Annotated in this window: 58 protein-coding genes, 1 tRNA gene and 1 pseudogene (2 of these 60 cut by a window edge); 36 read left to right on the forward strand and 24 right to left on the reverse strand. The window is 68.8% G+C overall.

The window, feature by feature from the left end; translation table 11 throughout:
- The 3 genes in view from RPX00_RS14455 to RPX00_RS14465 are tightly spaced (at most 14 nt apart) and all read left to right on the forward strand, a layout consistent with a single transcriptional unit that may run on beyond the window.
- A protein-coding gene (locus RPX00_RS14455; protein ID WP_406640041.1) for an acyl-protein synthetase crosses the window boundary here: on the forward strand, window positions 1–612 show its 3' portion. 441 nt of this gene lie to the left of the window's left edge; only the last 612 of its 1,053 coding nucleotides appear in the window; its start codon lies off the left edge, out of view; the stop codon is at window positions 610–612.
- Window positions 609–1,853: an acyl-CoA reductase gene (locus tag RPX00_RS14460; RefSeq protein ID WP_406640042.1), complete on the forward strand. Its 1,245-nt coding sequence runs from the start codon at window positions 609–611 to the stop codon at window positions 1,851–1,853. Before RPX00_RS14455 ends, RPX00_RS14460 begins: the two co-directional genes overlap by 4 nt.
- A gap of 14 nt (window positions 1,854–1,867) precedes the next feature.
- Entirely contained in the window at window positions 1,868–2,881 is a 1,014-nt protein-coding gene (locus tag RPX00_RS14465) for a YbhN family protein (protein ID WP_406640043.1), read from the forward strand.
- A 62-nt stretch (window positions 2,882–2,943) separates the two neighbouring features.
- Here the strand turns inward: RPX00_RS14465 and RPX00_RS14470 are convergent, their stop codons facing one another.
- A complete protein-coding gene (locus tag RPX00_RS14470) occupies window positions 2,944–4,482 on the reverse strand; it encodes a tachylectin-related carbohydrate-binding protein (RefSeq protein ID WP_406640044.1) in 1,539 nt (512 codons plus the stop codon).
- Between the two features lie 253 nt (window positions 4,483–4,735).
- Window positions 4,736–6,607 (reverse strand): DUF6541 family protein, encoded by a 1,872-nt coding sequence (locus RPX00_RS14475; RefSeq protein ID WP_406640045.1) that lies wholly within the window; start codon window positions 6,605–6,607, stop codon window positions 4,736–4,738.
- 221 nt (window positions 6,608–6,828) lie between these two features.
- Here RPX00_RS14475 and RPX00_RS14480 point away from each other — a divergent pair, with 221 nt between their 5' ends.
- Together RPX00_RS14480 and RPX00_RS14485 are read left to right on the forward strand one after the other, a co-directional pair.
- Window positions 6,829–8,346 carry a hypothetical protein gene (locus RPX00_RS14480; protein WP_406640046.1) on the forward strand — a complete coding sequence of 506 codons (1,518 nt, stop codon included), beginning with the start codon at window positions 6,829–6,831 and terminating at the stop codon, window positions 8,344–8,346.
- A 65-nt stretch (window positions 8,347–8,411) separates the two neighbouring features.
- On the forward strand, window positions 8,412–9,143 hold the full coding sequence (locus RPX00_RS14485; RefSeq protein ID WP_406640047.1) for a lysophospholipid acyltransferase family protein: 732 nt from the start codon (window positions 8,412–8,414) through the stop codon (window positions 9,141–9,143).
- 298 nt (window positions 9,144–9,441) lie between these two features.
- On the opposite strand, the gene RPX00_RS14490 is transcribed toward RPX00_RS14485, so the two are convergent.
- Entirely contained in the window at window positions 9,442–10,266 is an 825-nt protein-coding gene (locus RPX00_RS14490; protein ID WP_406640048.1) for an HAD family hydrolase, read from the reverse strand.
- Between the two features lie 57 nt (window positions 10,267–10,323).
- Between RPX00_RS14490 and RPX00_RS14495 the strand changes: the two genes are divergently transcribed.
- On the forward strand, window positions 10,324–11,211 hold the full coding sequence (locus RPX00_RS14495; protein ID WP_406640049.1) for an LLM class flavin-dependent oxidoreductase: 888 nt from the start codon (window positions 10,324–10,326) through the stop codon (window positions 11,209–11,211).
- Window positions 11,212–11,252: 41 nt separating this feature from the next.
- Here the strand turns inward: RPX00_RS14495 and RPX00_RS14500 are convergent, their stop codons facing one another.
- On the reverse strand, window positions 11,253–13,265 hold the full coding sequence (locus RPX00_RS14500; RefSeq protein WP_406640050.1) for a DUF6541 family protein: 2,013 nt from the start codon (window positions 13,263–13,265) through the stop codon (window positions 11,253–11,255).
- A gap of 89 nt (window positions 13,266–13,354) precedes the next feature.
- Here RPX00_RS14500 and glf point away from each other — a divergent pair, with 89 nt between their 5' ends.
- The 4 genes from glf (at window position 13,355) to RPX00_RS14520 (ending at window position 16,835) form a co-directional block, all read left to right on the forward strand.
- Entirely contained in the window at window positions 13,355–14,578 is a 1,224-nt protein-coding gene (gene glf, locus RPX00_RS14505; protein WP_406640051.1) for a UDP-galactopyranose mutase, read from the forward strand.
- Window positions 14,571–15,089 carry a phosphatase PAP2 family protein gene (locus tag RPX00_RS14510; protein WP_406640052.1) on the forward strand — a complete coding sequence of 173 codons (519 nt, stop codon included), beginning with the start codon at window positions 14,571–14,573 and terminating at the stop codon, window positions 15,087–15,089. Before glf ends, RPX00_RS14510 begins: the two co-directional genes overlap by 8 nt.
- Window positions 15,086–16,156 (forward strand): decaprenyl-phosphate phosphoribosyltransferase, encoded by a 1,071-nt coding sequence (locus tag RPX00_RS14515; protein ID WP_406640053.1) that lies wholly within the window; start codon window positions 15,086–15,088, stop codon window positions 16,154–16,156. The genes RPX00_RS14510 and RPX00_RS14515 overlap by 4 nt, the downstream gene beginning before the upstream one ends.
- Window positions 16,157–16,271: 115 nt before the next feature.
- Window positions 16,272–16,835, forward strand: coding sequence for a hypothetical protein (locus tag RPX00_RS14520; protein WP_406640054.1), 564 nt, complete (start codon window positions 16,272–16,274; stop codon window positions 16,833–16,835).
- Window positions 16,836–16,875: 40 nt separating this feature from the next.
- Here the strand turns inward: RPX00_RS14520 and RPX00_RS14525 are convergent, their stop codons facing one another.
- Window positions 16,876–17,568, reverse strand: coding sequence for an SDR family oxidoreductase (locus tag RPX00_RS14525; protein WP_406640055.1), 693 nt, complete (start codon window positions 17,566–17,568; stop codon window positions 16,876–16,878).
- 100 nt (window positions 17,569–17,668) lie between these two features.
- Between RPX00_RS14525 and RPX00_RS14530 the strand changes: the two genes are divergently transcribed.
- A complete protein-coding gene (locus RPX00_RS14530; RefSeq protein ID WP_406640056.1) occupies window positions 17,669–18,037 on the forward strand; it encodes a MerR family transcriptional regulator in 369 nt (122 codons plus the stop codon).
- Here the strand turns inward: RPX00_RS14530 and RPX00_RS14535 are convergent.
- Window positions 18,034–18,750, reverse strand: coding sequence for an ESX secretion-associated protein EspG (locus RPX00_RS14535; RefSeq protein WP_406640057.1), 717 nt, complete (start codon window positions 18,748–18,750; stop codon window positions 18,034–18,036). The genes RPX00_RS14530 and RPX00_RS14535 overlap by 4 nt on opposite strands.
- Window positions 18,751–18,995: 245 nt before the next feature.
- Here RPX00_RS14535 and RPX00_RS14540 point away from each other — a divergent pair, with 245 nt between their 5' ends.
- The gene (locus RPX00_RS14540) at window positions 18,996–19,193 is read left to right on the forward strand and encodes a helix-turn-helix domain-containing protein (protein WP_406640058.1); all 198 of its coding nucleotides are present in this window, start codon (window positions 18,996–18,998) and stop codon (window positions 19,191–19,193) included.
- Here RPX00_RS14540 and RPX00_RS14545 read toward each other — a convergent pair.
- The 3 genes from RPX00_RS14545 to RPX00_RS14555 form a co-directional block, all read right to left on the reverse strand.
- Window positions 19,190–19,822 carry a VC0807 family protein gene (locus RPX00_RS14545; RefSeq protein ID WP_406640059.1) on the reverse strand — a complete coding sequence of 211 codons (633 nt, stop codon included), beginning with the start codon at window positions 19,820–19,822 and terminating at the stop codon, window positions 19,190–19,192. The genes RPX00_RS14540 and RPX00_RS14545 overlap by 4 nt on opposite strands.
- A gap of 91 nt (window positions 19,823–19,913) precedes the next feature.
- Window positions 19,914–20,669 carry a decaprenylphospho-beta-D-erythro-pentofuranosid-2-ulose 2-reductase gene (locus RPX00_RS14550; RefSeq protein ID WP_406640060.1) on the reverse strand — a complete coding sequence of 252 codons (756 nt, stop codon included), beginning with the start codon at window positions 20,667–20,669 and terminating at the stop codon, window positions 19,914–19,916.
- Window positions 20,666–22,039, reverse strand: coding sequence for an FAD-binding protein (locus RPX00_RS14555; RefSeq protein ID WP_406640061.1), 1,374 nt, complete (start codon window positions 22,037–22,039; stop codon window positions 20,666–20,668). The genes RPX00_RS14550 and RPX00_RS14555 overlap by 4 nt, the downstream gene beginning before the upstream one ends.
- 145 nt (window positions 22,040–22,184) lie before the next feature.
- Here RPX00_RS14555 and RPX00_RS14560 point away from each other — a divergent pair, with 145 nt between their 5' ends.
- The 3 genes from RPX00_RS14560 (at window position 22,185) to RPX00_RS14570 (ending at window position 25,641) form a co-directional block, all read left to right on the forward strand.
- Window positions 22,185–22,652 (forward strand): GtrA family protein, encoded by a 468-nt coding sequence (locus tag RPX00_RS14560; RefSeq protein WP_406640062.1) that lies wholly within the window; start codon window positions 22,185–22,187, stop codon window positions 22,650–22,652.
- 5 nt (window positions 22,653–22,657) lie between these two features.
- Window positions 22,658–24,565: a glycosyltransferase gene (locus tag RPX00_RS14565; RefSeq protein ID WP_406640063.1), complete on the forward strand. Its 1,908-nt coding sequence runs from the start codon at window positions 22,658–22,660 to the stop codon at window positions 24,563–24,565.
- A gap of 77 nt (window positions 24,566–24,642) precedes the next feature.
- Window positions 24,643–25,641, forward strand: coding sequence for an acyl-CoA dehydrogenase family protein (locus RPX00_RS14570; protein ID WP_406640064.1), 999 nt, complete (start codon window positions 24,643–24,645; stop codon window positions 25,639–25,641).
- Here the strand turns inward: RPX00_RS14570 and RPX00_RS14575 are convergent.
- On the reverse strand, window positions 25,638–25,880 hold the full coding sequence (locus RPX00_RS14575) for a hypothetical protein (protein WP_406640065.1): 243 nt from the start codon (window positions 25,878–25,880) through the stop codon (window positions 25,638–25,640). The two genes, RPX00_RS14570 and RPX00_RS14575, sit on opposite strands and share 4 nt — an antisense overlap.
- 79 nt (window positions 25,881–25,959) lie before the next feature.
- Window positions 25,960–26,799, reverse strand: coding sequence for an NAD(P)H-binding protein (locus RPX00_RS14580; RefSeq protein WP_406640066.1), 840 nt, complete (start codon window positions 26,797–26,799; stop codon window positions 25,960–25,962).
- 97 nt (window positions 26,800–26,896) lie between these two features.
- On the opposite strand from RPX00_RS14580, the gene RPX00_RS14585 reads away from it, so the two are divergent.
- From RPX00_RS14585 to RPX00_RS14600, 4 genes are all read left to right on the forward strand, one after another.
- Window positions 26,897–27,475, forward strand: a complete 579-nt coding sequence (locus RPX00_RS14585; RefSeq protein ID WP_406640067.1) for a TetR/AcrR family transcriptional regulator — start codon at window positions 26,897–26,899, stop codon at window positions 27,473–27,475.
- A gap of 61 nt (window positions 27,476–27,536) precedes the next feature.
- Window positions 27,537–28,304: an ESX secretion-associated protein EspG gene (locus tag RPX00_RS14590; RefSeq protein ID WP_406640068.1), complete on the forward strand. Its 768-nt coding sequence runs from the start codon at window positions 27,537–27,539 to the stop codon at window positions 28,302–28,304.
- Window positions 28,305–28,336: 32 nt separating this feature from the next.
- Window positions 28,337–28,756 carry a hypothetical protein gene (locus tag RPX00_RS14595; RefSeq protein ID WP_406640069.1) on the forward strand — a complete coding sequence of 140 codons (420 nt, stop codon included), beginning with the start codon at window positions 28,337–28,339 and terminating at the stop codon, window positions 28,754–28,756.
- Complete coding sequence (locus RPX00_RS14600) at window positions 28,753–29,937, forward strand: hypothetical protein (RefSeq protein WP_406640070.1); 1,185 nt, start codon at window positions 28,753–28,755, stop codon at window positions 29,935–29,937. The genes RPX00_RS14595 and RPX00_RS14600 overlap by 4 nt, the downstream gene beginning before the upstream one ends.
- Before the next feature lie 186 nt (window positions 29,938–30,123).
- On the opposite strand, the gene RPX00_RS14605 is transcribed toward RPX00_RS14600, so the two are convergent.
- The 3 genes from RPX00_RS14605 to RPX00_RS14615 are packed head-to-tail and all read right to left on the reverse strand — an operon-like array spanning window position 30,124 to window position 32,804.
- The gene (locus RPX00_RS14605) at window positions 30,124–31,032 is read right to left on the reverse strand and encodes a glycosyltransferase (RefSeq protein WP_406640071.1); all 909 of its coding nucleotides are present in this window, start codon (window positions 31,030–31,032) and stop codon (window positions 30,124–30,126) included.
- Window positions 31,032–31,847 carry an ABC transporter ATP-binding protein gene (locus RPX00_RS14610; protein ID WP_344281688.1) on the reverse strand — a complete coding sequence of 272 codons (816 nt, stop codon included), beginning with the start codon at window positions 31,845–31,847 and terminating at the stop codon, window positions 31,032–31,034. Before RPX00_RS14610 ends, RPX00_RS14605 begins: the two co-directional genes overlap by 1 nt.
- Window positions 31,848–31,850: 3 nt before the next feature.
- Entirely contained in the window at window positions 31,851–32,804 is a 954-nt protein-coding gene (locus RPX00_RS14615) for an ABC transporter permease (protein ID WP_378301794.1), read from the reverse strand.
- 156 nt (window positions 32,805–32,960) lie between these two features.
- Here RPX00_RS14615 and RPX00_RS14620 point away from each other — a divergent pair, with 156 nt between their 5' ends.
- From RPX00_RS14620 to RPX00_RS14640, 5 genes are read left to right on the forward strand one after another with little or no spacing between them, the layout of a single operon-like run.
- Window positions 32,961–33,590: a hypothetical protein gene (locus RPX00_RS14620; RefSeq protein WP_406642912.1), complete on the forward strand. Its 630-nt coding sequence runs from the start codon at window positions 32,961–32,963 to the stop codon at window positions 33,588–33,590.
- 33 nt (window positions 33,591–33,623) lie between these two features.
- The gene (locus tag RPX00_RS14625) at window positions 33,624–34,067 is read left to right on the forward strand and encodes a hypothetical protein (RefSeq protein WP_406640072.1); all 444 of its coding nucleotides are present in this window, start codon (window positions 33,624–33,626) and stop codon (window positions 34,065–34,067) included.
- Complete coding sequence (locus RPX00_RS14630) at window positions 34,064–34,525, forward strand: N-acetyltransferase family protein (protein ID WP_406640073.1); 462 nt, start codon at window positions 34,064–34,066, stop codon at window positions 34,523–34,525. Before RPX00_RS14625 ends, RPX00_RS14630 begins: the two co-directional genes overlap by 4 nt.
- Before the next feature lie 23 nt (window positions 34,526–34,548).
- Window positions 34,549–35,598 (forward strand): pseudaminic acid synthase, encoded by a 1,050-nt coding sequence (gene pseI / locus RPX00_RS14635; RefSeq protein WP_406640074.1) that lies wholly within the window; start codon window positions 34,549–34,551, stop codon window positions 35,596–35,598.
- A 10-nt stretch (window positions 35,599–35,608) separates the two neighbouring features.
- Window positions 35,609–36,055 carry a DUF4345 domain-containing protein gene (locus RPX00_RS14640; RefSeq protein WP_406640075.1) on the forward strand — a complete coding sequence of 149 codons (447 nt, stop codon included), beginning with the start codon at window positions 35,609–35,611 and terminating at the stop codon, window positions 36,053–36,055.
- A 220-nt stretch (window positions 36,056–36,275) separates the two neighbouring features.
- Here RPX00_RS14640 and RPX00_RS14645 read toward each other — a convergent pair whose 3' ends face one another.
- Both RPX00_RS14645 and pseB read right to left on the reverse strand, forming a co-directional pair.
- Window positions 36,276–37,412 (reverse strand): DegT/DnrJ/EryC1/StrS family aminotransferase, encoded by a 1,137-nt coding sequence (locus RPX00_RS14645; protein WP_406640076.1) that lies wholly within the window; start codon window positions 37,410–37,412, stop codon window positions 36,276–36,278.
- Window positions 37,405–38,388 carry a UDP-N-acetylglucosamine 4,6-dehydratase (inverting) gene (pseB, locus tag RPX00_RS14650; protein WP_406640077.1) on the reverse strand — a complete coding sequence of 328 codons (984 nt, stop codon included), beginning with the start codon at window positions 38,386–38,388 and terminating at the stop codon, window positions 37,405–37,407. The genes RPX00_RS14645 and pseB overlap by 8 nt, the downstream gene beginning before the upstream one ends.
- 62 nt (window positions 38,389–38,450) lie before the next feature.
- On the opposite strand from pseB, the gene RPX00_RS14655 reads away from it, so the two are divergent.
- From RPX00_RS14655 to RPX00_RS14665, 3 genes are read left to right on the forward strand one after another with little or no spacing between them, the layout of a single operon-like run.
- The gene (locus tag RPX00_RS14655) at window positions 38,451–39,188 is read left to right on the forward strand and encodes a cytidylyltransferase domain-containing protein (protein ID WP_406640078.1); all 738 of its coding nucleotides are present in this window, start codon (window positions 38,451–38,453) and stop codon (window positions 39,186–39,188) included.
- Window positions 39,185–40,150, forward strand: coding sequence for a spore coat protein (locus RPX00_RS14660; protein ID WP_406640079.1), 966 nt, complete (start codon window positions 39,185–39,187; stop codon window positions 40,148–40,150). Before RPX00_RS14655 ends, RPX00_RS14660 begins: the two co-directional genes overlap by 4 nt.
- Before the next feature lie 43 nt (window positions 40,151–40,193).
- Entirely contained in the window at window positions 40,194–41,339 is a 1,146-nt protein-coding gene (locus RPX00_RS14665) for an epoxide hydrolase family protein (RefSeq protein ID WP_406640081.1), read from the forward strand.
- 18 nt (window positions 41,340–41,357) lie between these two features.
- Here the strand turns inward: RPX00_RS14665 and RPX00_RS14670 are convergent, their stop codons facing one another.
- Window positions 41,358–41,939, reverse strand: coding sequence for a bacterial proteasome activator family protein (locus tag RPX00_RS14670; protein WP_406640082.1), 582 nt, complete (start codon window positions 41,937–41,939; stop codon window positions 41,358–41,360).
- A 103-nt stretch (window positions 41,940–42,042) separates the two neighbouring features.
- Between RPX00_RS14670 and RPX00_RS14675 the strand changes: the two genes are divergently transcribed.
- The gene (locus RPX00_RS14675; protein ID WP_238603589.1) at window positions 42,043–43,242 is read left to right on the forward strand and encodes a cysteine desulfurase-like protein; all 1,200 of its coding nucleotides are present in this window, start codon (window positions 42,043–42,045) and stop codon (window positions 43,240–43,242) included.
- Window positions 43,243–43,245: 3 nt separating this feature from the next.
- On the opposite strand, the gene RPX00_RS14680 is transcribed toward RPX00_RS14675, so the two are convergent.
- Together RPX00_RS14680 and RPX00_RS14685 are read right to left on the reverse strand one after the other, a co-directional pair.
- Window positions 43,246–44,223, reverse strand: coding sequence for an NAD(P)H-quinone oxidoreductase (locus RPX00_RS14680; protein WP_406640083.1), 978 nt, complete (start codon window positions 44,221–44,223; stop codon window positions 43,246–43,248).
- A gap of 20 nt (window positions 44,224–44,243) precedes the next feature.
- The gene (locus RPX00_RS14685; RefSeq protein ID WP_406640084.1) at window positions 44,244–45,176 is read right to left on the reverse strand and encodes a neutral zinc metallopeptidase; all 933 of its coding nucleotides are present in this window, start codon (window positions 45,174–45,176) and stop codon (window positions 44,244–44,246) included.
- Window positions 45,177–45,687: 511 nt separating this feature from the next.
- Here RPX00_RS14685 and RPX00_RS14690 point away from each other — a divergent pair.
- The 4 genes from RPX00_RS14690 to RPX00_RS14705 all read left to right on the forward strand — a co-directional run bounded on the left by RPX00_RS14690 (window position 45,688) and on the right by RPX00_RS14705 (window position 47,282).
- The gene (locus tag RPX00_RS14690) at window positions 45,688–46,179 is read left to right on the forward strand and encodes a MarR family winged helix-turn-helix transcriptional regulator (RefSeq protein WP_406640086.1); all 492 of its coding nucleotides are present in this window, start codon (window positions 45,688–45,690) and stop codon (window positions 46,177–46,179) included.
- A 2-nt stretch (window positions 46,180–46,181) separates the two neighbouring features.
- Window positions 46,182–46,266 (forward strand) — tRNA-Ser (locus RPX00_RS14695).
- 140 nt (window positions 46,267–46,406) lie between these two features.
- Entirely contained in the window at window positions 46,407–46,769 is a 363-nt protein-coding gene (locus tag RPX00_RS14700; RefSeq protein WP_406640087.1) for a hypothetical protein, read from the forward strand.
- A gap of 315 nt (window positions 46,770–47,084) precedes the next feature.
- Entirely contained in the window at window positions 47,085–47,282 is a 198-nt protein-coding gene (locus RPX00_RS14705) for a KTSC domain-containing protein (RefSeq protein ID WP_406640089.1), read from the forward strand.
- A gap of 8 nt (window positions 47,283–47,290) precedes the next feature.
- Here the strand turns inward: RPX00_RS14705 and RPX00_RS14710 are convergent, their stop codons facing one another.
- Window positions 47,291–47,572 (reverse strand): DUF2277 domain-containing protein, encoded by a 282-nt coding sequence (locus RPX00_RS14710; RefSeq protein ID WP_406640090.1) that lies wholly within the window; start codon window positions 47,570–47,572, stop codon window positions 47,291–47,293.
- A gap of 92 nt (window positions 47,573–47,664) precedes the next feature.
- On the opposite strand from RPX00_RS14710, the pseudogene RPX00_RS14715 reads away from it, so the two are divergent.
- Window positions 47,665–48,605: pseudogene (locus tag RPX00_RS14715) on the forward strand (Ldh family oxidoreductase).
- Window positions 48,606–49,042: 437 nt separating this feature from the next.
- Here the strand turns inward: RPX00_RS14715 and RPX00_RS14720 are convergent.
- Window positions 49,043–49,264: an RNA-binding S4 domain-containing protein gene (locus tag RPX00_RS14720; RefSeq protein WP_378301758.1), complete on the reverse strand. Its 222-nt coding sequence runs from the start codon at window positions 49,262–49,264 to the stop codon at window positions 49,043–49,045.
- 13 nt (window positions 49,265–49,277) lie between these two features.
- Window positions 49,278–50,027 carry a trypsin-like serine peptidase gene (locus RPX00_RS14725; RefSeq protein WP_406640092.1) on the reverse strand — a complete coding sequence of 250 codons (750 nt, stop codon included), beginning with the start codon at window positions 50,025–50,027 and terminating at the stop codon, window positions 49,278–49,280.
- A gap of 66 nt (window positions 50,028–50,093) precedes the next feature.
- Between RPX00_RS14725 and RPX00_RS14730 the strand changes: the two genes are divergently transcribed.
- Both RPX00_RS14730 and RPX00_RS14735 read left to right on the forward strand, forming a co-directional pair.
- Window positions 50,094–50,930, forward strand: coding sequence for an SDR family NAD(P)-dependent oxidoreductase (locus RPX00_RS14730; protein WP_406640093.1), 837 nt, complete (start codon window positions 50,094–50,096; stop codon window positions 50,928–50,930).
- A 121-nt stretch (window positions 50,931–51,051) separates the two neighbouring features.
- Window positions 51,052–51,711 (forward strand): hypothetical protein, encoded by a 660-nt coding sequence (locus RPX00_RS14735; protein ID WP_406640094.1) that lies wholly within the window; start codon window positions 51,052–51,054, stop codon window positions 51,709–51,711.
- 124 nt (window positions 51,712–51,835) lie between these two features.
- Here the strand turns inward: RPX00_RS14735 and RPX00_RS14740 are convergent, their stop codons facing one another.
- Window positions 51,836–52,492, reverse strand: a complete 657-nt coding sequence (locus RPX00_RS14740; protein WP_406640095.1) for a response regulator — start codon at window positions 52,490–52,492, stop codon at window positions 51,836–51,838.
- On the reverse strand, window positions 52,489–54,078 hold the full coding sequence (locus RPX00_RS14745) for an ATP-binding protein (RefSeq protein WP_406642914.1): 1,590 nt from the start codon (window positions 54,076–54,078) through the stop codon (window positions 52,489–52,491). Before RPX00_RS14745 ends, RPX00_RS14740 begins: the two co-directional genes overlap by 4 nt.
- A gap of 184 nt (window positions 54,079–54,262) precedes the next feature.
- On the opposite strand from RPX00_RS14745, the gene RPX00_RS14750 reads away from it, so the two are divergent.
- Window positions 54,263–54,275 carry the start of an ABC transporter ATP-binding protein gene (locus tag RPX00_RS14750; RefSeq protein ID WP_406640096.1) on the forward strand. 791 nt of this gene lie beyond the right edge of the window, so only the first 13 of its 804 coding nucleotides appear in the window; its start codon is at window positions 54,263–54,265; the stop codon falls past the right edge of the window.

Consider the following 54,275-nt stretch of genomic DNA (forward strand, 5'->3'; position numbering starts at 1 on the left):
AACTTCGGCCGCAAGCACACGTACGTGCTGGACGAGAACGACAAGCCGGACGTTGAGGCCGTGCGGAAGTTCCTCGCCGAGTACGGGGACAAGCCCTTCCTGATCTTCGGCTTCACCTTCATGGTGTGGCAGTACCTGTACGAGGTCGCCCGCGAGCACAAGCTGGACCTGTCGAACGGCATCCTCATCCACTCCGGCGGCTGGAAGAAGCTGATCGACCGCGCGGTCGACAACAGCGAGTTCCGCCGCCGGTTCGCCGAGGACACCGGCCTCACCCGGATCCACAACTACTACGGGATGATCGAGCAGATCGGCACCGTGTTCCTCGAGGGTCCGTCCGGGAACTCCTTGTACTGCCCCGATTTCGCCGACGTCGTGATCCGCGATCCGGAGACCTGGGAAGAGCAGCCGGTCGGCAAGCCAGGCGTCATCGAGGTGGTGAGCACGCTGCCGAAGTCGTACCCGGGACACGTGCTGCTTACCGAGGATCTGGGCGTCTACAACGGAATCGACGACGGCGACTGGCCGGGCAAGCACTTCTCGGTGCTGGGCAGGCTGCCGAAGGCCGAGGCCCGCGGGTGTTCGGACACGTTTACGGGAGCCGCCGCGTGAGTGCTTTGGAACAGCGTTTTCCGCTTGGCGACTCGGTTTCGGTCGGCGCGCTGCTGGACGAGCTGCGCGAGGAACCGCCCGGCGGCCGGTTGACCGTCGGCGATCCGCGGGTGGTCGAGTTCGTCACCAAGTTCGCGCGCAAGCTGCTCGCGCCCGCGCTGGCGCGCCGCTTCCCCGAGCTGGCCTCGCTGGGTTTCTTCCTGCGCAAGGGAGAACTCGCGAAGTCACTGTCCACTTTGGAAACCAGCGGCGATGCGCTGCGGTTCCCGCGCGGACTGGTCTTTCACGTGCCGCCGGCCAATGTGGACACCATTTTCGTGTACTCGTGGGCGCTGTCGGCGTTGGCGGGCAACAGCAACGTGGTGCGGGTGTCGTCGCGTTCGGCCGGTGCGGCGGAGGCCGTGCTGGAGGCGCTGAACGCGGCGATGGAGGACGTCTCGCCGGAGACCGCGGCCACGATCCGGGCCACCCAGCGGATGGTCACCTACGACCGCAGCGACGAGGTCAGCGGCGCGTTGTCGTTGGCCGCCGACCTGCGGGTGATCTGGGGCGGCGACACGTCCGTGGCCGCGCTGCGGAAGTACCCGCTGGCCCCGCACGCCCGCGACCTCACGTTCCCGGACCGCTCGTCGTTCGCGATCGCGTCGGTGCGCGGCTGGCAGGAGGCCGCACCGGAGCAGCGCAAGGCCGCCGCCGAGGGCTTCTACAACGACTCGTACTGGTTCGACCAGGCCGCCTGCTCGTCGCCGCGCGCGGTGTTCTGGGTCGGCGACGCATCCGGTGCCCAGGTCGCCGGACAGGAGTTCCGCGAGCTGCTCGCCGAGGTGCTGGCGGCGAAACAGCACGTCACCGAGCCGGCGATGGCCGTGCAGAAGCGCGTGTCGGCGTACGGCGCGGCGGTCGACGGGCTCGTGTCGTCGATCCGCTTCGACGGCAACGCGCTGGCCACGCTCGAGCTGGCCGACGCCACGGTGATGCCGCGCGAATGGCTGGGCGCGGGCACGTTCGCGAACGCCTCGGTGGCGTCGCTGGCCGAGCTGGTGCCGATCGTGCAGCGCAAGGACCAGACGGTGAGCCAGTTCGGGTTCACCCGGGAGGAACTGACCGGATTCGTGACGGCGCTCGCCGGACGCGGGGTGGACCGGGTCGTGCCCTTCGGGTCGGCCCTCACGTTCGCCGGGGTCTGGGACGGCTACGATCTGCTGTCCGAGTTCAGCCGACTGGTCACCGTACAGGCCTGAGGAGCTGAGAGGCAGTGACGACCGTTCGTACGCAGACGCCGGGGGACGACGCCTCGTCCACTGAGGACGCCCCGACCACCGGAAAAGCCCGCAAGTCCACCAAGGCGCGGGTGCTCGACGTCGTGCGCTGGGTCGCCATCCTGCTGGTGATCGGCTTCGCGGCGAAGAGCCTGGCGTCCAACTGGGACGAGTTCTGGCGCACGCTGAAGGACGTCGCGTGGCAGTCCTCCGCGCTGAGCCTGGTGGCGCTGGTCCTGTCGATCATGGTGTCCACCTGGGGCTGGCAGGTCCTGGTCGACCACCTCGGCAAGCCGATCGGCTACGCCCGCGGCGCACAGATCTGCCTGGTCGGCTCGCTCGGCAAGTACGTGCCCGGTTCGGTGTGGGCGTACCTGCTGCAGATGGAGCTAGGCCGCAAGGCGGGCCTGGCGAGGGCCCGGATCTTCACCGGTTCGCTGATCCAGCTGGGCGTGGGCGTGGTGTCCGCGCTGGTCGTGTCGCTGCTGGCCGCGCCCGCGGTGTTCAGCAACAGCCCGCGGGCGATGTGGCTGTTCGTGCTGATCCCGGTGGGTCTCGCGCTGCTGCACCCGCGAATCCTGACCTGGGGCACCTCGCTCGTCCTGAAGATCCTGCGCCGCCCGCCGCTGGCCGAGCCGCTCGGCTGGAGCGTGGTGTTCAAGACCTTCGGCGCGTCGATGGGCGCCTGGGTGCTGCAGGGCGTGCACCTGTGGCTGCTGGCGAACTCGGTCGGAGCCCCCGGTTTCAACGGCCTGATCCTGTGCGTTGGCGCGATGGCCGTCGCGATGACGGTCGGCACCTTCGCGTTCATCCTGCCCAGCGGCGTCGGCGTCCGCGAGGTAGCCCAGGTCGCGGTCCTCACGGCAAGCGGCCTGACGGTCGGCCAGGCAACGGCCTTCGCGGTCGCCTCGCGAGTGATGTTCACGGTGGCGGACCTGCTCACGGCCGGTTTCGCCGCACTCGCCGCGAAGGTGACCGCCCGACGGCCGGTGCCGGTCGACGCCGCCTGATCTCTTACTGACAAGGGGAGGCCGCCCGGGTTCGGGCGGCCTCCCTTTTTCAGCGGTTCAGATTACGAGGCGAACTTGCACGAGTCCGGTGCGGCGGTCACGTGGAGGTCGGTGTTCCATCCCGATCCGACGGGAGTGCCCGCGCCGTTGGCTGACCAGGAGTCGGTGTTCGGGGAGTACCGGTACCACATCAGGACCGGGCCGATCTTGCCGTCGTACGGGCTCGGGCCGTTGGCACCGCGGCCGTACAGGATGTCAGCGCCGGGCGAGAACATCTCCGAGAAGTAGTTCCAGCCGACGCCGGCCGACTTGTCGCGCTGGGTCCACTTTCCGGAGCCGAAGTCGTAGACGAAGCGGTACAGGTTCCCGGCCGGGGTGCGGGCGTAGATGACGCCGTCGCCCGCGGCGGTGATGGAGTTGAACTTCCCCCAGCCGGTGTCGATGACCTGGCCGACCCCGTTGACCCACCACTTGGTGGCGGTGTCCCAGATGTACACCCGCAGCTGGCCCTGGTCGTCGATCATGAGGATGCGGCCGGCCGAGTCGACGGTGATGCGGTTCTGGTACTCCGGGGTGAGGTACCGCGCCCAGCCGTCGCCGACCTGGTTGCCGCCGCCCCAGCCGCTGGTCGCGTTCCAGGTCCAGAGCCGGAGCGTGCCGCTGGCGTAGTTGTCGCCGGCGCCGAGGTTGCGGTGCACGTCCCAGATGACCCCGTCCTTGCCGGCGACCTGACGGCCGGTCCAGCCGGTGCCGAGCGCCTTCGTGGGTTCGACCCAGCCCGCGCCGCCGTTCGCCGGGTCGCGGTGGACGTAGCGCCAGAACGTGCCGTCCGAGCGAGCGTCCCAGACCGCCGCGCCGTTCGGGCAGCTCACCGGGGCCGGGACGGTGTTCTGCCGGACCCAGTCGGCGAGGTCGTCGACCCGGGCTTCGGTGCTGCCTTCGCGCGTTTCGGTCACCGCGAGGCAGCCGTGCTGCCAGGAGCGGCTGTTCACGGCCACGACCTCGACCTTGTCGCCGACCGTGCGCAACGCCGGGCCACCCGCGTCACCGAGGCAGGTGTCGGAACCGCTGGCTGACGTCACCGCCACCTCGGTGGCATTCACCGAAGAGACGGTGAACGGCGCGATGGACGGTCGTGCGGGCACCCACTCGGTCGCGGTACGGCCGAATCCGGCCAGCTGGAGCGTGTCGCCGCTCGCCGGCGCGGTGGTGGCCAGTGCCACGGGCGTGATCCCGGCAGCGGGCTTCTCAAGCTTTGCCACCGCGACATCGCGGTCGGTCCGGGTGACCACGCGGGTGGCCTTGGCGGTGAACCCGGCCCCGGTGCTGACGTCGACCGCACCGACGCTGACCGTCGCGTTTTCCGTCGGCGCGCCAGTGTCGGTGGGGGTGAGGCAACTGGCCGAGGTGATGACCCACGACGGATCGATCAGTGCGGCGGAGCAGGCTTTCGTGGGAGTGGCGATGCGCGCGAGGTAGCCGGACGTGCCGGCGGGAACGGTGGTCCCGCCAGAGACTGCGTGCGCCGGGGTCGCGGCCAGCATTCCGCCGGTGGCCAAGGTGACGGACAGGATCAGAATTCCGCGGGTTTTTCGAGGCACAGACGTTCTTCCTTCAGTCGAAGTTCGCTCATCGGCCGCGTGCTCGTTGTCGATAGACTGAATGGCGCAATTTTCGATACTGATCGCCCCCTCGACGTCGTAAGTGCGCGGAAATCCATTGATTTCCGCGCACTGTGTCCGCCTGGCTATCGGTCGCCGGGGTCAGGTATTACCCAAGGTGAATGTGATGCGCATCACGAATTGAATTCGTGATGCCTTGCCCGCTGTTCCGGTCAGCGGTAACCGGGTTTGCTCAGCGATTCAGCTGGTAAATGACGGAATCCTGATTGCGGTAAACCTCTTTCAGGAACGGTGCTCCGTCGGAGAGGCCTTGCAGTCCGATCGAGTACTTCGCGCCGGGCTCGGGCCTGCCGAGGATCAGCCAGTGGATGTTCAACCGCTGCACCGCGGCCCGGACCGCAGGGTTCGTTTCGTATTCGCGGAAATGCTTGGCCAGCAGGTCCGCGTCGGACGGCGGGAACATCGGGTCGAAGTGGGCGGCCACGGTCCGCACGCCGGTGAGCGCGTAGGACCACGCGCTGCCGTCGCTGCGGTCGTTCATGACCCATTGGCCGGGCTTGACGAGTTTGCCCAGTTCCTCGATCGCTGTCTGCTCGAGCGGGGTCACCCGCTGGTAAGCGACGTCGTTCTGGTGGAAGCCAGTACGCACGATGTCGCCGTTGGCCTTGGCGTAAAGGCCGTTGCTGGCCGCGACGAAGCCGAGGAACACGACCGCCGAGAGCGCCGCGGTCGCGACGAACCGCTCGCGCACCCACGGCAGCCGATCACGGAGCCAGGCCTGGGTCTCCGCCAGGCCGTGCGCGGCGAGCACGGTCAACGCGAGCGACGCCAGCGTCATGAGCCGCCAGGGGTCGTCCCACCACGGGCGCGAGAGAGCCATCACGAGTCGCGAATCGTCGGAGGACACGACGACGTAGAACAGCCCCGTCACCCCGGCGGAGAGGCCGATCCACCGCATCGCCCCGGCTTTCCGGAAGAAGACGATGCCGAGCAGGAGCGCGATCGACATCCACACCTGCGGATGCGCCTCCAGCTTGTGCTGGAAACCGAGCAGGGCGCCGAGCGCGTCGGTGGCCCGCCATTCGCTCGGCCAGCCCCAGTACGGCACCTGGCTGGTGGCAAGACCGAGCGCGCCGAACAGCTGCAGCCACGCGACGAGCACCGACACCACGGCGATCGGCAGCAGGGCGAGGAGGTCCCGGCCGATCCCGCGCCAGTTCTTGACCCACCGCTGGACGAGCAGCGGTCCGGCGAAGAGGATCCCGCCGAACAAGGTGGACGAATGGACGCACAGCAGCCCGACCGCGGCGAGCACCATCAGGAAGCCGGTGTCCAGCGCGACCCGGTTCAGGTAGCGGTTCAGCGCGACGGCGGCGAGCGGGGTCAGCGCGTTGCCGAGCGCGAACGGCAGCAGCTGCCCGCCGGTCAGCGATTCGTAAATCCCGAAGACCGGGGCGACCGAGACCAGGGCCACCGCGCCGGCCAGCGCGGCCCGTCCGCGGAACTCCCGCACCAGCGCGATCAGCGCGAGCGCGAGCAGAATCGGCAGCAGCAGCATGTTCGCGTCGAGCGTCGCCGGAATGCTCGCTCCGCTGATCTGGTAAATCAAGGCGGAAAGCAGGTGATACGCATTCGGGTAAAACACCGGGAAGGCGTCGCCGTACCAGTTGACGGTCCCGGTGCCGAACAGGCTGCCGTCGCCGGTGTCGGCGATGTAGCGGACCGCGTTGCCGTGGTAAACCGCGTCGAAACCCTGCGGCAGGGCGTCGAGGGTGCCGAGTCCGCGCGTGATCGCGTACATCCCGGCCACTACCGCGATTACCAGGCAAGCGCCGATCGCGAGATGACCGCGCAGGTCCCACAGCTTCGGGGCCGGTTCGTGCGGCCAGCGCCGGACCGTGAGGCGGCGGATACCGAATGCGACGCCCGCGAAAAGTACCGTCGCGATCGCGTAGGTGAGGGTGTTGAACGGCAGGCCCATGGCCGCCGCCCAGGGGCCGGTCAGGCCGCCGATCGCGTAGCTCAGCAGAGGTGCGAGTCCGGCGAGGGTCCACCCGCGCAGTCCTAGGGCGAGACCGGTCAGCAGCCCAGGAACAGCGATCACGACGACAGCAACGCAAACGGCAAGCACGTACCAGACTATGCCTGGCACGGTTGACGTGCGTGCAGGCGGGATGGCGCGACGGGCAGTGCCGGGCTCGCCCTGACATACACCCGAACGGCTGATGTCCGGGGAGCGCGGCCGCGCGCTTGACTGGAACTGGTGAGGAGCAGGTCCGCCAGGGGTCGGCCGGACGGGTGAGGGGCGCGGGAGGCTGGGGGCGCGTGATTTACGCGGTCGTGGGGGGATGGCTGGTGCTGGCCGCACTGGTCGTCGTCGCTTGGCGGCGGATTGGGCAGGATCGGCGGTGGCGCGTCGGGGTTCTTCTTCTCGTTCTCGCGTTTTCGCTGCTGCATCAGTTGTTGTTCGCGACGGTGACGGAAGACGCGTACGTCAGTTTCCGGTACGCGCAGAACATCGCCGACGGCAATGGTCCGGTTTTCAACACTGGCGACCGAAGCGAGACGTACGCGAATTTCCTCTGGCTTGTGGTCATCGCGTTGCCGCGCGGGGCATTTGGCGCGGAAGTGCCGATGTCGGCCGTCGTGTTGAGTGGGGTGGCGGCGTCGGCGTGCGTGGTGGTGGCGTATTTCCTCGCGAATCGCGTCGCGGCACTCGCGTTGCCGGACGGGGTTGAGCCGCGGCGGGCGGTTGGGGTGGCGGCTGCCTTGCTGACCGCGGGGGCGAATGGGCTCGCCGTGTACGGGCTTTCCGGTACTGAGCTGCCGATGTTCGCGTTGCTGGTGCTTTGTGTCGCGTACGCGTTGGTCGTGCGGCGGCCGTTGGTCGCGGGGGTGCTCGTGGCCAGTGCGGTGATGACGCGGCCGGAAGGGCTCGCGCTCGCGGTCGTTGGCGCGTTGTGGCTGGTTTTCGCTGCGGTGCGTGGGCGGCATACCTGGTGGGCGCCGGTGGGGTTTGTGCTGGGCGCGTTGGTGTTTCTCGCGCCGTGGACGGCCTGGCGGATGACGTACTACGACCACTTCACGCCCGAAGTGGTGCTGCCGCTCGGGCCGGATTGGCCGTACCTGGGCGGGTTCGCCTTGGCGCACTTGGGTTTCCTCGTACCCGCGGTGGCGGTCGCGGGGCTGGTGGCGGCCCGGGGGCGCGCGCCGGAAGCACGGTCGGCGTTGTGGTTGTTGCTCGCGCTCGCGGTTGTCCACACCGGATTCGTCGTGTTCTTCGAGGAGGACCCGGGACTTTCGTGGCGGTTGCTCGTTCCGGTGCCGCCGTTGCTGGCGGTCGCGGCGGTGGCGGGGAGCGGCGTCCTCACGCCGGTGCCGAGGCCGAGGGCGGCTTCGCGGGCGGTTCCGGCGGCTACGGCGGCGCTCACCGGGGTCGCGGTGGCGGTTTCGGTGCTCAGTCCCGAGGTGCTGGCGCGCGTGGAGGCTTGGCACACGCAGGGCGCGCAGCTGGCCGAGGTCGGCGACTGGCTTGCGCACTACCTGCCGCGCGGGTCCGTCGTGAGCGCGGGCGCGCCGGGGTTGCTCGCGAGCCGGGCGGGTTCGCAGGTGCTCGTGGTCGGGCTGGACGCGGAACGGTCGACGCTCGCCGTGCCGGGTCGTTCGGGGTACGGGCAGCGCCAGGATTGTGCCGATGACCTGCCCGCCTGGTACCGCGTCGCGACCTTTCACCGGACTGGGACACCGTTCTGGATCTCGGTCTACCCGCGCGCCGAGGACGCGAGCCGGCTCGTCGACGACCTCGACCGGGCCCCGGACTTCCACTACGTGTCCTGCCCCTGAAGTGTGGCGGAGCCGACCCGCTCGACTAAGCGGCGGCTAACCTACGGTCCCGTAACCTGGGTCGCATGGCTGACTTCGTGTACCCGCCCGTCCTGGTCGCCGCGCGGCTGATGTTCCGGCTGCTCGACAACCGTCTCCGGGTGACCGGTGCCGAGCACGTCCCCGCCCGCGGCGGCGCGGTGATCGCCTGCACCCACGTCAGCTACCTGGACTTCATCTACTGCGGCCTCGGCGCCCGCCCGGCGAAACGGCTCGTGCGGTTCATGGCCAAGCAGGAGATCTTCGCCAACCCGGTCGCCGGTCCGCTGATGCGCGGCATGCACCACATCCCGGTGGACCGCGCGGCGGGCCAGGCGTCCTACGACGAGGCGGTGGCGCGGTTGCGCGCGGGCGAGGTCGTCGGCGTCTTCCCGGAGGCGACGATCAGCCAGTCCTTCACCGTGAAGGACATCAAGACCGGCGCGGTCCGGATGGCCGCGGAGGCGGGTGTGCCGGTGGTCCCGATGGCGCTGTGGGGCACGCAGCGGCTGTGGACGAAGGGTCGTCCCCGGGACCTCACCCGCAGGCACGTGCCGATTTCCGTGGTGATCGGCGAGCCGATGCGGCCCGGACCGGACGACTCGTGCGAGGCGCAGACGACGGACCTGCGCGCCCGGATGTCGGAGCTGCTGGAGAAGGCGCAGGCGGAGTACCCGGAGGCCCCGGAGAGCGACGCTGAACGCTGGTGGCTGCCCGCGCACCTCGGCGGCAGCGCGCCGACGCCCGAGGAAGCCGCCGCGCTCGACCGCCGCTCGTGAGCGCCTAGCGCCGCAGCCGCAGCCGCAGCCGGTTGCGGGAGCGTCAGCGGCGGCTGGTCGGCGGTGTTCTTGACCGGGGTGAGGATGCCGATGGCGTAGTCGGCGGGCCGATGTACCGGGGGAGGCGTCGCGGACCAGCGCAACACGAGCACCGCGTGCCGGGTAGGGCGTTAGCGTGACGGCCGTGGCGACGGCGTTCGCACCGCAGCACCTCGGCCACGAATAGGGCAAGCCCGCCCCTGCGCCCCATCTCTCGGCACCACACCCCAGCCCCGCTGAAAGAGCCTCATCGGAGCGCCTAGAACCAGCGCTCCAGCACCTGCGCGACCCCGTCCTCCGTGACCGGTGCGGTGATCTCGTCGGCCACCGCCAGCAGGTTCGGGTGTCCGTTGGCCATCGCGACGCCGTGTCCGGCCCACTGCAGCATCTCGACGTCGTTGGGCATGTCGCCGAAGGCGATCACCGACGATTGGGGCACGTCGAAGCGTTCGGCGATGTCCGCGAGGCCGGTCGCCTTCGTCACGCCGTGCGCGGCTAGTTCGATCAGCCCGCCGGAGGACGAGTACGTGACGTCCACCGCGCCGTCGAGCACCGCGCCCACCGCTTCGGCCATCTCCTCCGACGTCATCCCGCGGCGGCTGACCAGCAGCTTGATCGCGGTTTTCCCGAGGACCTCGGCGCGCGGCGCGATCCGGGTCTCCTCGTCGCCCCACGGGTTGTGGTACTCCGGCTCGATCACGAAATTGCGCAGTTCGTGGTCGACCGATCCGGTGCCGACCCGTTCCGCCGCCAGCCGGCAGCCGGGCAGTGCCTTGTCGAGGGTGGACGCCAGGTCGTGCAGCAAAACCGGGTCGAGTTCGCCGTGGACCGCGACCACCGAATCGGTGCCGATGTCGAGCAGCACCGCACCGTTGGCGCACACCGCGTAGCCGGTGAGGCCGAGCGGGCGGGCGATCGGCGCGATCCAGCGCGGCGGGCGGCCGGTGCACAGCACGAACGGCACGCCGGCGGCCAGCACCCGCTGGACGACCGACACCGTGCGCGGCGTCACTTCTTCGCTGGGGCCGAGCAGGGTGCCGTCGACATCGGACGCGATCAACCGGGGTTTCTCCACCCGTCCCATTCTCCCGGTCGCCGCCCGTTCGAGCGAATGTCAGTGCTGGACGTTACGGTCGGCCTCGTGCGAGCAGGCATCGTAATTCTTCCCGAAGACCGCTGGTGGGCGGCCGAGCCGAAATGGCGCGCGGCCGAGGAGTACGGCTTCGACCACGCGTGGACCTACGACCATCTCGGCTGGCGGTCGCTGGTCGACGGCCCGTGGTTCTCCGCCGTGCCCACCCTGACCGCGGCCGCCATGGTCACCTCCACGATCCGGCTGGGCACCTTCGTCGCCTCTCCGGTCGCTCGGCACCCGGTGCCGTTCGCGCGCGAGCTGATCACCCTGGACGACGTGTCCGACGGCCGGTTCGTGCTGGGCGTCGGAGCCGGCGTGGACAGTTCGCGGTACGACGCGCAGGTGCTCGCCGCGCCGGAGCTGACCGCGCGGCAGCGGGTCGACCGCTTCACCGAGTTCGTCGAGGCCCTCGACGGGCTGCTGATGACCGACAACTTCGACTTCTCCGGCGAGTACTACTCCGCGCGCGGCGCGCGGAACCTGCCCGGCACGGTGCAGCGCCCCCGGCTGCCGTTCCTGGTCGCGGCCAACGGCCCGCGCACCATGACGCTGGCCGCGCGGTTCGGGGCGGGCTGGGTCACCACTGGGCGTGGCGGGGCGACTCTCGACGAGTGGTGGACCGGGATCGGCGAGCTGGTCCGCACCTTCGACCAGCGGCTCGAAGCGGCCGGGCGCGAACCGGCAAGCATCCAGCGGCACCTGAGCCTGGACGCGGCGCCGGTGTTCTCGCTCAGCAGCGTCGCGGCGTTCCGCGAGGCCACCGAACGGGCCCGTGAGCTGGGCTTTACCGACGTCATCGCGCACTGGCCGCGGTCGAGCGGGCCGTACGAGGGGCACGAGTCGGTGCTGGAGAAGGTCGTCGAAGAAGTGCTGCCGGGTTTGAAGGCCGAATGAACCCTCGTGACCGCGGCCGGGGAGGCCGCGGTCACGAGAGGTCACCTGATGATCGTGTAGATCTGCGCGCCGGGGTTGTCGTAGACGAGGCGGAGGAAATCGCTGCCCCTGAGGTCGCGAAGCCCCGGCGAGAGCGGCGCGCCCTTGGCGATCGAACCGCTGCCGACCAGCACGTGGTGCACGTTCAGCCGGCGCACCGCGTCGCGAACCCGCACGTCCAGGTCGTAATCGCGGAAGTGCAGCGACAGGTACGTCGCGTCCGGCGAGACCGGGCCGCCGCCGTCGTAGTGCCCGGCCACCGGGTGCACGCCGGTCAGCGCGTACATCCAGGCCGTGCCGTCCAGCCGGTCGTTCAGCACCTTCTGGTCGGCCGGGATGTGCATCCGGCCGAGGAAGTCCATGGCCGCGATCTCGTCCGGGCTGACCGGCGGCGTGACCTCGCCCTCCGGCCCGTTGTAGTACAGGAACGACACCGCGGTGGCGTTCGCGGTGCGGTAGAAACCGCCGGTGAGCACGGCGGTCACGGCCACGACGACCGCCGCCGCCGCGATGCCGAGCCGCGACACGATCTGCGGCCGGGCCTTCGCCCAGGAAATCGAGCGGATCAGCCGCGCGATCCAGCGCTGCAGTTCGGCCATGCCGTGCCCGGCGAGCAGGCACAGCGGGATCGCGGCGAGCGCCATCAGCCGGAACCGGTCGTTCCACCACGGCCGCGACAGCGAGATCACCAGCGGCGACGCGCCGTAGGACGTGACCAGCACGAACAGCCCGGACAGCCCGATCGCGGACAGGATCAGCCAGCGCATCCGGCCGAGCGTGCGGAAGCTCAGCACGCCGACCACGAGCAGCACGGTGAGCCACAGCTGCGGTTTGTGCAGCACCTGCTGGAACGTGCCGAGCATGTTCAGCGCGGACAGGACCGGCAGGTCCGAATTCCACGGCTGATACGGGTACGCGCCGGAGGTGAAGCCGATCGCGCCCAGGATCTGCGGCGCGGCGAACACGACCGCGAACACCATCACCGGCACTGTGCGCACGATGTCGCCGCCGATCACGCGCAGCCCGCTGCGTCCTTCGGGCACACCGTCCACGCGAAGCCGGCGAAGCGACCGGTACCAGCGCTGCAGCACCAGCGGAGCCGCGAAGAGCACCCCGCCGAACAGTGCGCTCGAGTGCGCGGTGAGCAGGCCGTCCGCGGTCAGCGCGAACACCAGGCCGGTGTCGACGCCCGGACGTACGAGGAAGCGTTGCAGCGCGACCACCGTCAGCGGCGTGAGCACGATGCCCAGCGCGTACGGCAGCAGGCCGCTCGACACCGACTCGTACGCGCCCGTGGTGGCAGCAGCGGCGATGAGAGCCGTGCAGCCCGCGAAGACCGCACGGCCGCCCATCTGGCGGACCAGCGCGACCATCGACAGCGCGAAGATGCCCGCGACCGGCATGGTGATGGCGTTCAGCGTGACCGGGATGCTGGTCCCGGAAATCTGGTACACCAGTGCGCCGACCAGGTGATATCCGTTCGGATAGAACGATCCGTCCGGGTACCAGTTGATCTTGCCCATGCCGATGAGCGAGCCGTCGCCGGTGTCGGCGATGTAGCGGATGCCGTTCGCGTGGAAGACGGTGTCCCAGCGCTGGAAGACCGCCGTCGTCCCGCCGCGCGCCGACAGCACCACGGCGATCGACAGCGCCGTCGCCACCACGACGCACGCGGCGACCGACCACTGCGCGCGCGTGCTCCAGACGACCGGAGGCTCCTCCGCGCCGGGTTTGATCCAGCCGCGGATCAGGCAGAGCCGGCGGATCCCGTACGCGACCCCCGCCAGCAGCAGCGTGCAGGCCGCGGCGGTGAAGACGTTGTACGGGAGGCCGACAGTCGACAGCCAGGGCCCAGCCAGGCCGGTGACGGCATAGCTGAGCAGCGGCGCGAGCCCGGCAAGGGCCCAGCCGCGCACTCCCGCGGCCCGGCCGATGAGGCCGCCCGGGACTGCCAGCACGGCCAGGTAGCTGGCGACCGCGCCGAGATAGGTCCAGAAGGTGTCTGGTGCAGGCATGCTTCTCACGTGTGTAGTGCCGGTAAAACCTGGCGGGATGCCGAGGTCGGTTCGGGACGCGGTCGCGCGACTGCGTACCCTGAGCGCCCGTGAGCGAGCACACGAACTCCGCCAAGATTACTGAAGACGACTTTCGCGGTTACGACCTCGTCGTCGTCGGGTCCGGTTTCTTCGGCCTGACCATCGCCGAACGGGCCGCGGCCGAGCTGGGCAAGAAGGTCCTGGTCCTCGAGCGCCGCCACCACCTCGGGGGCAACGCCTACTCCGAGGTCGAGCCCGAAACGGGCATTGAGGTGCACCGTTACGGCGCGCACCTGTTCCACACGTCCAACAAGCGGGTGTGGGACTACGTCAACCGCTTCACCGAGTTCACCGGCTACCAGCACCGGGTCTTCGCGCGGGTCAAGGACCAGGTCTACTCGTTCCCGATGAACCTCGGCCTGATCAACCAGTTCTTCGGCAAGTCGCACACGCCGGACGAGGCGCGCGAGCTGATCGCGAAGCAGGCCGCCGAGTTCCGGACCGAGGACGCGCAGAACCTCGAGGAGAAGGCGATCTCGCTGATCGGCCGCCCCCTCTACGAGGCGTTCATCCGCGGGTACACCGCGAAGCAGTGGGAGAACGACCCGAAGAACCTCGGCACGAACATCATCAACCGGCTGCCGGTCCGCTACACCTTCGACAACCGGTACTTCAACGACACCTACGAGGGTCTGCCGGTCAACGGGTACACCGCGTGGCTCGAGAAGATGGCCGAGCACGAGAACATCGAGATCCGGCTGAACGTCGACTACTTCGACGTGCGCGAGCACATCCCGGCGGGCACCCCGACCGTCTACACCGGGCCGCTCGACCGCTACTTCGACTACTCGGCGGGCCGGTTCACCTGGCGCACCGTCGACTTCGAGTCCGAGGTCGCGCAGACGGGTGACTTCCAGGGCACCTCGGTCGTCAACTACAACGACGAAGAGGTCCCCTACACCCGGATCATCGAGTTCCGCCACTTCCACCCGGAGCGGGACTACCCGAAGGACAAGACCGTCATCTTCCGCGAGTACTCCCGTTTCGCGAAGGAAGACGACGAGCCGTACTACCCGATCAACACCGCCGAGAACCGCGAGAAGCTGGAAAGCTACCGCGAGCTGGCGAAGACCGAGGCGCGCGAGAAGAACGTGCTGTTCGGCGGGCGGCTTGGCACGTACAAGTACCTCGACATGCACATGGCGATCGGGTCGGCGCTCTCGATGTTCGACAACAAGATCGCCCCGCATCTCACCGAAGGTGCGCCTCTCGACGGGTCGATCGATGCTTGAGAAGGACACCCCGCGCGGTGAAGTGGCCGTGCTCTCCAGCACCCAGAAGGTGCTGAAGAAGCCGGGCACGGTGCAGGTCGCGCGGGGAATGTCGCTGTTCGGCGAGCACAGCGCGGGATGGTTCGCGCTGGGCTTGCTCGGAGCGGCGGTGGACCGCGACCGGCGCAAGGACTGGCTGGTCGCGTCGGCCGGAGTGGTGGGCGCGCACGCGGCGTCGATCGCCGTGAAACGCGTCGTGCGGCGGTGCCGTCCGGACCATCCCAGCGTGGAGGTTCTGGTCGGCACGCCGAGCAAGCTGAGCTTCCCGTCGTCGCACGCGACGTCGACGACGGCGGCGGCGGTGCTCTACTCCGGATTGACCGGGCGTAACCTGGTCCCCGCCCTGGTACCGCCGATGCTCGCCTCGAGGCTGCTGCTCGGCGTTCACTATCCGACAGACGTTCTGGCCGGAGCCGCCCTGGGAGGCGTCGTCGGCGGTCTGATCCGACGGAAGCTGACCAAGAAGCGATGAGCGAAACGACCGACGAGCGAACCGAAAACGCGTCCGGTACGGCCGAATCCGCGGAAGCGAAGGAATCGGCTGCCGAAAAGACCGACGCGGCCGAGGAAACCGAGACGGCCGGCAAAGCTGACAAGGCCGAAAAGGCCGAGGCTCCGGCTTCGGCCCCGGCCGCCCCGGCCACGACCGCTGGCCCGAGCCCGGTGGGACTCGTGCTCGGGGTCATCAAGACCGCGCGCCCGAAGCAGTGGGTGAAGAACGTCCTCGTCTTCGCGGCGCCGTTCTTCGCGTTCTCGAAGGCGACGAACCGGACCGAGCTGGTCATCGACGCGCTGATCGCGTTCGTGGCGTTCTCGCTCACCGCCTCGTCGGTCTATCTGATCAACGACGCCGTCGACGTCGAGGCCGACCGGGCCCACCCGACGAAGCGCAACCGCCCGATCGCGGCGGGCATCGTGCCGGTCCCGGTGGCCTACGCGTCCGCCGTGGTGTTCTTCCTGGCCGGCCTCGCCGTGTCGTTCGCCGCGGACTGGCGGCTGGCGATCGTGCTGGCGGTCTACGAAGCCGTCCAGCTCGGCTACTGCTTCGGCCTGAAGCACCAGCCGGTGGTGGACCTGGCGATCGTCGGCTCGGGCTTCCTGATGCGCTCGGTGGCGGGCGGTGTGGCAGGCGGCATCGCGATGTCGCAGTGGTTCCTGCTGGTCACGGCGTTCGGCTCGCTGTTCATGGTGGCGGGCAAGCGGTACGCGGAGATCATGCTGTTCGAGCGCACCGGCGCGAAGATCCGGTCCTCGCTGAAGAAGTACTCGGCGAGCTACCTGCGCTTCGTGTGGGCGACGTCGGCGGCGATCCTGATCATGTCGTACTGCCTGTGGGCGTTCGAGATCCGGCAGGCCGAGCACAACTCGGTGTGGGCCGTCGTGTCGATGGTCCCGTTCGTGATCGCGGTGCTCCGCTACGCGGTCGACGTGGACGGCGGCAACGCCGGCGCGCCCGACGAGATCGCTTTGAAGGACCGCGTGCTGCAGGTGCTCGGCGCGACCTGGGTCGTGACCCTGTTCCTGTCGTTCTACCTGTGAACGGCGCGCGGATTTAAACAGCTGGGATTCAGCTTCTCCACAGCTACGACGGTCACCCTCGGGGGTGGGAGCCGGGATCGCCCGCCTCCCACCCGCGCAGCCCGGAGGACCGACGATGAACGACAACGAGCACCCCTCGCCTGGCGAGCCCGCCGGGCAGGAGCCGACTGAGCAGTTCGGCCGGACCGGGGACTTGGGTGCGGCTTCTTCCGGCGGGGAATCCGCTGGTCAGCCGGATGCTTCCGCGAAACGGCCTGGGGCGGCTGCCGAACAGCCCGCTCATCCGAGCCAGCCCGCGTCGGCTGCTGAGGCCGGTAAGCCGAATCAGCCGAGCGAGGCCCCGCCCGCCGCCGCTGCCGAACAGACCGCTCAGCAGCCAGCTCAGCCCGGCCCATTCGCTCAGCCCAGCCCGTGGGGCATGCCGCTGCCGCCGCGCAAACAGGGCGGCTTCCGACGCTTCCTCGGGCACCGAGCGACGCAACTGGTCGCGGTGGGAGTCCTGGGCCTCGCGGTGGGCGGCGGCATCGTCGGCGGCGTCATGGCCGCGACGAACCACCACTCCGGCCGCCCCGGCATGAGCCAGCACCAGGGCGGCCACCGCTTCAACGACGGCGGCCCCGGCCAGCACCACCGCATTCCGGACGGTCAGGACAACGACGGCCCACGGTTCGGCAACTGATCGGCCGGGTATTTCGGGCAGAATCCGTACCCGCTAGACCTCACTCGGCCAGCAGCGCCGGGTACAGGACCGTCGGATGCTTGGACAGCCCGGCCTTCGCCGCCGCGCTGTCCGCGTCCGCGACGATCTCGATTTCGCCCGCTTCCAGGCCGTCCAGCGCGGTGCGGATGACCTCGGCCGGGTCGTTCTTCGGGATGTCGAAGCTCGCCACCATGTCGGTGTCCGTGCTCGCCATGACCAGGCCGCTCACCAGCGTGCGCTGCGCCAGCAGTTCCAGCCGCACCGCGTTGGTCAGGCTCCACGCCGCTGCTTTCGACGCCGCGTAACCCGCCGAGCCCGGATAGGTCGTCCAGGACAGCGCGGACAGGACATTCAACACCGCGCCATCCTTCAATCCTGGCGCGAATGCGCGGATCATATTCAGCGGGCCGAAGAAATTGGTCTCCATTTCCCGGCGGATCTCCGCCAGATCGCCGGTCACCAGGTCGGTGAAGGCGGCGATACCGGCGTTGTTGATCAGCAGGTTCACGTCGGGTGCGGCGGCCGCGGCGGCGGCGACGGAATCGGGGTCGGTGACGTCCAGCGGCAGTGGCACGGCACCGTCGATCTCGACGGGGCGGCGTGCGGTGGCGTAGACCTTTGCCGCCCCACGGTCCAGCAGGGCGCGGACGAAATGGGTGCCGAGCCCGCGTCCGGCACCGGTGACCAGTGCGGTTGCGCCTGCGATCTGCATGAGGATTCTCCTAAGGAAAGCCGGGTGGAACTACGGCTATCCTGGATCCTGACGTCAATGTCAGGTTCTCGTGTTTGTGGTGCGGATCACGGAGGCTCGGATGCGGATCGGCGAGGTGGCGGAGCGAGCTGGGGTCAGCGTGCGGTCGCTGCGCTACTACGAGCAGCAAGGGCTGATCGAGGCGACGCGCACGTCCGGCGGGCAGCGTCGCTACGGCGAGGACGCCGTGTCGTGGGTGGGGCTGATCCAGCAGCTCTACGCGGCCGGGCTGTCCAGCGCGACGATCCGTGAGTTGATGCCGTGCCTGCACTCGGGCGTCAGCACGCCGGAATCGCGGGTTCGGTTGCGGGCGGAGAAGGCCCGGCTGGATGAGCACATTTCCGGCCTGGAACGCACTCGCGAGCGGCTGGAAGCGATGATCGAATTGGCGGAGGCGCCGAATCCGCATTGCCCGGTCGTGCTGCGTTAGAGGGCGGCGAAGGTGTCGTTGAGGATCTTCACGATCGCTCGCGGGGTGCCGGAGATGAGTTCGGTCCGGCCCTCGGTTGTCGGGTAGGTGAGGATCCGGCCGGAGCGCACGTCGGCGGCGAGGATCGGGCCGCCGGTGAGATGGCGGCCGTTCGCGCGGCGGGCGACGTAGAGGTGGTGGGTGGCGTCCGCGGGCTGGTTGAGCGTCGACGCTAGATATTCGTGGCTGTTGGTTTCGTCGAACGGGTCTGGGGTCGCGGTGTCGGAAGTTACCGAGACTGAGCGAACCGGTGCGCCGGGGATTTGCGGAAGGGTGCCGAAAAGCGTCGTGGCCAGCCGGGTCGGCGCGGTCGGCCGGATTTCGACCAGGCCGTCTTGCGCGGATACCAGAATCGCGGCTTGTTCTCGTTGCGCGACTATGACAGTTCGCTGGATTCCGCCGCGCAATGCGGACCAGGCGAAGTACTCGCGTTCGGCATCGGCGAGCACTTGCAAGGTGTCGCGCAAATGCGCGGAGGGCGCGTCGTTGTCGGCCAGGCCGAGTTTGGCGAGAAGAGCGATGGTGGCGGCGTGAAGTTCGCGGTGCGCGCCGGTTTTCACCCAGACCCGCTTCGCTCGCAGCATCGGATGCTGTTCTCCGAGGTCGAGCATGTCCCAGACGGCCGAGAGTGCTTCGACAGGCAGGGTCACCGTCTGATCGACGTCCTCCCGCACCTGCGCCCCCTGGCTTTCGCAATCGGCTGCCATTAGCACGGTAGCCGATTGATTACCCGTGCGGTGTCTGCAATTGAGAACGAGTCGGGCGGTTATCGGAAAGCTGTCGTCGGTAAGACGTAGACGCTATAGGCATAAATGTTCTGATCATTACTGCTCTGGCGTCGGCGGCGGTAGACGTGTGTGATTAAGCGACGATGGCCAAGCCTCCGCTCTCCGCCGCGACTCGCACTGTTGGCGAACGCGTGCGCGAATTTCGCAACGACGCGGGGCTGAGCCAGGAACAGCTGGCCGAACTGGCCGGCGTGCACTGGACGTTCGTGAGCCAGGTCGAACGCGGGCTGCGCAACATCAATCTGCACAATCTGCTCAAATTCGCCGACGGTCTCGGGGTGAACCCGGCCAAACTGGTGGACGGGCTGCGGCCGCCGTCCGACGACTAGTCCACTATGGACGGCCGGAGCAGCCGGCGAAGAGTGCCCTCGCGGATCAGCAGGATCTGCGTGATCACCTGCAGCCCGACGAAAAACGCGATCGACAGTCCGGCATCGAGCGCGGGGACGTCGTCGACCGGCAGCGTGTAGGCCATGCCGATGCTCAGTCCACTGTGGACCAGCGAGCCGACGCCCCACACCACGGTCAGCGTCCGCCACACCCGGCGGAACGACGGGCGCTCCGCCCACGCCGAGTCCAGCCGGGAACCGCGGCCGGGCAGCAGGGCGCGGGCCGCTTGGTAGGTCGTCGGGTACTGGCCGATGACCATGCTCGCGAGCAGCCAGACGCCCGCCAGCGTGCTGAACCAGGCACCGCGCACGAGCATCAGCCGGGCGTCGCCGGTCATCAGCGTGGTCGCCAGGCCGACGGCGAGGAACATCAGGACGAGCAGGCCGATTCCGTCCACGCGACGCCGGGTGACCAGCGCGTACAGCACGCGCAACGCGGGCGGCAGGCCGCTCAGCAGCAGCGCCCACACCGGTGAGACGTCGAAGGCCCGAAGCAGGTAATAGCCGCCGACGGGCGCGCCGAGGTCGATCAGCAGCACGGCCAGCGACGAGCGGAATTCGTTCCCCATGCCCCGAGTTTCGGCGCGCTGGGCACCCCGGGGCATCGTCGAGCCGGTCAGCCCGGCATCCACCGATCGGTGGACGCCGGGCCGGGAAACCTCAGACCGGCAGCTTGCGGAAGATCGGCCGCGGCACGTGCCGCAGGATCGACATCACGAGCCGGAATTCCGAAGGCGACCACACGAGGTCTTTGCCCTTGCGCGCGGCCTCGACCGCGACGTCGGCGACCTGCTCGGCGGTCCGGGTCAGCGGGGCGTCCTTCATCCCGGCGGTCATCTTGGTCTTGACCTGGCCGGACCGGACGACGGTCACCTGCACGCCGTGCGGCGCGAGCGCCTCGCCGAGGCCGAGGTAGAAACCGTCGAAACCGGCCTTGCTCGAGCCGTACACGAAGTTCGACCGGCGGACCCGCTCGCCAGCCACCGACGACAGCGCGATGACCTTGCCGTGGCCCTGGGTCTTGAGCTTCTCCGACAGCGCCACGCCGACCGACACCGCGGCGGTGTAGTTGACCGTCGCCAGCTCGACCGCCTTGGCGTGGTCCTGCCACAGCTCCTCGGCCTCGCCGAGCAGGCCGAACGCGACCACCGTGACGTCGATGTCGCCGCCGGAGAACGCCTCGTCCAGAACCTTCGGGTGGGACGCCAGGTCCTTCGCGTCAAAGGCCACAGTGGACACTTCGGCCCCGCGATCCTTCAGGCGCTGCGCGGCTTCCTCCAACCGCGGCGAAGGACGGCCGGCCAGCACGACCCGCAGCGGCTTCTCCGCGAGGTACTTCTCCGCGATCGCCAGCGCGATGTCGGACGTGCCGCCGAGCAGCAGCAGGGACTGGGGGTTACCGACCGCGTCGATCACAGTGCGAGCCTCCGGCTCATGTCAGAGGCGAAAACGCCTTCGGGGTCAACGGAAGCGCGCACCTTGCGCCACTCCTCCAGCCGCGGGTACATCTTCGCGAACGTCTCGGCCGAGGTGCGCGAGTCCTTCGCGGTGTAGAGGCGGCCGTTCGCGGACAGGACCATCTCGTCCATTTCCTCGCAGAACCGGCTGAGCCCGTTCTTGATCGGGAAGTCCACGCTCAGCATCCAGCCCGGCGCGGGCCAGGACATCGGGGCCGGGTTCGCGTCGCCCATCCGCTTGAACACGTTCAGGAACGAGTAGTGCCCGGACCGCGAGATGGCCCGGCAGATGTCCTTGAGCTGGTCTTCCGCGCCGAACGGCACGGAGAACTGGTACTGCAGGAAACCCTTGCTGCCGTACGCGCGGTTCCACTCGCTCAGCATGTCGAGGGGGTGATAGAACTGCGTGAGGTTCTGGATCTTGCCGCGTGCGCCCTTCTTGGGCACCGTCTTCTGCCACAGCTCGTTGATCAAGCCGAAGGTGAGCTTGTTGCCGAGTCCGTTGGGGAACACGTCCGGCAGCGTCAGCAGCTGGGGCGCGTCGAACTTCAGCGGGTTGGCGCGCAGCTTCGGCGGCAGCTGGTCGAGCTTCGCGAGCGAACCGCGGGAGAACGTGGCGCGGCCGAGGCGGCTGTCGGACGAGATCAGGTCCGGCACCGACATCGAGTAGTCGTAGTTGAGGTCTGAACCGTCGGTGAAGAGCCCGAGGGTCTCGTCGAGGTTCGAGGTGCGGTCGGCGTCCACGTAGAAGTACGCCGTTTCCGTCTTCTTCATCCGCACGGTGGCCCGGACGATGATCCCGGTGAGCCCGATGCCCGCCACCGTCGCCCAGAACAGCTCCGAATCCGGGCCCTCCGGGGTGAGCGTGCGCACGGATCCGTCGGCGGTGAGCAGGTCCATCGACACCACGTGGTTGCCGAAGGTGCCCTCCGAGTGGTGGTTCTTGCCGTGGATGTCGTTGGCGATCGCGCCGCCGATCGTCACCTGGCGGGTGCCCGGCAGGACCGGGACCCACAGGCCGTACGGCAGCGCCTCGCGCATCAGCTTGTCGAGGCTGACGCCCGCGTCGAGGTCGACGAGGCCGGAGTCCGGGTCGATCGAGTGGATGCGGTCGAGCACGGTCATGTCGACGACCAGGCCGCCCGCGTTCTGCGCCGGGTCGCCGTAGGAGCGGCCGAGGCCGCGAGCGATGACCCCGCGCGGGCCTGCGGAGGCGACGGCGCGGGCGATCGTCTCGACGTCGCGCGTGCTCAGCACGTCGGCGACCGTCCCGGCGGTGCGGCCCCAGCCGGTGAGCGTGCGGCGCTGTGTCTGCGGTGCTTGGGTCACGCGGACCAGGGTAGCCACGCCGAACACCGCCCGGAACGTGACCCTGAAGTGCTCGCTTCTACACTTTGCGCATCAAGGCACAAGCGTCCGAGCGTCGAAGTGGGTAATACGGACACTGACGCAATAGGCCGAGAAGGTATTCCAAGTGGTGGCTACAGAACCGCAGAGTGACCAAACGCAGCCGGTGCCCGCGGGCCCCGGACTGCTGGGACAGCTGATCCGGTTCGCCGTGATCGGCGGCTTCTGCGCCCTGCTCGACCTGGGCACATACTCGCTGCTGCGCGCGATCGGCATGGACGCCACCCCGTGGGTGGACATCGCGCGCGCGATCAGTTTCATCGTCGGCACGACGACCGCGTTCTTCCTGAACCGGCGCTTCACGTTCGCCGACGGGCGGCGGGACGGGAACGCCCAGGTCGGCAGCTTCGTTCTGCTGTACGCCGTCACCTTCTTCGTGGCCGTCGGCGTGAACCAGCTCATGCTGCACGTGCTGCCGGAGTCGGGCTGGAAGGCCACGCTGGCCTGGGTGGTGTCCCAGGCAACGGCGACTGTGATCAATTTCGTGATGCTCAAGTGGGTCGTGTTCCGTGTACGGCCGGTAAAGGAGAACTGAGTTCGATGCCCGGTAAAGCAGCCCCGGTCGCGGAGGCGGCCCCCGCAGGTGAGACGCGGTTCGCCGAACACGCCCCCGAAGGCAGGCTCACGGCACAGCGCGGGCTGTACGCCGGGCCGGCTCCGATCGTCAGCAAGGACATGTACGCCGAGGTCGTGCAGGGCAACGCGCAGCGCGAACGCGGCAGCGTGACGCTCGAGCCGTCGGCGAAGGTCACCGGCAACACCTACTTCGGCCGCTTCCCGGCGAGCTACTGGCAGCGCTGGACCACGGCGACCGAGGTGAAGCTCGAAGCGGTCGTCACCGGCGACGGGCTGCTGTCGCTCGGCGCGTCCGACATGCTCGGCGACGCGCGAGTGGTCGACGCTCAGCAGGTGTCCGGCGGCAAGGGCGTCAAGGTCGAGCTGACCGGCAAGCTGGACAAGTTCCACGACGGCGGCGCGCTGTGGCTCGACCTGGAGACCGAGGGCGGCCAGACGCTGCGGGTCGAGCAGGTCCGCTGGACCGTCGACGCGCCGGAGACGATCCGCCCGACCGCGGTCACCATCTGCACGATGAACCGCGCCGACGACTGCCTGAAGAACCTCCAGGCGCTCGCCGCCGACGTGTCCTCGCTCGACACCCTCGACGCCATCTACGTCGCCGACCAGGGCACCGACCTGGTCGAATCGCGTGAAGGCTTCGAGCAGGTCGCGAAGGACCTCGGCGAGAAGCTGCACTACATCAAGCAGCCGAACCTCGGCGGCGCGGGCGGCTTCACCCGCGGCCTGTACGAGGTGGCCGGGCACACCGCGACCGAGCACGCGAACGTGCTGTTCATGGACGACGACGTGCTGCTCGAGCCGGACCTCGTCGTGCGCATGACGGCGTTCTCCAACCGCTCGGCCAACCCGATCATCGTCGGCGGCCAGATGCTCAACCTGCTGCACCCGAACCAGCTGCACGTGGGAGCCGAGTACGCCCGGCTGAACACGCTGGAGCCGGGCCAGCCGGTGCAGCACTCGCTGTCCACCGCCGACCTGCTCGGCGTCGACGACGAGGGCAACCCGAACCGCCAGGAACGCCGCCTCGACGCCGGGTACAACGGCTGGTGGTCGTGCCTGATCCCGTACGAGGTCGTCAAGGCCATCGGCTACCCGCTGCCGTTCTTCTTCCAGTGGGACGACGCGGAGTACTCCTACCGGGCCCGCGAATACGGCTTCCCCACGGTGACCCTGCCGGGTGCGGGCGTGTGGCACGCGGACTTCCACTGGAAGGACTGGGACGAGTGGCACCGGTACTTCAACCTGCGCAACTCGATCATCACCGCCGCGCTGCACTCGCCGTTCAACCTGAACCTGCTCTCCCGCGTGCTGATGGCGCAGCTGGTGCGCTACCTGCTCGGCATGCAGTACGGCCTCTCCGCGACGCTGATCAAGGCGGTCGAGGACTTCCTGGAGGGCCCGGAGATCCTGCGCGACGGCGGCGTCGAGGCGATGAAGGAGATCCGCCGGATCCGCGACGCGTACCCGGAGACCAAGCGGCACAAGGCCACTGACGTCCCGGGCATCGCGTCCAACGACATCGGCATCATCAACAGCGCGCCGCGGCCGAGCATGCAGCGGCTCGTGCTGATCAAGCGCATCCTCGACAAGGCCCTCGGCCGCAGCCGGTTCGGGCTGGGCGCGGTGCCGGTCGACGAGGCGCACTGGTGGCACATCGCGCTGTTCGACACCGCCGTGGTCACCGACGCGTCGCAGGAAGGCGTGCGCGTGCGCACCTACGACAAGGTCAAGATGTTCGACCTCGCCAAGCGCGGCGCGAAGGTGATCAACCGGCTGCGCAAGGAAGGCGCGAGCGTGCAGGAGCAGTACAAGCGCGCGATGCCGGAACTCACCTCGCGCGAGAACTGGAAGCGGCTGTACGAGCTGTGATCGTTTGAGCCAAGTGCAGGAAGGGCGTCTCGCGTTAGGCGAGACGCCCTTTTTGTCTTTTTAGGTAGCTTGGTTTCATGGCCGATCTGGTTGCCCGTGCTCGTGCGCTCGCCGATGACCTGTTGTTTCCCTCGGCCGCCGAGGTCGACCGGCTAGGCGTGGTGCCCCGGTCGCATTTCGATGCGCTCGCCGAGGAAGGGTTCTACGGTCTCGCCGCGCCCGATTCCGGCGCGGACCTGGACCAGTTGGTCGGCGTGATCGAAGCGCTGGCCGGCGGGTGCCTGAGCACCGCGTTCACGTGGCTGCAGCATCACGGTCTCGTCGCCGGGCTCGCCGCGACGGACCGCGCGGATCTGCGCGAGCGGTATCTGGCGGACCTGATCAGCGGACGGCTGCGCGCGGGCGTCGCGTACGCGGGCGTGATCCCGACGCCGCCGCGAGTGCGGGCAGAGCGCGTCGACGGCGGCTTTCGGTTCGACGGCGAAGCGCCGTTCGTGAGCGGTTGGGACGCGATTGACCTGCTGCAGCTTTCCGGCCGCGACGGGGACACGATCGTCAACGCCCTGGTGTCGCCGATCGTCGGGCACAGCCTGGTCGCCGAGCCGCTGACGCTCATGGCCGCACAAGGCACGGCCACCGTGCGGCTGAAGCTAGACAACCACTTCATTCCGGACGAATCGGTTTTCGCTCAGGTCGGTTACGACAAATTCGTGGCTGGCAATACGTTCGCGGCGCGGCTCAACGGATGCGCGCCGCTTGGTCTCGCCGAGCGTTGTGCTTGTTTGCTTGAGGCCGCTGGCGAGGGCGAAACCGCGAAGGCGCTTCGGTCCGAACAGGACGAAATCCGCCGCCGCCTCAACGCTGGTCTCGCCGACCCGGCCACGCTTCCGGCCGCCCGCGCGGCCGGTGCCGACCTGGCGTATCGGTCGGCGGGTGCGGTCGCGGTGGCGACCGGCAGCCGGGCGGTGCTGGCCGGGGCACACGCTGGCCGGCTGGTGCGCGAGGCGACGTTCCTCCTCGTGGCCGCGAGCAGGCCGGAGATCCGCGCCGGACTGCTCGCCCTCGCCCGGCGCTAAACGGAAAGGCCGAATTTTCCCTTCCGGCTCAAATCGTCCACATAGGCCGCTGCCACGTGGACGAAATTCACCGAAACAGTGTTGCCGTCCCGGGTTTCCAGCGAGTGAACGCCACCGTGTTTCAGGAGGTCGGGGAGTTTTTCTTGCACTGCCTCGGAACTGTCGGCGGTCAGCGGGAAGATCAGCGGCTCTCCGCCTGCCGAAAGGTGCAGGACCAGGGCTGGTTTGGGATCTGCCATGCCCTCCATGGCAGCAGCGGGTGATCATCGGCAGCAAGAGCGGTTCGCCGACAGCGGATCCGCTCACAGCGGAAGGGCGCTAGACGGTTTCGGCGATGCGGTCGGCGACGGTGCGGGGTTCGCGGCCGAGAAGCTCGGCCAGCAGCGGGCCTGATTCGGCGAAAAAGCCCGCGCGGGTGGCCTGATACCAGGTGAGCATGAACCGGGCCGCCTGCTCCGGGACCCCGCTCGCGATCTGTTCGGCAACCCATTGCTCGTCGTCCAGGACGACGCGGTTGATGGTGCGGCCGGTGAGTTCGGACGCGATCCTGGCGAAATCGTCGAACGTGACGGCAGTCGGAGCAGCGAGGGTGACGGGGCCGTCGACGGAACGGCCGCCGGCGAGGAGGGCCGCAGTGGCTTCGGCGATCTCTGCCCGGTCGGTGTACGGGACGGGGCCGTCTTCCGGCTGAGCGATCTGGCCGGTCTGCTGCCACGGGCCGAGCACCTGGTCGAGCGGGCCGTAGGCACCGTTGCGCAGTGCGGTCCAGGCAGCTCCGGAGTCGCCGAGGATCGCCTCGGTGGCGAGGTGGAGGTCTGACGGCCCGTACGGGTTGTCGGGGGCGGCACCGTGCTGGCTCGTGTAGATGATCCGGCGGGCACCAGCTTCGACGGCTGCTTCAATGGCGCGTTTGTGCAGGCTGACCAGGTCGGCGGCCGGGTCGTTGCCGGAGATCAGCAGGACCTGCTCGGCACCGGTGAACGAGTCGCCAGGGTTCTCGTAGGAGCCCTGCCGCACACGCACGCCACGGTCGGCGAAGTGCTGCGCCTTGGCGGGGTCGCGGACGCTGACGCCGATCTGGTCGGCGGGTACGCGCTTGAGGAGGTGCTCGACGGTGGCACTGCCCAGCCCGCCGGTGGCACCGGTGACAACGATCATTTCTTCCTCCGGGACGTAAGTTGACTACATGGGTCAACTTCTCTTGCTCTCGACTGTAGGTAAGATGACTAGGGGAGTCAACTTATGGAGGAGCGCGGTGCCCGTGGAATCCCGGCTTCGTGCCGACGCCAGGCGCAATTCCGAACAGATCCGAACCGCCGCGATCGGCGCCTTCCAGGGACGGGGTCTGACGGTTCCGCTGGAGGAGGTCGCCAAGGCGGCAGGCGTCAGCAAAGCGACGATCTTCAACCGATTCGGTGGTCGAATCGGCCTGATCGAGGCGGTGATCGAAGAGGTCGTCGCGACGGAGCTGTTCGCGGTCATCGACCACGCGCGGGCCATCGACGACACCGGCGAGCGGATCGCCTACTACCTCACCGCGCTGCGTGACCTCCAGTACCGCCAGCCCGCCGTCAACGACGTCCTGCTGCAGACCTATCCGAACTCGCCGCAGCTGATGGAGATCTGCCGGGTCGGCGGCGAGGCCAACGAGGAATTCGTCGCGGCGGCGCGCGCCTCCGGTGCGCTGCGGCCGGAGTTCACGGCGGGCGACCTCCACGCGTTCGTCGTCGACACCGCGCTCGCCCTCAAACACGGCGAACGGCCTCCCCAAGACGCCTACGACCGCCGCACCACTTACTTCCTGGACGGAATCCGAGGACCTCGGAGCCGATAGCCGCGACCCTGCGGAGTGGACTACGGTTTCGCCGGGGAGAGACCGGATTTAGGGGTGGGTCGTGCCGTATACGTTCACGCTGTCACCGGCAGCGGTGGATCTCCTGCTGGCCGAACTCGGGCTCGGCCGCGCGCCGGTGCCGTTCGTGGTGCCGCACATCGGCATCACCGGCGAGGAACGCCGTGCGGTGCGCGACGCCGTGCTGCGCGACCTCGACGGACGCGGCCTGCTGCGGCGCGGGACCGTCGACGACGACGTCCAGATCGCGCTCGCCACGTTCGTCCAGGCCGGTATCGCGGTGTCCGCGGCGGCGAAGCTCGGCGACGAGCAGCTGTTCGCGCGGGTCGCGTCGAACGGCCAGTTCGCGGTGCTCGTGTGCCAGCGGGACGGGATGTTCGTCTTCGAGGAGGTCCGGCCGACCGGCATCATCCCGGCGATCGTCGACCTGCTGCCGCTCACGCCCGCCGCACCGGGGCAGTCGGTGACCGTCGCGCGGCCGTCGAAGCAGCCGGTCCGGGGCGACGCGTACGACCCGTTCGCCGGGGTCAGCGGTCCGCGCACGCACAATCCGCAGCTCAGGGCCGTTCAGCGGATCTTCGAGAAGCCGCGGCTGGCGGTCGGCCAATTCACGCCGTACGTCCGCGACGGCAACGGTCACGAGCGGGCGCTGCCGTCGCTCGCCTGGTTCGACACCGAACTCGGCCGCTACCTGCTCAGCACCCGCGATTCCAGCGACGGCAACCGCTGGCTCACCTACGCCCCGGCGGATAATGCCCGTCTGGCCCAACAACTGTTCACCCAGCTTGAAGGCTATTCGGCAAACGCCTGACCGGAGCGGCTCGCGTCGGTAAACTCCCGCGCATGAGCACTGATCCGCTGGCGGCAGGCGGGCTGAACGCCAAGGGCATCGCCGAAGCCGCGGCCGAAACGCACAAGCTGGCCGGCACCGCGAAAGCCGGCGGGTTCAGCATCGACGGCGACGCACTCGGTGACCTGCGCAAAGCGCTCACCGACATGGTCACGCGCCTCGAACGGCTCAAGCCGCAGACGCAGGCGCTGACGTCCGCGCCGAAGCTCGGCAGCCACCCGTACGGGCACACGGTGGCCGAGCACGACCGCAAGAGCGGTGCCGACGCGCCCGGGGCGGCCCTCGACGTGCTGGACCAGTTCGGCCGGATCCTGAAGGAGGCCGACGAGGCCCTCGCGCGGGCCGGCGGGGTCTACACCGAGAACGAGAACCAGGCCATCGACACTCACCGCACCGTGAAGGGCACCGAATGAGCACGCCGCAGCCGGGGCTCGCGCCGTCGGACGCCGACTACCTCGGGCACCCGCATCAGCAGCTGAAGTCGTACGTCGAGACGAACCTCGACGTGGAGCAGGTTTCCTCGGTCTCGCACGCGTACACCGAGGTGCAGAAGGCCTTCGAGGAATTCGCGACGCAGCTGGGCGAGGCCGTGAAGAAGGCCGCGAACGCGTGGAGCGGCGAGGCGGCGGCCGGCGCGCAGGCGTATTTCGTGAGCCTCGCCGAATGGGCCGAGGCGAATGGCCAGAACGCGAAGCTGGCCGCGCAGATCATCGAGGAGCAGGCATCCGCCGCGCAGGCGGCGAAGCATTCGATGCCGGACGCGGTCCCGTTCGACTGGTCCGAGGAATTCGACAAATGGTCGCACGCGAGCCCGCTCGAAATGAGCAATGAGATCGACGCGACGCTGAAGAAGCAGCAGGACAGCCGTTCCGCGCACGAGCAGGCCGCGGAGACGATGTCGAAGTACGACGCTTCGCTGCACGAGACGGGGTCGAAGCAGCCGACGTTCGCGCACCCGCCGAAGTTCGGCGTCGCGATGGGCGGCGGGGCTGCCGTGGCGATGCCGCCGGGCCCGCACCACGACGCGGCTCCCGCTCCTGGCGGGCACGCGGACGCACCTCCGGCCAGCCCAGCACCCGCTGTGACGTCCTCGGACGGCGGTGGGGCCGCCGCTGGTGGCGGTGCGGCACCGAGCGCCCCGACGGTCAGCGGTCCGAGCCAGTTCACCGGCGCGGTGCACCAGCCGATGCCGGACAGTTCGGGTGCGACCACGGCGGCCGGTTACGCCCCGCCCGCGGCTCAGGCCGCGCCGAGCGGCGGCAATGCCGGGTCGGCCGGCATGGGCATGGGCGCGATGCCGATGGGCGGAATGGGCATGGGCGGCGGCGGTTTCGGCGCCGACGAGGAACACGAAACCAAGGTCGGCCGCGGCGGCGGCAACGGTTCGTTCGGCCCCGGCGACGGCGCGATGACCCCAGGCGCGGCGGACGTCGCGGCCGGCGGAATGGGCGGTGCCCCGGCCCGCCCCGGCATGGGCTTCGGCGCACGCCCGTACGACGACGGCAACGACCAGCCCGCGTTCGTCATGGAAATCGAGGACGACGAGGTGTTCGGCAGCGGGCACCGTTCCGCGCCGCCGGTCATTGGGGAATAGCTAGGGAGTCCGTTGTGGACGGTGCTGCACTGTCCACAACGGACTGACTGGCTAGTCCGCGATGGTGCCCCAGTTCTGCCATCTCCAGCAGCACCGTCCGCCGGGCCGCTGGACTGGGTGCTGCCGCGACTGCTTCAGGGCACAACAGCCCGGAGGTTTTGTCCAGGAGTTGTCAAGAGCGCGGGCTCAGTAGCGGTAAAACTTCTCCGCCCGACCTTGGCGGACCAGCTTCAGCCACTGCACGAACGCCTTCGGGTCCCGCTTCACGCCCACGAAATACAGCCCGAAGCGCAATACCTCCAGCGCCCCGATCTTCCGCATTCCCGGCTGCGACAGCAAATACCCGCGGTTGCGATACGTGTAATACCGCTTGACCTCGTTCTCCGGATCCTGCGCGTGGAATTTCCCGCCCAGCATCGGTTTGAACTCGTCCGAACCGTCGGGGTGCAGGTAGGTCGTGCGCAGCGACGTGCCGAACGGCAGCCCGGACCGGACGAGCCTGCGGTGCAGTTCCACCTCGTCGCCGCGGAAGAACAGGCGCAGGTCCGGCACACCGGTGACGTCCAAAGTGGACGAACGGAACAACGCGCCGTTCATCAGGGAAGCGATGCCGGGCAGGAAATCCGTGCCCAGTTCGGCCGACGAGCGTTTCCAGGTGAGGCCGCGGCGCAGCGGGAACGCGAGTTTCGCCGGGGCGTCGATGTTCGCCACCACCGGGGAGATCTCGGCGAGGCCGCGCTTTTCGGCCTCCTCCAGCAGGATTTCGAGCACGTGCTCGTCCGCCGGGCGGCCGTCGTCGTCGGCGAGCCAGACCCATTCCGCGCCCATCGACAGCGCGTGCAGCATGCCGAGCGCGAAACCGCCCGCGCCGCCGAGGTTCCGGTGCGAGGGCAGGTACGTGCAGGGCAGCGGGAAGGCCTCCACGACGTCCCGCGCGGATTTGTCCGGGCCGTTGTCGACCACCACGAGGTGGTCGACCGGCCGGGTCTGGGCGGCGATGATCTTCAGCGAGTCCGCGAGCAGCTCGCGCCGGTGCCGCGTGACCACCACGCCGACGACGGCGCCCTCGGGCAGCTCTCGCGTCTCGCCGGTCATCATTCCCCGCCGTTCGTCGTCGTCGCGGGCTCGATGCCGAGGCGCTCGAGACCTTCCTGGCTCATGTTCTCGAACGGGTCGCGGCCCTTGTACTCGGTGAGCACCTCGCGCAGCGAACCCTGCTTCTTGACGTGGCCCTCGTCCATCCAGATCGCGGTGTCGCACAGCTCCATGAGGAACTCGTCGGAGTGGTTCGCGAACACCAGGATGCCGGACCGTTTGACCAGGTCCTTGAGCCGGTCGCGGGCCTTGTTGAGGAACGCCGCGTCGACCGCGCCGATGCCCTCGTCGAGGATCAGGATCTCCGGGTCGATCGAGGTCACCACGCCGAGCGCGAGCCGCACTCGCATGCCGGTGGAGTACGTCCGCAGCGGCATCTGCAGGTAGTCGCCGAGTTCGGTGAACTCCGCGATGTCGTCGACCCGCTTCTCCATCTCCTTGGCGCTCATGCCGAGGAACAGGCCGCGGATGAGGATGTTCTCCACGCCGGAGATCTCCGGGTCCATGCCGATGCCGAGGTCGAACACCGGCGCGATCCGGCCGACGATCCGCGACGAACCGCGGGTCGGCTCGTAGATGCCGGCGAGCAGCCGCAGCAGCGTCGACTTGCCCGCGCCGTTGTGCCCGACCAGGCCGACCCGGTCGCCCTCGCGGAGGCTGATCGACACGTCGTGCAGCGCCTCGATGATCGGCACCTTCTGGTCGGAGCTGATCTTGCCGCCGACCTTGCCGAGCACGCGCTTTTTCATCGAACGCGTCTTCGCGTCGAAAATCGGGAAGTCCACGTACGCGTTGTGGACGTCAATGCTGACCATCTGTCACACCCAATACGAGACGCGAGACCGGTAATTGCGCATGGCGACGAGGGCGAGGCCCCATCCGACCACGGTGAGCCCGCCGACCACGACCCAGCTGGTCCAGCTCACCGCCTGTCCGATGAGCGGCGACCGCACCACCTGCATGTAGTGGTAAAGCGGGTTGAGCTTGATGATCGGCAGTGCCCACGACGCACCGTCGCGCGCGCCGCCGGACAGCAGCTGGTCGACCGGCCAGACGATCGGGGTGCCGTAGAACATCAGCTGGATCAGCGAGTTGATCAGCTGCGGGATGTCGCGGAAACGCGTCGAAATGATGCCGAGCAGCAGCGCCGCCCAGCCCGCGGTGAGCGCGAGCAGCACGAATCCGGGGATGGCGAGGAAAATGTTCCAGCTCAGGCCCGGATGGCAATACTTCTCAGGCAGACAGGCACCGTCTGGCGACCCCAGGGAATACGGGGAATCGAGCGCTGAGAAGAAGATGATCAGCAGCACGACGTAGACGATCATGTTGTGCGCCAGCAGCAGCGTCTGCCGCCAGATCGTGCGCAGCACGTACACGCTGATCGGCGCGGGGACCTGTTTGATCAGCCCCTCGTTCGCGATGAACGTCTCCATGCCTTCGGTGAGGCAGCCCTGGATGAAGCCCCAGATGATGAAGCCGGTGGAGAGGTAGGGCAGGAACACCTCGATCGGCGTCCGGAACAGCTGCGAGTACAGCAGGCCAAGGCCGAGCGCGATGACGCCCTGGCTGATGGTGATCCAGAACGGGCCGATGATGGAGCGCCGGTAGCGCTGCTTGATGTCCTGCCAGCCGAGGTGCGTCCAAAGCTCGCGGGCGGCGAAACCGGTCTTGATGTCGTCGATCGCACGCCCGAACGTCTTGCTGTCCGACGACGGTGGAACCGGAGTCGAGACATCGGGTTCGGCTGCGTGAACCGTGCTGGTGGCATGCACGTGGACGAGGGTACCGATGGGACGCACCGGCCTCGGCTCGCCCCGGCCCGACCGGCCGCCGGTCACCGCGCGGAGGCGGGCGATACGGGGTCGGCCGCTCCTGGTGTCCTGGTAGTTTCTTGCCTTATGACTGCTGCTCTCGGTGCGGCGAGCTTGATGGTCGACCTCCTCTCGGCGTACGCGGACCGGCCGGACCCGCGTTCGGTCGCCGTGGTCGGCAACCAGCCGCTGGCTCCGGACCCGGCCCGGGCCAAGGCGGTCGACGACTGTGACCTGGTCATCCGGGTGAACGGGTTCGTCATCGACGAACCGGACGGACCGGACATCACCGGCCGCAAGGTGCACACGGTCGTCTTCAACCGGGCCGTGCGCGCCACCCGGCACGTGTTCCGCGACTACCGCTCCCGGCTGTATCTGCTGGTCGAGCCAGGCCGCCTGCACTGGGAGCCGGAGGCGCTGCCCGGCTGGTGGCCCTCGGACCTCGGGTTCGTCCCGGTGTCGAACCGCGACGTCGTGCTGCCGCTGTCGGACGCGCTCGGCCTGCCGACGCGCACCGAACCCACCTGGTCGACCACGGGTACGCTCGCGGCCTGGATCGCCCGCACCTCGTTCCCCGAGGCGCAGCTGGTGCTGACCGGGTTCTCCTTCATCGACAACCCGGAGCAGACCTCGTGGGAGCACGCTGCCGGGGATTCGTGCATCGTGGGGCCGGAGCACCAGATCGCCGCCGAGGGCAGGCTGCTGGAGTCGTGGACCCGCACCGGCACCACCACCTTGCTCCGCTGAAGCCCACTGGCCCTCTTCGAAGGAACTCCCGCCATGCCCTTCCTGAACTTCAGAAACCTGTTCGGTTCCCGGATCGCCCGGATCGTCGACTACCGCCTCGAGGAGCGGACGCGGGGCGTCATCCAGGACTTCGAGACCCGCATCGACGAGCTTGAGCACTGCACGGTCGACCACCGCCGACGGCTCGGCGAGACCGACGAGAAACTGGACACCGCGCTCGGCGACCTTCGCTGGATCCGCGGCGAGCTGGACCGGATGATCCCGCACGTCGCCGCGCAGGAGGAGCAGCTGGAGACGCTCCGGGAGAAGCTCGCGGTCACCCCGCGCGCGAACGATGCCGAGGCGCTCGAAGCTCGCTCGCTGGTCGAGGAGATCCAGCGGCAGCACGCGCAGATTCGCGTCCGGTTGGCCGGAATCGCCCGGTACGAGGAGCGCCTGAGCCGGCTCGAGAACGCGAAGCTCACGCCTGCGCAGTGACTTCCGTCATCGCCCGCGACGCGACCGAGGCCGACGCCGAGCTGTTGCTGGCCTGGCGCAACGACCCGGCGACCCGGAAGTCGTCGCGGTCCACCGGCGTGATCGATCTGGACGCTCACCTGCGGTGGTTGCGCGGGGTGCTCGCGGCGCCCGGCCGGATGCTGCTCGTGCTGGAGGAAGCCGGAAAACCGGTGGGCACGGTGCGCTTCGACGACGAGGGCGGCCGCGAGTGGGAGGTCAGCATCACGCTCGCGCCGGAAAGCCGCGGCCGGGGCTTGTCGCGGGCGGTGCTCGACGCGGGGGAGCGAACCCTGGCGGCCCGGACGGACGCGACGGCCGTGCTGGCCGCGGTGCACGAGGAGAACGCGGCGTCGGCGGCGTTGTTCGAGCATGCTGGTTACCTGGAGGTCGCGCCCCCTGCCGACGGGTTCCGCCGGCTGCGCAAGACTCTGCATTGATCCCCACCGGAAGGACGCCACCCATGTCCGAAGTCCGCATCGGCAAGCACCTGCTCGGTCCGGAGCGGCCGCCGTTCGTGATCGCGGAGATGTCCGGCAATCACAACGGCGACCTGGACCGCGCGCTGGCCATCGTGGACGCGATCGCCGAGGCGGGCGCGCACGCGGTGAAGCTACAGACGTACCGGCCGGACACGATCACTGTCGACGTCGACGGCCCGGCGTTCCGGATCGGCGACGGACATTCCCTGTGGGGCGGGGAAAACCTGTACAAACTGTACGAAAAGGCGCACACGCCCTGGGAATGGCACGAGCCGATCTTCGCCCGCGCCCGCGAACGCGGCCTGGAAGTGTTCTCCAGCCCGTTCGACCCGACCGCGGTGGAGCTGCTGGAGTCGCTGGACGCGCCCGCGTACAAGATCGCCTCGTCGGAGATCGTCGACCTGCCGCTGATCGAACTGTGCGCCCGCACCGGCAAACCGCTGGTGATCTCGACCGGAATGGCGAACGTCGCGGAGATCGACGCGGCCGTGCGCACGGCTCGTGCGGTGGGCAACGACCAGCTGATCGTCCTTGGTTGTACGGCGAGCTACCCCGCGTCGCCGACGGAAAGCAACCTGCGCGGACTGCCGCTGCTGGCCGGTCTCACCGGAACGCTGGTCGGCCTGTCGGACCACACGCCGGGCCTGGGCGCACCGGTCGCCGCGGTCGCGCTGGGCGCGGTGGCGATCGAGAAACACGTGACACTCGCGCGCAGCGACGGCGGCGTGGACTCGGAATTCTCGTTGGAGCCAGCGGAATTGGCCGCGCTGGTCACGGAGACCCACCGCGCGTGGGAGGCACTCGGTTCGCCGGTGCTGGGTCCGCGGGAGAGCGAGAAGGAGGGGCTTCGGCTCCGGCGTTCGCTGTACGTGGTGGAGGACGTCCGGGCCGGGGATCCCGTGACCGCGCAGAACGTCCGCTCCATCCGTCCCGCTGGCGGGCTCGCTCCTGGTGAGATCGTGAACGTGCTGGGCCGGACGTTCCGGGTCGATGCCGCCAAGGGAACCGCGCTGACGTGGGATTTGATCTAGTCTCGGTGGTATGGCAGGCGAAAAGTCCCGCAAGGCGTTGCTGGCCACCCTCGGAGTGCTTGGGGCGATCCCGGTCGCTTCCGGGCTGACCGGGATTCTCGGCGGGCCGGAACGTGCTCCCGGTGGTGCCGCGACTACGCCCAGTGTGGACAGCGAGTACCGCTTCGTAAACACATTCTGGACGGCGGCCGGGGTTGCGCTGTGGTGGTCGATCCTTCGGCCGGAGAAGCGCGCGGGGACTACTCGGGTGGTGCTGGGGACTGCTGCCGCGGGAGGCTTGCCGCGGCTTTTGTCAGCGCGGCGGGCTGGGGTGCCGCATCCGGTTTTTAGGGCGGCGACGGTGTTGGAGCTGGCTGTGGTGCCGGGGGTTTTGTTGTGGCACGCGAAGGTTCTTCGGGATGGTCGGCGTGCGGGAAAGCCGGGTGCTGATCTGGCGGCTGCGCCGGACCGGAGCTAGGCCGGTCGGCGTCTGATTTACAGTCAGATCCCGAAACCCGCGTTCCGGAGCGAGAGCCATGCGGTGGTGCTCGGCTGACGGCAAGGACTGCGGCAAGCTGTGAAACATCGTGAGACAGCGGAGATCAGCAGGGCCCATCGCGAACTAGCGTGAACCCCGCTGACATGCGCTTACAGTCTCAGCCAGGCGAACTGCCGAACCCCGGGCTTCTGATCCGTAGTCAGATGCCGAAGAACCCGCGTACCCCGTCAATCACCCGGTCCACATCGGCATCACTCAGCGACGGAAAAAGCGGCAGCGAAAGCTCCTGCTCGTAATAAGCCTCAGCATTCGGACACAACCCCCGCCGATAGCCGAGATCCTCGAACACCGGGTGCCAGTAAGCCGGGATGTAGTTCACCTGCACCCCGATCCCCAACCCGCGCAAGTGATCGAACAACGCGCGCCGGCGGCCCTCCAGTACCCGCAACGGGTACAGATGCCACACCGGATCCGCACCATCCCGACGAGGCGGCGTCAGAACGCCAGAAACATCCGCAAGCGCCGCGTTGTACCGCGAGTGGATCTCCGCCCGCCGCAGCTTGAACTCCGCAAGCCGCTTGAGCTGGCTGCTTCCCAACGCGCACAAGACATCCGGCAGCCGGTAATTCAGCCCGAACTCGTGCACTTCCTGATGCCAAGCACCCTCATCCGGATAACGCTGACGCGACTTATCCCGAACCAAGCCATGATTGCGGAACCCCTGTGCACGTTCCAGCAACCCCGAAGACCCAGTAACGACCGCCCCACCCTCGGCGGTCGTCAGGTTTTTGGTGGGAAAGAAGGAAAACGTGGTCAGATCGGCAAGCGAACCAACCGGCCGCCCCTGCCACGAACCGCCGACCGAGTGCGCGGCGTCTTCCAACAACAAAGCGTCGGCGTCGTGCGCGATCTTCGCCAACGCGTCCAGTTCGGCGGGGTGCCCGGCGTAGTCGACGGCCGCGATCACCTTCGTGCGCGAAGTCACCGCGGCTGCGGCGGCGTCGACGGACAGGTTGCCGGTATCCGCCTCGACGTCGGCGAACAGCACCTTCGCGCCGTGCAGTGCCGCGGTTGCCGCGGTGGCGACGAAGGTCATCGGCGAAGCCACGACCTCGTCGCCCGCACCGATTCCGGCTGCGGCATAAGCGACATGCAAGGCGGCAGTGCCGGAGGTGACCGCGACGGCAGGCGTGCCGCCGGTGTGCTCCGCGAGGTCCGCCTCGAACTTCGCGACCGCGGGCCCGGTGGTGAGCCAGTCGCCGCGCAGGACCGCGACGACGGCTTCGATGTCCTCTTCGCTGACGGACTGGCGTCCGTACGGCAGAAACTCAGGCATATTGCTCGACCAGTTCGCGGAGTTCGTCGGCCTCGAGCCAGAGGTCGTTCGTGTCCGAGCGGTACGCGAAGCCTTCCGGCACTTCCTCCCCGGCGGCCGGCGACTCGTAGCCCCAGCCGGCCAGATGCGGCTGCACGACGTAACGGTCGGTGAGCCGGAGGGTCCGCCGCGCGTCGTCGGGGGCGATCATCTCCTCGTGCAGCTTCTCGCCGGGGCGCACGCCGACCTCGTGCATCGGCGAGCCGGGGGCGATCGCCTGTGCCAGGTCGACCAGCCGCATGCTCGGGATCCGCGGCACGTACAGCTCACCGCCGGACATCTGGTCGAACGAGTCGACCACGAACTGCACGGCCTGCGGCAGCGTGATCCAGAACCGGGTCATGTCCTTGTGCGTGATCGGCAGCGACTCGCCCTGCTCGGCGAGCTTGCGGAAGAACGGGATGACGCTGCCGCGCGAGCCCATCACGTTGCCGTAGCGCACCACGGAGAACCGGGTCGGGTGCGCGGCGGCGTAGTGGTTGCCGCTGATGAACATCCGGTCCGCGCACAGCTTGGTCGCGCCGTAGAGGTTGATCGGGCTGGACGCCTTGTCGGTCGACAGCGCGACGACCTTCTTCACGCCGGTGTCGATCGCCGCTTCGATCACGTTCTGCGAGCCCGTGACGTTCGTCTGGACGAACTCGAACGGGTTGTACTCGCCGGTGTCGACCTGCTTGAGCGCGGCGGCGTGCACCACGTAGTCGACGCCGTGCATGGCGCGTTCGAGGCGGCGGCGGTCGCGCACGTCGCCGATGAACCAGCGCAGCCGCGGGTCGTCGTTGAACAGCTGCCGGGCTTCGTACTGCTTCAGCTCGTCGCGGGAAAGCACCACGAGACGGCTGGGGTTCAGCTCGGCCAGCGCGTAGGCGATGAACGCCTTGCCGAAGGAGCCGGTCCCGCCGGTGAGCAGGATGCTGGAACCATCCAGCTCGGACATCGATGACCTCCGCGATCGGGGTTCGTGGATCGGCGCGGGCGCCGCAGGCCATCATGTCACCCATGCGTGCAGGCCCCGGCGTCAACGCCGTGATACAGGCCCGGTCGTCGTCCACCCGGCTGCCGGGGAAGGTGCTGCGGCCGCTCGCCGGGCGGAGCGTGCTGGGCTGGGTCGTCCGGGCCGCCGCGGCCGCCCCCGGCGTTGCCCAGGTGGTGGTCGCGACCTCGGACGATGCGTCGGACGACGCGGTCGCCGCCGAAGCGGAACGCTGCGGCGCGCGCGTCGTGCGAGGGCCGCTGGACGACGTCGTGGCCCGGTTCGGGCTCGCGCTTTCGGAGTATCCGGCGGACGCAGTGATCCGTCTCACGGCGGACTGCCCGCTGCTCGATCCCGCGTTGATCGGCCGGCTGGTCGCGGTGTGGCGGGCCGAACCGTCGCTGGACTACGTCTCGACCACGCTCGTGCGCACCCTGCCGCGTGGCTTCGACGCGGAGCTGGTGCGCGCGCCGGTGCTGGCCGAGCAGGTGGCGACCGCGACCGGGGCGGATCGCGAGCACGTGACGTCGGCGATCTACCGGCAGCCCGACCGGTACTCGTGCACCGGAATCGTGGTCAGCCCGGCGGCCGACGACCTGCGGGTCACGTTGGACACGGCGGAGGACTGGGAGCTGATCTCGGCTCTCGTGGCCGAACTGGGCGATGCGCCCGGATCATGGCGTTCGGTGGTGTCGCTGCTGCGGTCGCGGCCGGACCTGGTCGCGCTGAACGCGCACGTCGAGCAGAAGAAGGTCGGCCAATGAAGCTGCTGCTCCGGGCGGACGCTTCGCCGACCATCGGGGCCGGGCACATCTCCCGCGTGGTCGCCTACGCCGAGCGCGCGGTCGCCAGGGGCTGGGACGTGCACTTCGCCGGCGCCACGACCAACGCGGAGTGGCTGGCTGCGCGGTTTGACGAGCTGTCGGTGCCGCGTTTGCCGGTTTCTCCCTTGCCTGAATTGGTTTCCGGCTTCGACGCGGTGCTCGTGGACCACTACGGCATCGGCGACATCCGGGCCGAGGTGAACTCCGCCGGTGCTCGCCTGGTGTCCATTGAGGACGATGTGTTCGGCCGTCGTCCGGCGGATGTGGTGGTGGATTCGGGCTTTGCGCCGGGCCCACGTCCCGACGATGGCTCCGGCTTGCTGCTGCGAGGCGTGGAGTACACGCCGCTTCGAGACGTCGTGCTGCGCGCGCGTTCTCGCCGGACCACGTCGTCGCCGTCGCAGGTGACGGTGGTTTTGGGCGGCGGCGCTGAGTGGGCCTCGACGGTCTCGCTGCTGCTCCAGGCGCTGGCGGACACCGGATTGCCGTTCGCCGCGGACGCGTTGGTCCGTGGCACGCCGACGCTGCCGTCCACTGTGGATGGCCAGGTGATCCGCGTAGCCGCGCCGCATGCCGGACTGCTGGACCTCCTCGCCGGGACCGACGTCGCGATCAGTGCTTCCGGCGTGACCTTTCTGGAGCTGTGCTGCCTCGGCGTGCCGACGGCCGCGGTGCAGCTGGTGGACAACCAGGCGCCTGGATACCGGGCGGCACTGGACCGAGGACTGGCGTGCGGCCTGGGACCGGCGGACACGCTGGCCGAACGGCTGCCGGAGGCGACCGAAACGTTGCGGCAGTTGCTGTCGGACGCTTCGCTGCGGTCGCGGCTTTCGGCAAGCGGACGGTCCGCTGTGGACGGCCGGGGAGTGGACCGGGTGCTGGACGCGCTAGCCGGGTTCTGATTGAGGACCGAAACAGTCCGCAATCCTTCCTAACCTCCTTGGCATGACCGAGACCCCGTTCCGGATCCACATCCCGCAGTCCGACCTCGACGACCTCAACCGCCGCCTGGCCGATACCCGCTGGCCCGACCCCTTCGCCGATCCGGCCTGGGACCTCGGCATCCCCGTCGAAGCCGTCCAGGACCTCGCCGACTACTGGCGGCTCGGTTTCGACTGGCGGGCGCAGGAAGAACGCATCAACGGCTTCCCGCAGTTCACCACCACCATCGACGGCGCGAACGTCCACTTCCTGCACCTGAAGTCCCCCGAACCGGACGCCGTCCCGCTGCTGCTCACACACGGCTGGCCGGGCTCGATCGTCGAATTCCTCGACCTCATCGGCCCGCTCGCCGACCCCCGGGCCTACGGCGGCGACCCGGACGTCGCGTTCCACGTCGTCGTTCCGTCCGTCCCCGGGTTCGCCTTTTCCGGGCCGACGCCGGACCGCGGCTGGGGTCCGGCGCGCACGGCGCGGGCGTGGGCGGAGCTGATGACCCGCCTCGGGTACCCGGAATTCGGCACGCACGGCGGCGACTGGGGCGCGTTGATCTCGCGCGAACTCGGCGTCCAGTTCCCCGACCGGATCATCGGGGCGCACGTCACGATGCTGCCGTCCGCGGTGGCTCGCGACGAGGCCGACCTCGCCGGGCTCACCGGGGATGAGCTGGCGAAAGGGCAGCGGTCGCTGGCGAAGTCGCGGGCCTTCCAGTACACCGGCCTCGGCTACGCGATGATCCAGTCCACCAAGCCGCAAACGCTTGCGTACGGGCTCACCGACTCCCCGGCCGGCCAGCTGGCCTGGATCGCCGAGAAGTTCCGGGCCTTCTCGAACACCGACCACGACCTGATCGACCGGGACGACCTGCTCGCCAACGTCTCGCTCTACTGGTTCACCCGCACCGCCGCGTCGTCCGCGCGGATCTACGCCGACCAGGACGGCCAGTGGGGCGCGCCGCCCCCGTCGTCGACCGTGCCGACGGCGGTCGCGGTGTTCCCGGACGACATCGGGCTCCCGCTGCGGCACCTGGCCGAGCGCACCGACCGGATCGTGCGGTGGACGGAGATGCCGCGCGGCGGGCACTTCCCGGCGCTCGAAGAACCCGACCTGCTGATCGGGGATCTCCGAGCGTTCTTCTGCGCGAAGAGCTAGCGAAGAGCTAGCGAAGAGCTAGAGGTACTGCCCGGTTCCGGTGATGCCGTGCCCGTGCCCCTCGCCGGGGTGGCCACCGGAGCCGGACGACCCCGCGGGCAGCCCGCGGCGCATCTGCTCCAGCTGCACCCGCGCGGCCATCTGCTGCGCGAACAGCGCGGTCTGGATGCCGTGGAACAGCCCCTCCAGCCAGCCGACCAGCTGGGCCTGCGCGATCCGCAGTTCGGCGTCCGAGGGCGTCTGGTCCTCGGTGAACGGCCGCACGAGCCGCTCCAGTTCCTCGCGCAGCTCCGGCGCGAGGGCCTGCTCCAGCTCGCGCACCGACGTCTGGTGGATCTCGCGGACGCGGTTGCGGCTGGCGTCGTCCAGCGGCGCGGCGCGGACCTCCTCCAGCAGCTGCTTGATCATGGTGCCGATGCGCATCACCTTGGCCGGTTCCTCGACCAGGTCCCCGACGGACTCGTTCTCCTCGCCGTCGGGGGCGACCTGCGCGGTGCCGACCGGGACCCCGTCCGGTCCCACGACGACCACGTGCGGCGCGTCCGTTCCGTCCCCGGTCGCGCCCGTTCCCCCGAAGTTCGGCTCGCTCATGTGCTCCATCCCCGTCGCTGACTGGCGGTCCTGCCCCGAGCCTAGCGGCCGTTCGGGCAGTTCTGCCCAACCCCGCGGCAACCGCGAAACCGCACGTCCGTACGGTGTCACCATGGCGTTCGACGTCGCTCGTATCCGTGGGCTGTTCCCCGCGCTTGGCGACGGCTGGATTCACTTCGACGGCGCCGCCGGAATGCTCGTGCCCGAACAGGTCGCTTCGGCCGTTTCGACGGCGATGCGGGCCCCGGTGTCCGGGCCGGGCGGAGCCTTTCCGGCCTCCCAGCGGGCGGAAAGCATCGTCACCGCGGCCCGCCGGGCCGTGGCAGATCTGGTCGGGGCGGACCCGGCCGCCGTCGTGCTCGGCCCGAGCGCGCCGGTGCTGCTGCGCAGGCTCGTCGACGCGCTCGCCGAACGCTGGACGATCGGCGACGAGGTCGTCGTCTCCCGGCTCGACGAAGAGGCCAACATCGCACCGTGGCGGCGCGCCGCGAAACGCGTCGGCGCGGTCGTGCGCTGGAGCGAGATCGACATCGAGACCTGCGAACTGCCCGCGTGGCAGTACGAGAACCTCGTGTCCGCGCGGACGAAAGCGGTGTCGGTGACGCTGGCGTCCGGGTCCGTCGGGACCCGGCCGGACGTGCCGACGGTGATCGAATTCGCCAAGCGGGTCGGGGCGCTCGTCGTGGTCGACGCGACCTACGCGGCCCCGTTCGTGCCGCTTGACCTGCAAGAACTCGGTGCCGACGTCATGGTCGTCTCCGCTCCCTCGTGGGGCGGACCCGCGGTCGGGGCGCTGGTGTTCCGCGATCCGGAGCTGCTGGAGCGCATCTCGTCGGTGTCGCTCGACCCGGCCGCGACCGGTCCCGCACGGCTCGAACTCGGCCCGCACGCCTACCCGCTGCTGGCCGGCGTCGTCGCTTCGATCGACTACCTCGCCGGCCTGGACGACGCCGCGACCGGCTCCCGCCGCGAACGCCTCGTGACGTCGCTCGGCTCGGCCAAGTCGTACCACGCGGGCCTGCTCGCGCAGCTGTCCACGGAACTGCGCTCGCTGCGGCACGTGATGGTGATCGGCGACGCGATGCGCCGGATCCCCGCGCTCGCCTTCGCGGTGGCCGGCGCGAAAGCGTCCCAGGTCGCCGAATACCTGGCGTCGCAAGGTTTGTGCGCCTTCGCCGACGACGGCACCAGCGGCGTGTTCGCGTCGCTGGGCGTCGGCGAGGTCGGCGGAGCGGTGCGGATCGGTCTGGCGCACTACTCCAACGTGTTCGAGATCAACCAGCTGGTGCGGGTGCTGGAAGAACTGCGCTGACCGTCAGGACTTCGCGGCCAGCAAAACCTTCCCGAAGATGCTGCCCTCCTCGAGCATCCGGTGCGCGGACGCGGCCTCGGCCATCGGCACCACGTCGCCGACGATCGGCTGCACCGAACCCTGTTCCACCAAGGGCCACAACCGCTTCCGGACATCCGCGACGATGGCCGCTTTCTGGTCGAGCGGACGCGAGCGCAGCCCGGCCGCGTACACGCTCGCGCGTTTGCCCAGCAGCTTGCCGATGTTCAGCTCGCCCTTGATCCCGCCCTGCATGCCGATGATGACCAGGCGGCCGTCGGCGGCGAGCGCGTCGACGTTGCGGCCGAGGTACTTCGCGCCCATGTTGTCGAGGATGACGTCGGCGCCCTTCGTCTCGGCGCGCAGCACCTCGACGAAATCCTGCTCCTTGTAGTTGATCGCGATGTCGGCGCCGAGCTGGCTGCAGCGTTCGAGCCGCTCGGGCGAACCCGCGGTGACCGCGACGGTCGCGCCGAGCGCCTTGCCCACCTGGATCGCGTGCGTGCCGATACCGCCCGCGCCGCCGTGCACCAGCAGCACCTGGCCTTCGCCGAGACCGGCGTGCATCACGACGTTCGCCCACACCGTGCAGGCCACCTCGGGCAACCCGGCCGCGGACATCGTCTCGATCTCGGCGGGCACCGGCAGCAGCTGCCCGGCCGGGACCGCGACGCGCTCGGCATACCCGCCGCCGGCGAGCAGCGCGCACACCTCGTCGCCGACCTGCCAGCCCTCGACGCCCTCGCCGAGTTCGGCGATCGTGCCCGAGCATTCCAGCCCGAGGATGTCGCTCGCCCCGGGCGGCGGCGGATAGTTGCCCTGGCGCTGCAGCAGGTCGGCGCGGTTGACCGCACTGGCCGTGACGTCCAGCAGCACCTCGCCGGGCCCGGGTTCCGGATCGGGGACCTCGGTCCATTCGAGCACGTCAGGGGCACCGGGTTCGCGGATCGTGATCGCGTGCATGCGCCCGACTGTATCCCGGGTCAGCCGAGATCGTTGGTGCTGAAGGTGTTGCAGCTCGCGGGCTGGCCGGTGCGGTAGCCGGTGGTGAACCACTTCTCGCGCTGCGCCGACGTGCCGTGCGAGAAGCTCGACTGGTCGACGTGGCCGTTGCCGAGGTTCTTCTGGATGTAGTCGTCACCGATCCGGGCTGCGGTGTCCAGCGCGCGCGAGATGTCGTCCTGCGTGACGTCCTGGACCAGCGGTTTCCCGGAGCTGGTCGGGGTCGTGCTGGCGTGGTTGGCCCACACGCCGGCGTAGCAGTCGGCCTGCAGTTCCAGCCGGACCGAACCGGATGTCGGTCCGGAGCCGGTGCCGCGCTTGGACGTGCCGGTGAGGTTCTGCACGTGGTGGCCGTATTCGTGGGCCAGCACGTACGCCTCGGTGAACAGCCCGCCCTTCGCGCCGAAGCGGGTCTTCAGCTCGTTGAAGAACGACAGGTCGATGTACACGTGCGAGTCGGCCGGGCAGTAGAACGGCCCGGTGTCCGACGTCGCGTTGCCGCAGCCGGTGCGCACGCCGCCGGTGAAGAAGCGGGTGGTCGCCTTGCGGTAGGTCTGCCCGGAACGGGAGAACTCCTGGGTCCAGTAGTCCTGGACGGAGTTGACGACCGCGACGATCGCGCAGTCGTGGTCGCGGTTCGCGTCGGCCCCGGTACGGCATTTCTTCGCGAGCGTGCCCGCGTCGAGCTGCTGCCCGGACTGGACGTCGCCGAGCCCGATGCCGCCCGCCGCGGGCGAGGTTCCGGTGCTGGGGACGCCGCCGAACTGGGAAAACAGGAAGTAGATGACCAGGCCGACGATGCCGAGCCCACCGCCGCCGATGGCCACGCGGCCGCCGATGCCGCCGCCTCCGCCGCTGCCGCGCAGGTCCTGGACTTCGGAGGAATCCAGATCCGCGTTGTCGTCGAATCGCACGCGGAAAGGGTAGCCGCAAACCCGGAAACGAGGCTGGGTGCGGCCCCTGCGCTGGGGGCCGCACCCAGGTACTACCGAGGTTTCGTTGACAGCGGTTGGCCACCGGCCGGGCTGGCGTCCGGCAGTGCCTTCGCGGTGCCGAGGCCGCGAAGTGAAGCAGTGCCAGAACGACGCCGGGTGCGCGTGGCCGATGCCGAGCGCACGGGGTGCTCGTGCTGTTCGCAATCGCGACCGAACCGGAACGGGGCCGTGCCGGTCGCGGGGACACAGCGGGCGGTCAACCGCGGGAACTACCTGCCATGCCACCACCTGGCCCTTCCCGGGGGAGACCGGACCGGCGTGCCCTTCGGCGCGCTCCGGGATCCTCGTCATCCCTCCGCTGACACCGAGGATGCGCTTCTTCGCGCCGAGTCTCAACCTTTTCGTAACCCTCCATTGGGGGAAGTTCGGCCGGAAATTTTCACGGCGGGTCGTGCCAGGCGGTGCGAAACCGGCCTTCTACGCTTCCGGCATGAGCGATGACCAGGACGTGCGCTGGTTGGATCCCGACGAACAGCACGCCTGGCGCGCGTACATCGTCGCGTCGCTCCGGCTGCGCCAGCGGCTGCACCGGGAGCTGACCGAAGCCCACGGCATCTCGCTCGCCGACTACGAGGTGCTGGTGTGCCTGAACCTGGCCCCGGACCGGTGCACCCGGATGACGGAGCTGGCGGCGCTGCTCGGCTCGACGAAGAGCAGGCTGTCGCACCAGATCGGCAAACTGGAGGCCGCCGGCCTGGTCGCGCGCCGCCCGGACCCGGAGGACAAACGCGGCGTGCTCACCGCATTGACCGACGCGGGCCAGCGCGTACTGGACAAAGCCGCCCCGACGCACGTGCGCGGTGCCCGCAAGCACCTGATCGACCTGCTGACGCCCGCCGAACAGGCCGCGGTGACCACGGCGTTCACCCGCGTCCTCGAACACCTGGACGACGTGGAAGGACGGCGCGATACCCTGACCTAGAAGGAAGCGTGGCAGAGCGGCCGAATGCAGACGCCTTGAAAGCGTCCGTAGGGAAACCTACCGGGGGTTCAAATCCCTCCGCTTCCGCTTGGGGCCGATAGCCTGCGTCAGCGCGGGTCATCGGCCTCTTTTGCAGTACGTCGTTGAGCGGGCACAGTGCATCCAATACGCTCGCTTCGGCCGATTTACAGGCAGCTTGCCTGCCAACCGAGGTTCCGGGGAGCGCCATGGGTGACGTCGGACGTGCAGTTGGCGAACTGAACGCTTACGCCGAGCAACTGGAAGACGCGGTGGACTTGGTCCACGACATGTTGGCCATCGAGCCAGAGCTGAGCGGCCAAGAGGTTCTGGTGAAGCTTCGTGCATTGGCTGACAAACGTCGGCGTGAAGTCGACAGCGTTCAGGCTGACGCTGTCGTCCGCGTCGACTGTGCCAACTGCAAGCATCCGATCTGGCGCCTCGGCGACTCCCGGTGGGAGCACGTCACCGGTTCGGTTGGTTGTCGCGCGGCCAGCTTTGATCGGGACGGAGACTGGGACGACCGATTCAGCAAGAGCCTGAAGGCGACACCACCTAGTTCCCGAAGCTAGTAAGCATGGCCTAGCCTTACCGGGTTGTGTGAGCCTCCATGGATGGACAACCACTGCACTCGCCTGCGCGGTCTACGTCCTTAGGCGACCCGAAAATCCCCAGGTGAGTACAGCGCTAACCGCCGTTCAGCTTGAAAGCGTCCGCTGGGAAACCTACCGGGGGTTCAAATCCCTCCGCTTCCGCTTGCCCGTCGCAGGGTGGCCCCGGATTCCGCGTTCGCGTGGGAGACCGGGGCCGTTTTCTTCGGCTTGCTTCGGCTGGCGGGGTCCGGCGGACGCGCGGGTACCCTGGCCAGTGCTGTGCGCCGAGTTCCCGTGGAGTCTTCCGTCATTCGCGACGTCGGCTACGACGCCGCGAATTCCGTGCTGGAGATCGGGTTTCACAACGGCAGCGTTTACCGCTACCACCTCGTGCCCGCGCGGGTGCATCGCGAGCTGATGGCCGCCGAGAGCCCAGGGCGGTACCTGAACGGGGAGATCAAACCGCGGTTTCCCGGGCAAGCCGTGGAGTGATTGCGGCGTCAGGCTTTCTTGGCCTCGCGCTGGGCGATCCGCGCCTGGACCTCCGGACGGCGCAGCGGCGGCACGGTCGCCGGCGGCTGGCGGCGCTGCGGGAGTTCCTCCAGCAGCCGCGCGGTGATTCCGGCGATTTCGGCGACCGCCGCCTCGAACGGTTCGCGCGTCGCGTCCGAAAGGGACTGCACCCCGGTCACTTTGCGCACGTACTGGCGTGCCGCGGCTTCGATCTCTTCCGTGGTGGCGGCGGGCTGCAGGCCGCGGAGCGTCGTGATGTTTCGGCACATGTCGTTCAGGGTACGTGTCTTCGGCTGACCGCATCACACTCTAGGGCCAACCTCGTTGACGGGGTCCGAGATCGCCCGGCAACCTTGATGAAGTGCCCCTCAGACCGCGTGCCCTTCGCTCCAGCCGTCCCATTCCGGAAGTTCCCGCCGACACCCCGATTCCCGAGCAGGCCTGGCACCGCGTTCCCGCCGACGAACTGGTCACGCTCGTTTCCGTTGTCCTGATGGCACAAGGCTTTCCCGAAGACCGCGCGCGTCCGGCCGCGGAAGCGCTGTGCCACGGCGATCTCACCGGTGCGCCCGAAACCGGGGTCGGGGAATTGACGCGGGTGCACCTGCCCGCGATAGAAAACGGATTCGTCAGTCCCGCCGCGCAACCATTGCTGATCGCGGACCGAGGAGCCGCCGCGCTGATCGATTACCGGCGGGCGTCCGGGTTGTGGGCGGTCGGCGACGCGATGGACCGCGCGGTGCAGCGGGCCGGGCGGTTCGGCGTCGGGTTGCTGTCCCTGCGCGGGGTGGGGCCGTTCGGCCGGGTCGGCCATCACGCGGCGCGGGCGTTGCCGCACGGGATGATCGGGGTGGTGATGGCTGCCGGTGGGTACGCCGATCAGCCGGTGCATCCGCTGGGAATGGCGGCGCCGGCGGGGGCGTATCCGGAGTTCGTGCTCGATGTCGATCTCGCTGATACCGCGCGGAATCCGCAGTTCGCTGGGTTCGCGTTGATGGTGGATGTGCTGGCCGGGGTGCTGTCCGGGGTTGCTGATCATGAGCATGACACCGGGTTGCTGGTGTTGGCGATCGCGCCTACGACGTTGCGCAGTGCGGATGGGTTTTATCGGGCGGCTAGTGCGGTGTTCGGGAGCATGCTCGGGTGGGAGGGGGTGCGCCGGTTCGGTATCCCGGGTGGCGGGAGGCGCAGTATCTCGAGCAGTGCCGGGCGTTGGGGGTGCCGTTGCAGGCGGCGGTGCGGAGGCAGTTGGATTCTCTGGCGTTGAAGTTGGGGAGGAAGCCGTTGACCACTGTGGGGTGAGGGGCTCGTCGCCTGGCGGCGACATTGCCTCGGCTGCTTGCGTGGGGCACCCCGAAGCCCGATTGTGCTGACGGGCGGTGGGTGCTTGTCAAGGCGGGAAAGATGCCTTGACAAGCACCCACCGCCCGCAGGGAGGCTTCGTATCGGGGTGCGGGGGTGGGGCTGGGTGCCTCGATCTTTGGGTGCATCGGTGGCCGTTCGCGGCGGGTGGGGCTAGCGCCCCAATGTGGCATTGGGTGCGTCAGATGCAACCAACGCCACATTGGGGGCATCGGCGGGTGGGGGTGGGTCCGTGAAGGGCCCCTTGAGGGAATGCCGGGGGGCGTGGCGAGATGCGCGGTGGTGTTGAAGGTCGTGAGGGGAACCCTGGGGGAATCAGTGTCTGTGAAGGTGGCCCTCACGGGCCTTGCGCTGGCGAGGTGAGCCCAGTGGGAGGGTCAGTTTTCCAGGGAGACGCGGGCTTCCTCAGCACCGACCGCGACTACGTCGCCGTTTGCGAGTTGGCGGCCTCGGCGGGTTTCGATCTCGCCGTTGACCGTGACTTCTTCCGCGTCGATCAGGTCTTTCGCGTGTGAGCCGTTGTCTGCGAGGTCGGCCAGTTTCAGGAACTGGCCCAGCCGGATTGGTTCGCCGGTGATCGGGACGTCGCGCGTGCTCATGGGGCGCATCATGTCACGGGGTTGTCGTCGCTCGGTTGTACAGCTCGGTGATCTGGTCGTCGAAATAGGTCGAGTACGACACGTCGTCGGTGTAGCCGCCTGCTTCGTAGCCGCCGATTACGCCTACTACTGTGCCCGTCTTCGTGTCTGGCGCGGGGTCGGCTACTAGTGGGCTGCCGCTCGTGCCGGTTGCGAAGCCGGGGCAGTCGAGTCTTAGCTGGTGTTCGTCCTGTTGTTGGGTGTGGGTTTCGCAGGTGGCGACCTCGTCCACGCCGTCTGGGTAGCCGGCCACCGTTACCGGGCGCGCGAAGGGGCCGTTCGTGCCTAGTTGGTTGGCGCCGGTCACTGCTTCGAGGGGTTCGGGGGAGCCCTCTTGGTGGGCAGTTGCGAAGCCGACATCTAGGTTGGGATCGGACGAATCTATCCAGCCTTGAGCGACTACCTCGTCGCCGACTTGCCAGTACCCGTAGGGAGCGACGCCGTCGTGAAAGCCTGGGGCGAACGTGACGTTGGTCAGGTAGCCGCCGCCTTCGCCATCGTGGATGCAGTGTGCGGCGGTGAGCAACTCGTCCCCGCGGGGGCTGTGTACGACGCTTGCGGTGCAGTAGTGCGAGCCGTCTACGAACAACGCGCCGATGGACGCTTGGATCGGCTTCGCCGGGGTCGACGCCGCGACCTTCGGTTCCGCTGCGTGCTCAGCGCACGCCACGATGGTGCCGCTCGCACTCACTAGTGCGAACAGCCCGATCACCGTGCGCCGCATGCCACCTCCTGGTCTGGTCCTCGTCACTAGTATCAGAGAAAGCGGTGAGACCAGGGTGGGGAGACGATGAAGGACTTCTCGAACAAAGTCGCAGTGATCACCGGAGCGGGCTCGGGCATCGGCCGGGCGCTGGCGCTCGAACTCGCGTTGCACGGGGCGCGCCTCGAACTGTCCGATGTCGACGCTGAAGGTCTCGACGGGACCGTGCGCGAAGCGCGTGAGCGTGGGGCCGAGGTGCGGGGTCATTCGCTGGACGTGGCCGATCGCGCTGCCGTGCTCGCGCACGCCGAGGACGTCGTGCAGGAGCACGGCCGGGTCAACCTTGTCGTCAACAACGCCGGGGTGGCGCTGGGCGCGACCGTCGAGGACATGACGTTCGAGGACTTCGACTGGCTGCTCGCCATCAACCTCGGCGGCGTCGTGAACGGCACGAAGGCATTCCTGCCGCATCTCATCGAGTCTGGCGACGGCTACGTCGTGAATATCTCCAGCGTGTTCGGATTCGTCGGAGTGCCTACGCAGAGTGCATACAACGCGGCGAAGTTCGCCGTTCGCGGATTCACTGAGTCACTGCGCGAAGAAATGCTCGCGGCGCGGCATCCGGTCGGCGTCAGCTGTGTGCACCCGGGCGGGATCAAGACCAACATCGCCCGCAACGCCCGTGGCGGAGCGGGTGGCGACCAGGCCAAGGCGGCGGCCGGATTCGACAAAATCGCCCGCACCACACCGAAGAAAGCGGCCGAGACGATCCTGCGCGGGGTGCGCAGGCGGTCCGCTCGGATCCTCATTGGACCGGACGCCTACGTGATCGACGCGATCCCGCGCGTGCTCGGGTCGGCTTACCAGCGTCCGCTCGCGATTTTGGCGCGCCAGGGGCTCAAACGCGTCGAGCGGAACGGATAGCGCGCGGCGACTGTCCGCATTCTTGATCACTCGATGGAGTTGCATTTTCGCCGATCCGGTCGAAAATGCCGCAGAATGCTGCCAGTCCACTCGTGTGTCCGCACCCCGGAGGTAGCCCTCGATGCTGCGCCTTGCCGAGCGCCGTGTGCCCGCGCCCGCTGACCGCGCCTCCGGGGAACTGGTCGATCGCACCGGCATCATCGCCGCGAGCCTGCCGCGCGGGCCGCGGCTTCAGGACGACGCGGTGGTGCCGGAGACGAGCTGCGAATCGACCCAGCAGATCCCGGTGATCGCCGGATGCGCGCCCGCCGAGGAACGCCCGCGTGCGGTCGCGTCCCGGCGGCGAGCCCGGGTGTGGGTCGGCGCTGGGTTGGCAGTGATCCTGGTCGGACTCGGCTGGCTCGCCGGCGGCTACTTCACGGGGGCGCTGCCCGGCCCGTCCTCGGACGACGCCTTCGCGCAGGCCGAACAGCGCACCCCGATCGCGGAGCAGCAGGTCCCGGTCCCGTCGACGATCACGCCGCCGTCAACGCAGACCGCGCCGCCGGTCACGGTGTACGTCCCGGTGCCTTCGCGGGAAACCCCGGTGCGGCGGCACGCGCCGATCCACCCGACAACACCGCGCGCGACGGCCGCTCCGGACACGCCGGAACAGGCCGACCCGCGGGCGGACCTCGACACGCCGACACCGAGCAAGCCTCCGGCGCGGGTGGGGGTCGACCAGTTCCTCAACTGGAAGCCGTGGTTCGACATGGCGCAGCGGATGGCTGGCGGGCACTGAGAGACCGGGCTGACCGCAGACGGGTTGGCCGCTGGCCAGTGTTTGGGGATCAGGCGGATTCGCTCCGGCGGTTCTGGCCGCGGTCAGTGGATCGGCCGATGGGCCTTGACCGCTGCTGTCGGGGTCAGCCGATCCAGCCGTACTCGTGTTCTGGGCGTCCGGTCGCGCCGTAGCGGAGCCGCATTTCCACCGCGCCTGACTCGGCCAGTGCGGTCAGGTAACGCTGCGCCGTCGCGCGGGCCATGCCTAGTTCGCGGGCTACTTCGGCGGCCGACAACGGCGTCGGCGAGCTGCGGAGTCGTTCGGACACCAGTCGTGCCGTCGCGCTTGATTGGCCCTTGGGCGTCGCTGCGCGATCCTGGTCGTGGAGGGCTCGGAAGGCTCGGTCCACGTCGTCCTGGGATAGCGGGCGTTCGGTGGTGACCAGGCTGCGGTACCGGGCGTACGAGGTGAGCCGTTCCGACAACTGCCTGGTCGTGAACGGTTTGATCAGGTAGTTCAGCGCGCCCGCGCGGATCGCGGCGGAGATCGATGTGGCGTCGGTGGCGGCGGACAGGACGATGGTGTCCGTCTTCAGGTCCGGCAGGACGGTGAGGCCGGGCTCGTCGGGCAGGTAGACGTCCAGCAGCACCAGGTCCGGGGCCAGTTCCCGCACGCGGGCGCGGGCTTCCGCGGCGGTGTGCGCGACTCCGGCGACGGTGAATCCCGGTACCTCCGACACGAATCCCGCGTGCACGCCGGCGACGCGGAAGTCGTCGTCCACGATCAGGGTGCGGATCATGCGTCGGTCTCCTCGGGTCGGTCCAGCAGGCCGGGAAGTTTGGCGACGAACAACGCGCCGGTCGTCGTGCCGCCGGGGTCGGCGAGCCAGACGTCGCCGTCGCGGGCTCGGGCGGCTTGGCGGGCCAAGGCTAGTCCTAGCCCGTGGCCGGGACTGAGCTTTGTGGACACTCCTTCGTCGAAAAGCCGGTCCTGCAAGGCAGGATCGACGCCCGGTCCGCTGTCTACAACGGACACATGCAGGGTCGAGTTGTCGGCGAGCAGGCCGATCTCTACCCAAGCTGGGCGGCGCGGGCCCATGCGGGCGGCGTGCAGGGCGTTGTCGACGAGGTTGCCGATTACGGTGCCCGCGGCGATCGGGTCGGTTACCGCGGCGGGGACCCAGGAGTCGTCGGCCAGCCGGAGGTCCATGCCTTTTTCTTGCGCCTGCTCGGTTTTCGCGACCAGCAGGGCCTGCAGGTACGGGTCGGTGATCCGGTCGTCGAGCGGTTCGGCGCGCGAGGCGGTGGATTCGGTGAGGGTTTGCAGGTATTCCTCGGCTTCGGTGTGGTGGCCCAGCTGCAGCAGACCGGACAGGGTGTGCAGACGGTTCGCGAACTCGTGCCGTTGTGCGCGCAGGCCGTCGGACAGGGAGCGGATGCCGTCGAGTTCGCGGGTGAGGGTGTCGAGGTCGGTGCGGTCGCGGAAGGTGAGCACGGTACCTAGTGCGCGTTCATCCCGTTGCACGGCGCGGGAATTGATCACCAGGACTCGGTTTCCGGCTACGGCCAGGAGGTTGTCGACGGGCCGTCCTTCGGCGACGGCTTTGTGCACGCGCGGGGACAGGTCCAGGTCTTGCAGCGGTGCGCCGACGGGGAGCGGGGTGCCGAGGAGGCGTTCGGCTTCGTCGTTGCGGACGGTTACCCGGCGTTCGGCGTCGACGGCCAGCACGCCTTCGCCGATGCCGTGCAGGACGGCTTCGCGCTCGTAGAGCAGTTCGGTCAGTTCGTGGGGTTCGAGGCCGTGGGTTACGCGGCGCAAACGGCGGTTGAGCAGGGCGGACGCGCCCGCGCCGAGCAGGAGTGCCCCGCCGCCGAAGACCAGGGTCAGCGAAAGGAGGTTGTTGAAGTCGCCGGTCAGCTCGGTGATGTCGAAACCGACGCTCACCTCCCCGACGACTCGCGAGCCTTGCCAGATCGGGGTCTTGCTGCGCACCGACACCCCCAGCGTGCCCAGCTGAACAGCGCTGACCACGTCCTTGCCCGCGAGCGCTTCCTCCGCGGACGTGCTGACTCGCTTGCCGATCTCGCGCGGAGTGGGATGCGCGAGCCGGATCGCGTGGTCGTCGGTGATGACCACGAACAACACGTCGGTCGCCTTGGTCACTGCTTGCACGCGTTCTTCGAGCGGTCCACCCCGCTGCCGAGCGGCCGCCCCCGAGACCACTACTGGGTCGGATGCCACCGATTTCGCGATCGCCAAGGCGCGTTCGCCGTACTGCTCGGACAGCGTCGTGCGCAGGAGCGAGCTGACCAGCGCGACGCCGAGGCCCACGACGAGGACCACCACGCCGATCTGCAGCAGCAGGACCTGACGGGTGAACCGCATCCGCGGAAAGAGCGCCCACTTCGGCATGCCAGGGAACATACCCCCAGCTCAGGGCTGTGCGCTAAACGAGCAAAACGTGGAGAACGCGCAGAGCGCACGCAGAACGTCGACAAGCTTCTCCACCGCGAAACCCGCTCTTAACCTGCCTCGAGCGAGTCCCCACCGTGACGAAGGAGTCACCTCGATGGCCCCACTCA

This window comes from Amycolatopsis sp. WGS_07 (genome assembly GCF_045278895.1).
Lineage (GTDB): Bacteria > Actinomycetota > Actinomycetes > Mycobacteriales > Pseudonocardiaceae > Amycolatopsis.

What these genes read in the sequence shown, in the direction of transcription:
- RPX00_RS14485 (WP_406640047.1), top strand. Translation starts at nt 8,412, where the DNA reads ATGGCTGACTTCGTGTACCCGCCCGTCCTGGTCGCCGCGCGGCTGATG.
- RPX00_RS14490 (WP_406640048.1), bottom strand. Translation starts at nt 10,266, where the DNA reads ATGGGACGGGTGGAGAAACCCCGGTTGATCGCGTCCGATGTCGACGGC.
- RPX00_RS14500 (WP_406640050.1), bottom strand. Translation starts at nt 13,265, where the DNA reads ATGCCTGCACCAGACACCTTCTGGACCTATCTCGGCGCGGTCGCCAGC.
- RPX00_RS14510 (WP_406640052.1), top strand. Translation starts at nt 14,571, where the DNA reads ATGCTTGAGAAGGACACCCCGCGCGGTGAAGTGGCCGTGCTCTCCAGC.
- RPX00_RS14515 (WP_406640053.1), top strand. Translation starts at nt 15,086, where the DNA reads ATGAGCGAAACGACCGACGAGCGAACCGAAAACGCGTCCGGTACGGCC.
- RPX00_RS14520 (WP_406640054.1), top strand. Translation starts at nt 16,272, where the DNA reads ATGAACGACAACGAGCACCCCTCGCCTGGCGAGCCCGCCGGGCAGGAG.
- RPX00_RS14525 (WP_406640055.1), bottom strand. Translation starts at nt 17,568, where the DNA reads ATGCAGATCGCAGGCGCAACCGCACTGGTCACCGGTGCCGGACGCGGG.
- RPX00_RS14530 (WP_406640056.1), top strand. Translation starts at nt 17,669, where the DNA reads ATGCGGATCGGCGAGGTGGCGGAGCGAGCTGGGGTCAGCGTGCGGTCG.
- RPX00_RS14545 (WP_406640059.1), bottom strand. Translation starts at nt 19,822, where the DNA reads ATGGGGAACGAATTCCGCTCGTCGCTGGCCGTGCTGCTGATCGACCTC.
- RPX00_RS14565 (WP_406640063.1), top strand. Translation starts at nt 22,658, where the DNA reads ATGCCCGGTAAAGCAGCCCCGGTCGCGGAGGCGGCCCCCGCAGGTGAG.
- RPX00_RS14570 (WP_406640064.1), top strand. Translation starts at nt 24,643, where the DNA reads ATGGCCGATCTGGTTGCCCGTGCTCGTGCGCTCGCCGATGACCTGTTG.
- RPX00_RS14575 (WP_406640065.1), bottom strand. Translation starts at nt 25,880, where the DNA reads ATGGCAGATCCCAAACCAGCCCTGGTCCTGCACCTTTCGGCAGGCGGA.
- RPX00_RS14580 (WP_406640066.1), bottom strand. Translation starts at nt 26,799, where the DNA reads ATGATCGTTGTCACCGGTGCCACCGGCGGGCTGGGCAGTGCCACCGTC.
- RPX00_RS14595 (WP_406640069.1), top strand. Translation starts at nt 28,337, where the DNA reads ATGAGCACTGATCCGCTGGCGGCAGGCGGGCTGAACGCCAAGGGCATC.
- RPX00_RS14600 (WP_406640070.1), top strand. Translation starts at nt 28,753, where the DNA reads ATGAGCACGCCGCAGCCGGGGCTCGCGCCGTCGGACGCCGACTACCTC.
- RPX00_RS14605 (WP_406640071.1), bottom strand. Translation starts at nt 31,032, where the DNA reads ATGACCGGCGAGACGCGAGAGCTGCCCGAGGGCGCCGTCGTCGGCGTG.
- RPX00_RS14610 (WP_344281688.1), bottom strand. Translation starts at nt 31,847, where the DNA reads ATGGTCAGCATTGACGTCCACAACGCGTACGTGGACTTCCCGATTTTC.
- RPX00_RS14620 (WP_406642912.1), top strand. Translation starts at nt 32,961, where the DNA reads ATGGTCGACCTCCTCTCGGCGTACGCGGACCGGCCGGACCCGCGTTCG.
- RPX00_RS14625 (WP_406640072.1), top strand. Translation starts at nt 33,624, where the DNA reads ATGCCCTTCCTGAACTTCAGAAACCTGTTCGGTTCCCGGATCGCCCGG.
- pseI (WP_406640074.1), top strand. Translation starts at nt 34,549, where the DNA reads ATGTCCGAAGTCCGCATCGGCAAGCACCTGCTCGGTCCGGAGCGGCCG.
- RPX00_RS14640 (WP_406640075.1), top strand. Translation starts at nt 35,609, where the DNA reads ATGGCAGGCGAAAAGTCCCGCAAGGCGTTGCTGGCCACCCTCGGAGTG.
- RPX00_RS14645 (WP_406640076.1), bottom strand. Translation starts at nt 37,412, where the DNA reads ATGCCTGAGTTTCTGCCGTACGGACGCCAGTCCGTCAGCGAAGAGGAC.
- pseB (WP_406640077.1), bottom strand. Translation starts at nt 38,388, where the DNA reads ATGTCCGAGCTGGATGGTTCCAGCATCCTGCTCACCGGCGGGACCGGC.
- RPX00_RS14655 (WP_406640078.1), top strand. Translation starts at nt 38,451, where the DNA reads ATGCGTGCAGGCCCCGGCGTCAACGCCGTGATACAGGCCCGGTCGTCG.
- RPX00_RS14660 (WP_406640079.1), top strand. Translation starts at nt 39,185, where the DNA reads ATGAAGCTGCTGCTCCGGGCGGACGCTTCGCCGACCATCGGGGCCGGG.
- RPX00_RS14665 (WP_406640081.1), top strand. Translation starts at nt 40,194, where the DNA reads ATGACCGAGACCCCGTTCCGGATCCACATCCCGCAGTCCGACCTCGAC.
- RPX00_RS14670 (WP_406640082.1), bottom strand. Translation starts at nt 41,939, where the DNA reads ATGGAGCACATGAGCGAGCCGAACTTCGGGGGAACGGGCGCGACCGGG.
- RPX00_RS14675 (WP_238603589.1), top strand. Translation starts at nt 42,043, where the DNA reads ATGGCGTTCGACGTCGCTCGTATCCGTGGGCTGTTCCCCGCGCTTGGC.
- RPX00_RS14680 (WP_406640083.1), bottom strand. Translation starts at nt 44,223, where the DNA reads ATGCACGCGATCACGATCCGCGAACCCGGTGCCCCTGACGTGCTCGAA.
- RPX00_RS14690 (WP_406640086.1), top strand. Translation starts at nt 45,688, where the DNA reads ATGAGCGATGACCAGGACGTGCGCTGGTTGGATCCCGACGAACAGCAC.
- RPX00_RS14700 (WP_406640087.1), top strand. Translation starts at nt 46,407, where the DNA reads ATGGGTGACGTCGGACGTGCAGTTGGCGAACTGAACGCTTACGCCGAG.
- RPX00_RS14710 (WP_406640090.1), bottom strand. Translation starts at nt 47,572, where the DNA reads ATGTGCCGAAACATCACGACGCTCCGCGGCCTGCAGCCCGCCGCCACC.
- RPX00_RS14720 (WP_378301758.1), bottom strand. Translation starts at nt 49,264, where the DNA reads ATGAGCACGCGCGACGTCCCGATCACCGGCGAACCAATCCGGCTGGGC.
- RPX00_RS14725 (WP_406640092.1), bottom strand. Translation starts at nt 50,027, where the DNA reads ATGCGGCGCACGGTGATCGGGCTGTTCGCACTAGTGAGTGCGAGCGGC.
- RPX00_RS14730 (WP_406640093.1), top strand. Translation starts at nt 50,094, where the DNA reads ATGAAGGACTTCTCGAACAAAGTCGCAGTGATCACCGGAGCGGGCTCG.
- RPX00_RS14735 (WP_406640094.1), top strand. Translation starts at nt 51,052, where the DNA reads ATGCTGCGCCTTGCCGAGCGCCGTGTGCCCGCGCCCGCTGACCGCGCC.
- RPX00_RS14740 (WP_406640095.1), bottom strand. Translation starts at nt 52,492, where the DNA reads ATGATCCGCACCCTGATCGTGGACGACGACTTCCGCGTCGCCGGCGTG.
- RPX00_RS14745 (WP_406642914.1), bottom strand. Translation starts at nt 54,078, where the DNA reads ATGCGGTTCACCCGTCAGGTCCTGCTGCTGCAGATCGGCGTGGTGGTC.